Raw genomic sequence first — 54,567 nt, 5'->3', positions numbered from 1 at the left:
CCACGATCGGAGTCGCACCGTGAGCGTCACGGCAGCACAAGGATTCTCGGCGGCGGGGATCGCCGCCGGAATCAAGGAGAACGGCAACCCGGACCTGGCCCTCGTGGTCAACAACGGTCCGCGCCGCGCCGCCGCGGGCGTCTTCACCTCCAACCGCGTCAAGGCGGCCCCCGTCCTCTGGTCCGAGCAGGTCCTCAAGGGCGGCGAGGTCTCCGCCGTCGTCCTCAACTCCGGCGGCGCCAACGCCTGCACGGGCCCGCAGGGCTTCCAGGACACCCACGCCACCGCCGAGAAGGCGGCCGAGGTCCTGAAGGGCCACAGCGCGGGCGAGATCGCCGTCGCCTCCACCGGGCTCATCGGCATCCTGCTCCCCATGGACAAGCTGCTCCCCGGCATCGAGAAGGCCGCGGCGGCCCTCAGCGAGCACGGCGGCGAGAAGGCCGCCATCGCCATCAAGACCACCGACACCGTGCACAAGACCGCCGTCGCGGGCGGCGAGGGCTGGACCGTCGGCGGCATGGCCAAGGGCGCGGGCATGCTCGCCCCGGGCCTGGCCACCATGCTCGTCGTGCTCACCACCGACGCCGACGTCGACGCCGCCGGTCTCGACGCCGCGCTGCGCGACGCCACCCGCACCACCTTCGACCGGGTCGACTCGGACGGCTGCATGTCCACCAACGACACCGTGCTGCTGCTGGCCTCCGGCGCCAGCGGGACCACCCCGGAGCGGAAGGAGTTCGCCGAGGCCGTCCGGGCCGTCTGCGACGACCTGGCCCGGCAGCTCATCGGGGACGCCGAGGGCGCCTCCAAGGACATCCGGATCGAGGTCGTGAACGCCGCGACCGAGGACGACGCCGTCGAGGTGGGCCGTTCCATCGCCCGCAACAACCTCCTCAAGTGCGCCATCCACGGCGAGGACCCCAACTGGGGCCGGGTGCTCTCCGCCATCGGCACCACGAAGGCCGCCTTCGAGCCGGACGCGCTCAACGTCGCCATCAACGACGTCTGGGTCTGCCGGGGCGGCTCGGTCGGCGAGGACCGCGACCTGGTCGACATGCGGTTCCGGGAGGTCCGGATCACCGCCGACCTCGCCGCGGGCACCGAGTCGGCGGTCATCTGGGCCAACGACCTCACCGCGGACTACGTCCACGAGAACAGTGCGTACAGCTCATGACGACGGCGCGGAAGCACACCGCACTCCCGAAGGCGCAGATCCTCATCGAGGCCCTGCCCTGGCTGACCCGGCACAACGGCAGGACCGTCGTCATCAAGTTCGGCGGCAACGCCATGATCGACGAGGAGCTGAAGGCGGCCTTCGCCCAGGACGTCGTCTTCCTGCGTCACGCCGGCCTCAAGCCCGTCGTCGTGCACGGCGGCGGCCCCCAGATCAGCGCCCAGCTCGACAAACAGGGCCTGGTAAGCGAGTTCAAGGCCGGCCTGCGCGTCACCACGCCCGAGGCGATGGACGTCGTACGCATGGTGCTCGCCGGCCAGGTCCAGCGCGAACTGGTGGGCCTGCTCAACCAGCACGGGCCGCTCGCCGTCGGCATGACCGGCGAGGACGCTCACACCATCACCGCGATACAGCACCGGCCCACCATCGACGGCGAGCTCGTCGACATCGGCCGGGTCGGCGAGATCACCGCCATCGACACCGGTGCCATCCAGGCCCTGCTGGACGACGGCCGCATCCCGGTCATCTCCTCCATCGCCCGGTCCGCCGACGACAACCACGTCTACAACGTCAACGCCGACACCGCGGCCGCCGCACTCGCCGCCGCGCTGAACGCCGAGACGCTGATGGTCCTCACGGACGTCGAGGGCCTGTACGAGGACTGGCCGAACAGCGACGACGTGATCAGCCGGCTCACCGCCACCGAGCTGGAGAAGCTGCTGCCCGAGCTCTCCAGCGGCATGGTGCCCAAGATGCAGGGCTGCCTGCACGCCGTACGCAACGGGGTGGAGACCGCCCGCGTCATCGACGGCCGGGTCCAGCACTCGATCCTGCTGGAGATCTTCACCGACGAGGGAATCGGCACGATGGTCGTGCCCGACGCACAGGGGGAGTCATGAGCAACGCCGAACTTTCGCAGCGCTGGCAGCACGCGCTGATGGACAACTACGGCACCCCGAAGCTGTCCCTCGTGCGCGGCGAGGGCGCCCGCGTGTGGGACGCGGACGGCACCGAGTACCTCGACTTCGTCGGCGGCATCGCGGTCAACGCCCTGGGCCACGCCCACCCGGCCGTCGTGGAGGCGGTCACCGCCCAGATCTCCACCCTCGGCCACGTCTCCAACCTGTTCATCGCCGAACCGCCCGTCGCGCTCGCCGAACGGCTGCTCCAGCTCTTCGGCCGCACCGGCAGGGTCTACTTCTGCAATTCGGGCGCCGAGGCCAACGAGGCCGCGTTCAAGATCGGCCGGCTGACCGGGCGCACCCACATGGTCGCCACCGACGGCGGCTTCCACGGCCGGACCATGGGCGCCCTCGCGCTCACCGGCCAGGCCAAGAAGCGCGAGGGATTCACCCCGCTGCCCGGCGACGTCACGCACGTCCCCTACGGCGACGTGGAGGCGCTGCGGGCGGCCGTCACCACCGACACCGCACTGGTGATCATCGAGCCCATGCAGGGCGAGAACGGTGTCGTGGTCCCGCCCCGGGGCTATCTGGAGGCGGCCAGGGAGACCACCCGGGCCACCGGCACCCTGCTCGTCCTGGACGAGGTCCAGACCGGCATCGGCCGGTGCGGCACGTGGTTCGAGTACCAGGCCCACCAGAGCGTCGAGCCCGACGTCGTCACCCTCGCCAAGGGGCTCGGCGGCGGACTCCCGATCGGCGCCACGGTCGCCTTCGGCGCGGCGGCGGACCTCCTCGCACCCGGGCAGCACGGTACGACGTTCGGCGGCAATCCGGTCGCCTGCGCCGCCGGCCTCGCGGTGCTGGACACCCTCGCCGCCGACGGCGCCCTCGACCGGGTGAAGCGGCTCGGCGAGCGCATCCGGGAGGGCGTGGAGGGGCTGGGGCACCCCCTGGTCTCCCACGTCCGGGGCTCCGGGCTGCTGCTGGGTATCGTGCTCACCGAGCCCCTCGCGCCCCAGGCGCAACAGGCGGCTCAGGGTGCCGGCCTCCTGGTGAACGCGCCCGCGCCCGATGTCCTGCGGCTCATGCCGCCGCTGACCATCGGCGATGCGGAGGTGGACGCGTTCCTCCGGGCGCTGCCGGGCGCCCTCGACGCGGCATACGGGGACGGACGATCCGGAGAGAAGCACTCCGGAGAATGAGGCGACGACGATGACCGAGGCGCAGGAATCCGAGTTCGGCGGGCCTTCGGTGCCGCAGACCCGCACGGCGCGCCACCGCCGGATCGTGGACATCCTCAACCGGCAGCCGGTGCGCTCCCAGAGCCAGCTGGCCAAACTCCTCAGCGACGACGGGCTGAGCGTCACCCAGGCGACGCTCTCCCGGGACCTGGACGAGCTGGGCGCGGTGAAGATCCGCAACACCGGCGGCGAGCTGATCTACGCGGTGCCGAGCGAGGGCGGATTCCGCACCCCGCAGGCGCCGTTGGGCGGCTCCGCCAAGGAGGAGCGGATGCGCCGGCTCTCCGCCGAGCTGCTGATCTCGGCGGAGGCGTCGGCCAACCTGGTGGTGCTGCGTACGCCGCCCGGCGCCGCGCAGTTCCTCGCCTCGGCCATCGACCAGGCCGAACTGCACGACATCCTCGGCACCATCGCGGGCGACGACACGCTCATGCTGATCAGCCGCGACCCGGCCGGCGGGCAGGCGCTCGCCGATCATCTGCTGCGGCTCGCGCAGAACGAGCGTTAGTAGTTGGTGATCGCGGTCGTGCCCCCGACCGTGCCGATCGCGATGTGCGGGCTGCGGGCCGGGTCGGCCCAGGCCAGGATGCGGTCCATCGCGTCCGCCGGTACGGAGACGCAGCCGGCGGTCGCACCGCTCCCGTTGACGTGCAGGAAGATCCCGGCGCCCCGGCCGCGTACCGGCTTGTCGTAGTTGAAGCCGATGACGAGCGCGCGGGCGTACTGCGTGGGGTACGCGGTGATCTGCTCGGACTCCGAGGCCCGGCAGTCGGAGGGCAGCGGCTCGACCCAGCGGTTGTAGGCGGCGGCCTCGTTGTCCTCGCACCACCAGGACTTGGTGGTGGCCTGCCGGTACGAGTAGCGGGTGCCGGCGGGCGCGGCCTTGACCCCGAAGGCGTACGGCAGGTCGTACAGGCCGGTCGGCGTCGTGTACGTGCTCTGCTGGCGGGTGCTGCCCTCGGTGAGCCCCTTCGAGCCGAACCGGGCGGCGGCGGTCCCGGCGGCGACCCACTTCCCGTCGCGCAGGTCCCACCAGGTGAGGGTGCCGGTGGTGGACGAGGTGGAGTCCGCCATGGCGGTGATCAGCTGGGTGCCGCCGCCCGTGTCGGCGAGCCGGGTCGGCAGCGGGGCGGTGGCCAGCGGGGGCCGGCCGGCCCCGACGACGGTGCCGAGGGCGAGCAGAACGGCGGCGGTGGTCACAAGTCTTCGCATGCCGAGGACTCTAGGGCCTGTCTGACCATTCCCGTCTGCAGGGCGGCAATGGTCGGACAGGCCCCAGGCCGCTCACCGTCCGGCCGCCCCCGAAATGTCACGTCATCCGACGCGGGGCCATCCCGCAGCCCGCAGCAGCCGTTGCGCCCCCACCCGCACCGCCCGGGGCGACTCAGGGGTGTCGCGCTCGCGCAGCCACTCCACCGGGAACTCGCCCGCGTGGGGGAGCAGGGCCCGGGTTGCCGCCCGGACGACGGCGGGTGACGGGTCGTCCAGCAACGGCGTCAGCCCCTCCCGGCTCACCGTGTCCAGCGCCCGCAGCCCGGTCACCGCCTGGGCGCGCACGGCCGGGTCCGGGTGGCGGACCAGGGCCCACAGCGTGCCCGCGTCCGCCTTCCGGTCGCCGCACTCGCCGAGCCCGGCGGCGGCGCCCGGCGCGACGGCCTCGCCGGTGCACAGCTCCCGGTACAGCGGCAGCGGGTCGGTCCCGCCCTGGCGCACCACGTACCGGGCGCAGGCCCGCACCACGCCCGAACGGTCCGTCAGGTGGGCCCGCGCCTCCTCGTACCGTCCGGCGCGCCGCAGCGCGGTGACGCCGGCGGCCCGGACGCGGCCGGAGCGGGCCGCCAGCAGGACGCCGAGGACGCCTTCGTCGCGGTCCTGCTCCCGCACCGCGGCGATCGCGGCCTCCGCGCACAGGTCCTGGAGGACGACGTCGTCCGAGCGCGCGGCGATGCGGGCCAGCCCGAGCGGCGGCAGCAGCCCGCGCTCGACGGCGAGGCGATGGGCGAACCGGCGCGTCGCCCGGTCGGCGCTCGCCAGCAGCGGGTGCAGGGCCTCGGCGGGGCCCTCGCTCAGGACCCGGCCCAGCAGTTCCACGGCGAAGCCGCCCCGCTCGCGCCGGCCGAGGAGCAGGACCAGCTCCGCCTGGGCGACGAGCCCGGCGGCCGGTGCCTCCGCGAGCAGGGCCCGGGCCCGGTCGCGTACCGGAGCCGCCCAGTCCGCGCACCGTACGACGAGGAGCGGCAGCAGGTCCGGGTAGCGGGGCACCCGGTCGAGCGCCGCCTCCCGGATCCGGCCGTCGGGGTGGCAGAGGGCGAGGGCGGTCGCGGGTTCGGCGTTCCGGTCCCGGTGCGGCGAATCCCAGCCGTCCGGGGCGTACCAGGGCGGGTGCCGCACCGCCAGGTCGAGCGCCGGCCAGCACTCCGCGGACTCCCGGCCGCCGAGTGCTTCGCGCAGGGGCCGGCCCTCGGCGAGGCGCTGCGCCGCTGTCCAGGCGTGGTCCATGATCCCCCCAGGTGTTCCGGAGACCGACCGTACCGGCGGCCGGACCGCCCAGGCACCTGCTTTGACAAACCATGCAGAGCTCTGCATAGTTATGCCTACCAATGATCGTGGCACTTCCGAGGAGCACGCAGTGAGCAACGGCAACGGCAACGGCGACGTACGTCTCTGGGGCGCCCGCTTCGCCGACGGACCGGCCGAGGCGCTGGCCCGGCTGTCCGCCTCCGTCCACTTCGACTGGCGCCTCGCGCCGTACGACATCGCCGGCTCCCGTGCCCACGCCCGCGTCCTCAACAAGGCGGGCCTGCTCACCGAGGACGAGCTGAACCGGATGATCGCCGGGCTCGACCAGCTCGAAGCGGACGTGGCCGACGGCTCCTTCACCGGCACCATCGCCGACGAGGACGTCCACACCGCGCTGGAACGCGGCCTGCTGGAGCGGCTGGGCCCCGACCTCGGCGGCAAGCTGCGCGCCGGCCGGTCCCGCAACGACCAGATCGCCACGCTCTTCCGGATGTACCTGCGCGACCACGCCCGCATCATCGGCTCCCTGATCGCCGACCTCCAGGACGCCCTGGTGGGCCTCGCCGAGGCCCACCCGGACGTCGCGATGCCCGGCCGTACGCACCTCCAGCACGCCCAGCCGGTGCTCTTCGCCCACCACGTCCTGGCCCACGTGCAGTCCCTCTCCCGGGACGCGGAGCGGCTGCGGCAGTGGGACGAGCGGACCGCCGTCTCGCCGTACGGATCCGGCGCGCTGGCCGGGTCCTCGCTGGGGCTCGACCCGGAGGCGGTCGCGGCCGACCTCGGCTTCGAGCGGGGCTCGGTGGGCAACTCGATCGACGGCACGGCGTCCCGGGACTTCGTCGCCGAGTTCGCGTTCGTCACCGCGATGATCGGCGTCAACCTCTCCCGGATCGCCGAGGAGATCATCATCTGGAACACGAAGGAGTTCTCCTTCGTCACCCTGCACGACGCCTTCTCGACCGGCTCCTCGATCATGCCGCAGAAGAAGAACCCGGACATCGCCGAACTCGCCCGGGGCAAGTCGGGCCGGCTCATCGGCAACCTCACGGGCCTGATGGCCACGCTCAAGGCCCTGCCGCTCGCGTACAACCGCGACCTCCAGGAGGACAAGGAGCCGGTCTTCGACTCCTGCGACCAGCTGGAGGTCCTGCTCCCCGCCTTCACCGGCATGATGGCGACGCTCACCGTCAACCGGGACCGCATGGAGGAGCTGGCCCCGGCCGGCTTCTCGCTCGCCACGGACATCGCGGAGTGGCTGGTCAAGAAGGGCGTGCCGTTCCGCGTCGCCCACGAGGTGGCCGGTGAGTGCGTCAAGGAGTGCGAGCACCACGGCATCGAGCTGGACGAGCTGACGGACGAGCAGTTCGCCAAGATCTCCGAGCACCTGACCCCCGAGGTCCGCACCGTCCTCAACGTGGCCGGCGCCCTCGCCTCCCGCAGCGGGCGCGGCGGCACCGCCCCCTCGGCCGTCGCCGTCCAGCTGGCCGAGGTCAAGGCCGACCTCGCCGTGCAGCACGCCTGGGCGGACGCGCACAAGTAGTCGGAAACGCATCGCGGGCTACGTTGAGGGTAGGCGCGTCCTGCCCGACGACGAGGAGCCCGCGATGCCGTTCGCCCGACTGTCCGAAGCGACCACCCCCACCGCCCACATCGGGCTCGGCCTGGCCGCCGTCGGCCGGCCCGGCTACATCAACCTCCACCGCGACCGCGACCTGCCCGCCGGCCGCTCGCCCGACGCCCTGCGCGACCGTACGCACGAACTCCTCGACGCCGCCTACGCGCAGGGCGTCCGCTACTTCGACGCGGCCCGCTCCTACGGGCGCGCGGAGGAGTTCCTGGCCGGCTGGCTGGCCGCGCACCCCGAGGCCGACGACGTCGTCGTCGGCAGCAAATGGGGCTACACCTACACCGCCGACTGGGGCCTCGACGCGGAGACGCACGAGGCCAAGGACCACGGCCTCGCCGCGTTCGAGCGCCAGCGCGCCGAGACGGCCGCGCTGCTCGGCGACCGGCTCGACCTCTACCAGATCCACTCGGTGACCCCGGACAGCCCCGCGCTCGCCGACAAGGAGCTGCACGCCCGCCTCGCCGAACTGGCCGCGCAGGGCGTCAGCGTCGGCCTGTCCACCAGCGGCCCCGCCCAGGCCGAGGCGATCCTCGCCGCCCTCGCCGTCACGGTCGACGGCGCGCCCCTCTTCCGTACGGTCCAGGCCACCTACAACGCGCTGGAGACCTCGGCGGGTCCCGCGCTCGCCGAGGCGCACGCCGCCGGGCTCACCGTGATCGTCAAGGAAGGCATGGCCAACGGCAGGCTCGCCGGCGACCAGGCGCCCGCCGTCGTGCGGGAGATCGCCGACGAGGAAGAACTCGGGAGCGACGCGGTCGCCCTGGCCCTGGTGCTCCACCAGCCGTGGGCCGGCGTGGTGCTCTCCGGCGCGGCCACCGTCGCCCAGCTCGCCGGCAACCTCCACGCGGCCGTTCCCGTCCTCGACGAGGAACGGCGCGCCAGGCTGGAGGCTCTGGTGGAGGAGCCGGAGGCGTACTGGCGGCACCGCGCCTCGCTGCCCTGGAGCTGACCCCGGCGACACGACACTAACCCGAATGAGACATGAACGTCTCATTCGGGTTAGTGTCGTCTCATGACTCTTGATCGTGAGCAGGTGCTGCGCAGTGCCGCCGCCCTGCTGACCCGCAGATCCACCGCCACCATGGACGAGGTCGCCAAGGCGGCCGGCATCGGGCGCGCCACCCTGCACCGGCACTTCGCCGGGCGGGACGCCCTGGTCAGGGCGCTGGAGGAGCTGGGCATCCAGGAGTTCGAGGCCGCGCTCGACGCCGCCGCGATGGACGAGGGCACCAGCGAGGAGGCGCTGCGCCGGTTCGTCCACGCGGTGGAGCCGAGCGCCGGGTTGCTCTCGTTCCTCGTGACGGAGAACCAGCTCTGGGAGGGCGAGGGCCAGAACGCCGGCTGGGACCGGCTGGACGCCCGCGTCGCCGCCTTCTTCCGGCGCGGCCAGGAGCGCGGCGAATTCCGCATCGACCTGACCCCGGCCTGGCTCACCGAGGCGCTGTACGGGCTCATCGGCAGCGGGGCGTGGGCCGTTCAGGCGGGCCGGGTGGCCGCCCGGGACTTCCCGTACATGATCGCCGAGTTGCTGCTCGGCGGCGCACGCCGGAGCGTGGAGCAATGAGCAGCGTCGAAGAGCTCCCGGAGCCCCCCGTCGATCCGTACCGCCCCGGCCGGTGGATCGCGCTGGCCGTCCTCGTCCTCGCCGTGCTGCTGGTGGCCGTCGACGCGACCGTGCTCGGCCTGGCGACCCCGTTCCTCAGCGAGGACCTGGAGCCGACCGGCACCCAGCTGCTCTGGATCGGTGACGTCTACTCCTTCGTGATCGCCGGGCTCCTGGTCTCGATGGGCAGCCTCGGTGACCGCATCGGCCGCAAGAAGCTGCTGCTCTGCGGCGCCACCGCCTTCGGCGCGGTCTCGGTGCTCAACGCCTACGCGCACACGCCCGAGATGATGATCGTGGCGCGGGCGCTGCTCGGCGTCGCGGGCGCCACCCTGATGCCGTCCACCCTCGCCCTGATCCGCAACCTCTTCCACGATCCCCGCGAGCGCAGCCTCGCCATCGGCATCTGGGGCGCGATGGCCTCGGCCGGCGCGGCCGTCGGGCCCGTCGTCGGGGGGTTCCTCCTTGAGCACTTCTGGTGGGGCTCGGTCTTCCTGATCAACCTGCCCGTCATGGCGGTGCTCGTGGTGGTCGGCATCAAGATGATCCCCGAGTCGAAGAACCCGGCGCCCGGGCCGTGGGACCTGCCGAGCGTGGGCCTCTCGCTGGTCGGCATGATCGGGGTCGTCTACGCCATCAAGGAGATGGCCGCGCACGGCGTGAGCTGGCCCTCCGCCCTGGTGGGCGTCGCCGGGCTGCTGGCGCTGATCTGGTTCGTACGCCGCCAGTTCCGGCTCCCCGCCCCGCTGCTGGACATGCGGCTCTTCCACCACCGGGGCTTCTCCGGCGCGGTCCTCGCCGACCTGCTGACGATCCTCGGGCTGTCCGGGATCGTCTTCTTCCTCTCCCAGTTCCTCCAGCTGGTCCAGGGACGCGGACCGCTGGAGGCCGGGCTCGCCGAACTGCCCGCCGCCGTCGGCGCCGTCACCGCGGGCCTGCTGGCGGGCACGGTCGCCCGGCGGCTCACCGTACGGGTGGTGGTGTCCGGCGGGCTCGGGGCGATCGGCCTGGCGCTGGCCGCGGTCGCCGCCGTCCACCGGGACACGGCCTACCCGCTCATCGGCGCGCTGCTCCTGATCGTGGGAGTGGGCGCGGGCTTCGCGTTCACCGTGACGTCCGACGTCATCCTCTCCAGCGTCCCCAAGGAACACGCCGGCTCCGCCTCCGCGGTCTCCGAGACGGCGTACGAACTGGGCGCGGCGCTCGGCATCGCGCTGCTCGGCTCCATCGTGACCGGCGCCTACAAGGGCTTCCAGGCCCCGCCCGGCACCCCGCCCGCCGTCTCGGACGCCGCGCACGAATCGCTCGGCGGCGCCGTGGAGTCCTCACACCTGCTGCCGCCGGCCGAGGCCCACGAGCTGGTCTCCTCGGCCCAGGACGCCTTCGTGGACGGGCTGCACCTCGCCTCGGTCATCGGCGCCGTCGTCCTCGTGGCGACGGCGGCCGCCGCCTGGTTCCTGCTGCGCGGTCAGGAACTGGAGGAGGGCATCGTCCACGAGTAGGACGCGTACGTCAGGGCCCGCTCCCCCCGGACCGGGGGAAGCGGGCCCTGACGTACGTTCCGCCGGATCAGGCGGCCTTCGCCTTGGTCGCGTACATGTCCACGTACTCCTGGCCGGACAGCCGCATCACCTCGGCCATCACGGAGTCCGTCACGGCGCGCAGCACATAGCGGTCGCGGTCCATGCCCTCGTAGCGGGAGAACTCCATCGGCTCACCGAAGCGCACCGTGACCTTGCCCGGCCGGGGCAGACCCGAGCCGCCCGGCTGGAGCTTGTCCGTGCCGATCATCGCGAACGGCACCACCGGCGCGCCCGTCATCAGCGTCAGCCGCGCGATGCCCGTGCGGCCCCGGTAGAGCCGGCCGTCGGGGGAGCGGGTGCCCTCCGGGTAGATCGCGAACGCCTTGCCCTCCTCCAGGATCCGGCGCCCCGTCATCAGCGCCGCCACACCGCCGCGCCCGCCGTCCCGGTCCACCGGGATCATGCCGACGCCCGTGAAGAACCAGGCCATCAGCCGGCCCTTGAGCCCCTTGCCCGTCACGTACTCGTCCTTGCCGATGAAGAACACCGGACGGTCGCAGCAGATCGGCATGATCATCGAGTCGATGAACGTCAGGTGGTTGCCCGCCAGGATCACCGGCCCGCTGCCCGGAATGTTCTCGATGCCCTCCATCCGGGGCCGGAACATCAGACGCAGGATCGGTCCGAGCACTGCCTTGATGAGTGCGAGACGGGACAACGCTTCCTCCGGTGTTGTGGCCGGGCCCGGCCGAGGCGACGGATGGTGAAGGTCCATGCAGGTGAGGACGATACTCGCGGGTACCGGCCGATCGCACATCGGGTTCACGCATCGGATACACCGTGTTGACATGTGTTCGCGCCATGTTCGTCCAGGTGCCGCCCCCGTGACCGTACCCCTGCCTACGCTCGATCCTCGCTCGACAGGTGCCGTACATCACATGCGAGGAGCATTCATGACAGAGCGTGCGCAGGCCGCGCCGGGACGCCGGACCGTCATCGGGGCGGGGGCGGCCGTCCTCGGCACGGCCGCCCTGGGCGTCACCGCAACGGCGCAGGCGGCCGACCGGAACGGCGGACACGGAGGCCGCGGCGGCCACCGCCTCGACCTGCCGGTCCCCACCGTCATCGGCCACCGGGGCACCAGCGGCTACCGCCCCGAACACACGCTGGGCTCCTACCAGCTCGCCCTGGACATGGGCGCGCACATCATCGAGCAGGACCTCGTCCCCACCCGCGACGGCCACCTCGTGTGCCGCCACGAGAACGACATCACCGCCACCACCGACGTCTCCGCGCACCCCGAGTTCGCGAGCCGCCGGACCACCAAGACCGTCGACGGCGTCTCCCTCACCGGCTGGTTCACCGAGGACTTCACCCTCGCCGAGCTCAAGACCCTCCGCGCCAAGGAGCGCATCCCGGCCAACCGCCAGAAGAACACGCTGTACGACGGCCGCTGGGAGGTGCCCACCTTCGAGGAGGTCCTGCGCTGGGCCGACCGTGAGGGCCGCCGCCGCGGAAAGCCCGTCTGGCTGTACGTCGAGACCAAGCACCCCAGCTACTTCCGGGGCCTCGGACTCGGCCTGGAGGAACCCCTCGCCAAGCTGCTGCGCCGCTACGGACGCCACCGCGCCCAGTCCCCGGTGATCCTCCAGTCCTTCGAGCCCGGCAGCGTCCAGCGCCTGGCCCGGCTCGTGGCGACCCCGCGCATCGTCCTGCTCTCCGGCGCGGGCACCCGGCCCTGGGACTTCGAGGTGGCCGGCGACCCGCGCACCACGGACGACCTCGTGAAGCCGGCCGGCCTGAAGTGGATGGCCTCCTTCGCGCAGGGCATCGGCCCCACCCTGGACCTGATCATCCCCAAGGACGCCGCCGGCCGGCTCACCGAACCCACCACCCTGGTACGCGACGCCCACGCGCAGGGTCTCGTCCTCCACCCGTACACGATGCGCAACGAGAACACCTTCCTGCCCGCCGACTTCCGGCGCGGCACCGACCCCCACGCGTACGGGGACGCCTTCGGCGCCTTCGCCGCGTACTTCGCGACCGGGATCGACGGGATCTTCTCCGACAACCCGGACACCGCCCTGCTCGCGGCGGCGGACTTCGCGGCGAAGAGGTAGGACGGCGGGCCCGACTCCCCGTCAGCACCCCGCTTCCGTCACATCACAGGGGAGTTGGCTATGTCACAGGGGAGTTTGGGCCCCATCCGTTCCCGATGCCTTGGATGTCTGCGCAGAATGCTCGCGGCGGAGGTTGTCGCTCCTGGACCGTGGGAAAGGAGCGGGAGACAACCGGCGGATCAGGTGAGCGGGAGGCATGCGCACATGGGCACGAGCGTGACCATCTCGGCGGCGGACGTGCGGGACGCCGAAGAGATTCTGAAGCTGCAGTACCTCTGTTTCCAGAGCGAGGCGGAGCTGTACGGCAATTACCGCATCGACCCGCTCGTCCAGACCCTCGACTCGGTACGCGCCGAGATCGCGGAGAACCTGGTCTACGTGGCGCGGCTCGGCGACGAGGTCGTCGGCTCGGTGCGGGGCTCGGTCGACGAGGAGGGCGCGGGCCGGATCGACAGGCTCTGCGTCCACCCCCGCCTCCGGGGCCACGGCCTCGGCGCCCGGCTGCTGCGGGCGGTGGAGGCGGGCCTGGCCGACGAGCGCGCCGCCACCCGCTTCCGGCTCCACACCGGCCACCGCAGCGAGGGCAACCTGCGCCTCTACCGGCGCGCCGGGTACGCCGCTGTGGGCAACGCGACCAGCAGCGACGGGGTCATGATGGTCCTGCTGGAGAAGGAGGCCCCGGCCCCCTCCGCGTACGTGGCCAGCGCCTAGCCGTATACGCGCCGCGCGCGGGTCCTCACGCGGTCCGGGCGCGGCGCAGCCACATCATCCCGGTGACCGGCAGGATCACCGGGATGAACAGGTAGTCCCGGCCGCAGTACGACCACACGGTCGCGTCGGCGAACGCGGACGGTTCCACCAGGGTCCACATCCCCACGATCAGCACCCCGGCGAGCTCGGCCGCGCAGCACGCCAGCGCCGTCCGGCGCGCCCGCTCGCCGCCGCGCACCAGCGAGTACGTGATGAAGCCGTAGACGACCGCGGCGACCGCCGACAGCACGTACGCCAGGGGCGCGCGGCCGAAGTCCAGGATCATCTGGACGATCGAGCGGGATGCCGCCGCCACGGTGAACACGCCGTAGAACCAGACGAGGACCCGGCCGGGACCGGAACCCAGGTCGAAGGGCCGCTTCTCGCCGGCCGTCGCCCGCGTGGTGTCGGTGTCGGTCACGGTCAGCTTCCCCAGATGTCGTAGAGCCGTACTTCGAGGACGGCCAGGACGACCGCGCCCGCCGCCACCGTCACCGAGCCCCAGCGGGTCCGCTCGCTCAGCGACAGGAACCCTGCCGCCGGCACGGCGAGGAACGCCCCGGCGAGGTACGCGATGAAGATGGTCATGCCCTGCTCGGGCCGCTCGCCGCGGGCCAGCTGCACGATCCCCGTCACCAGTTGCGCCAGGGCCAGCAGCGAGACGACGGCCATGCCGATGAAGTGCCAGTCCTTGGTGGGCTGGTCCCGGTACGCGGCGAATCCGCACCAGGCGGCGAGGGCGAGGGCGGCCACGGCGACCGCGACCGTCAGGGCGTCGAGCATGAGCCGAGGGTATTACGGCGCGCCGGGCGCTCCGCGTGCGCCCCCGGTTCGCGGCGGGAAGCGCGACGGGCGCCGGTGATCGTGGCCTTGACCACAGAGCGTGCGGCCTCCGGCGCCGGGGGAGCGGGGGCGGAGGCCGGGTCTGGCGGGAATCAACGCAGGTCAGAGCGGTGTGGCTGGAATGGTTTGGCTGATACGCGGCTGGCGCGTCGCCCCCTCCACCACTGTCCGCTATCCGGACAACCGGTCCGGCCGGAAGCGCACGTCTGTTTTACTTGTGCCCATGACCACGACGAGCAGCCGCACCCTTGCGACCGAGGCGATCACGACGCCCGGTGCTCGTTGTACGGGTCGAATGCGCGCCTTCTGAGGGCCCACGACCGAGCCTCGCGCCCCGAAGCGAGACCCCTTCCCCCGGCCGTCCGCACCCAGCGGAACGAGCCCGCACGGGCCCCGGCCCGCGGTGACCGCCGCGCCCGGACGCCCCGGAAGACCGCTCGGAACGTCCGATCGAAAACGTCCGGATCACCCCGGACGCATGCCCCGTGCCCGGCGGACACCGCGCCGCGCACTCGACAGTGACGGAAACCCCTGTGATCACCACGACGGGCCTCACGAAGGTCTACCGTTCGCGCGACCGCGAGGTCACCGCCCTGGACGGCGTCGACCTCCACGTACGCGAGGGAGAGGTGTACGGCGTCATCGGCCGCAGCGGCGCCGGCAAGTCATCGCTCATCCGCTGCGTCAACCTCCTGGAACGCCCCACCTCCGGCACCGTGACCGTGGCCGGCCAGGACCTCACCGCTCTCGCCGGCCGGGGCCGCCGGGCCGGCAAGGAACTGCGCGAGGCGCGCAGCCGCATCGGGATGGTCTTCCAGCACTTCAACCTGCTGGCCTCCCGCACCGTGCAGCGCAACGTCGAACTCCCCCTGGAGATCCTCGGCGTCACCGGCCGCGAGCGCTCCCGCAAGGCCCTCGAACTCCTCGACCTGGTCGGCCTCGCCGACAAGGCCAGGTCCTACCCGGGCCAGCTCTCCGGCGGCCAGAAGCAGCGCGTCGGCATCGCCCGCGCCCTCGCCGGCGACCCCAAGGTGCTCCTGTCCGACGAGGCGACCTCCGCCCTGGACCCCGAGACCACCCGCTCCATCCTCCAGCTTCTGCGCGACCTCAACCAGCAGCTCGGGCTCACGGTCCTGCTCATCACGCACGAGATGGACGTCGTCAAGACCATCTGCGACTCCGCCGCGCTGATGCGGGGCGGCCGCGTGGTCGAGTCCGGCACCGTCGGCGAACTGCTCGCCACCCCCGGCTCCGAGCTGGCCCACGAGCTGTTCCCCGTGGGCGGTACCGCCTCCGCGCCCGACCGCACCGTCGTGGACGTCACCTTCCACGGCGAGGCCGCCGCCCGCCCGGTGATCTCGCAGCTCTCCCGTACGTACAACATCGACATCTCGATCCTGGGCGCCGCCATGGACACCGTCGGCGGCAGGCAGATCGGCCGCATGCGCATCGAACTGCCCGGCCGGTTCGAGGAGAACGTCGTCCCGATCGGCTTCCTGCGCGAACAGGGCCTCCAGGCCGAGATCGTGGAAGCCGCACCCGTGTCCGTACCCGCACCGCTCACCAAGGAGGTGGCGAAGTGACCTGGTCCGAAATGCAGCCGCTGCTGACGCAGGGCACCGTCGACACCCTCTACATGGTGCTGTGGTCCGCCCTCGTCACCGTCCTGGCCGGATTGCCCCTCGGCGTCCTGCTCGTCCTCACCGACAAGGGCGGACTGCTCCAGAACACCCCGGTGAACAAGGTCGTCGGCGCGATCGTGAACATCGGCCGCTCGCTGCCGTTCATCATCCTGCTGATCGCCCTGATCCCGTTCACCACCTGGGTCGTCGGCACCTTCATCGGCCCCACCGCGATGATCGTGCCGCTCGCCGTCGGCGCCATCCCGTTCTTCGCCCGGCTGGTCGAGACGGCGGTCCGCGAGGTCGACCACGGGCTCGTGGAGGCCGTCCAGTCCATGGGCGGCTCCATCCCGACGATCGTCCGCAAGGTGCTCCTCCCGCAGGCCCTGCCCTCCCTGGTCTCCGGGATCACCACCACCGTCATCGTGCTCATCGGCTACTCCGCGATGGCCGGCGCGGTCGGCGGCGAAGGGCTCGGCTCCAAGGCCGTCACCTACGGATTCCAGCGCTTCGACAACCGGTTCATGCTGATCACGGTCGCACTGCTGATCGTCATCGTGACCCTCGTCCAGCTGATCGGCGACCTCGCCGTCCGCCTGCTGGCCCGCCGCGGCCGCACCTCCTGAGACTTCCCCTCCCCATCAAGCCCGCACTCCTTGTCCGGGCGCACCACCATCACCACCTGAAAGAGGCACTTTTCGTGCGTACCAGCATCAAGATCACCGCCGCCGCCGCGGCCACCACCGCCCTCGCCCTCGGCCTCACCGCCTGCGGCACGGACTCCGACCCGTCGTCCAAGAGCGGCGGCACCGACACCTCCAAGGCCCTCGTCGTCGCCGCGTCCCCGACGCCGCACGCCGACATCCTCGGCTTCGTCAAGAAGAACCTCGCCGACAAGGCCGGCCTGAAGCTGGAGGTCAAGGAGTTCACGGACTACGTCCTGCCGAACACCGCCACCGAGACCGGCCAGGTCGACGCCAACTTCTTCCAGCACCAGCCCTACCTGGACGACTTCAACAAGAAGAACGGCACCCACCTGGTCTCCGTCGGCACCGTCCACCTCGAACCCCTCGGCCTCTACTCCAAGAAGGTCAAGGACCTCGGCTCCATCAAGGCCGGCCAGACCATCGCCGTGCCCAACGACACCACCAACGAGGGCCGCGCGCTCCAGCTGCTCGCCGAGAACGGCCTCATCACCCTCAAGGACGGCGTCGGCACCAGCGCCAAGCTGAGCGACATCACCGACAAGAAGGGCCTGGAGTTCAAGGAGCTGGAGGCCGCGACGGTCCCGCGCGCCCTGAACGACGTGGACGCCGCCGTCATCAACGGCAACTACGCGATCGAGGCCAAGCTCAAGCCCGCCAAGGACGCCCTCGCCCTGGAGAAGGCCGACGGCAACCCGTACGCCAACATCGTCGCCGTCAAGAAGGGCGACGAGAAGGACCCCCGCGTCCAGAAGCTCGTGAAGCTCCTCCACTCCGACGAGGTCAAGAAGTTCATCGAGGACACCTACCAGGGCTCGGTCGTCCCTGCCTTCGGTGCCAAGTCCTGACCCGTACGCGCCACTTGGCCCAGGAGCCCCGCCCACCCCGCCCAGGGGGCGCGGGGCTCCGCCGTACCCACCCGGCCATGCACGCGCCCACCGCGATGCTGCATGCTGTGCCTTTACACGGTCTTCGGCATGGAGCTGCGCATGACTTCCACCTTCCCGGACATCTCCATCAGCACGGACCGGCTGGTGCTGCGCCCATTCGACATGGCGGACATCCCCGCGTACATCGAGATGATGAACGACGAGCTGGTCACCGCCTGGACCGACGCACCCCACCCGTACACCCAGGTCGACGCCGAACGCTGGGTACGCAGAATCGCTCCGGCGCACCGCACCAAGGGCGACGGGATCGCCCTGGCGGTCACCGAGTTCCTCACCCAGCGCCTCGTCGGCTCCGTACGGCTCCGCAACACCGACTGGCGCACCCTCTCCACCGAGGCCGCCTACATCACCGCCCCGTGGGCCCGCGGCGAGGGCTACGCCACCGAGTCCGTGCTCGCCGTCGCCCAGTGGCTCTTCCGCGACCAGGGCTTCGAGCGCATCGAACTGCGCACCGCCGCCGACAACACCGCCTCCCAGCAGGTCGCCCAGAAGCTCGGCTGCATCAGCGAGGGCGTCCTGCGCAACGCCCGCATATCGCGTACCCGGACCGAGAACGGCACGGACGGGGGATGGACCGACATCCGCACCGACCTCATCGTCTGGGGCCTGCTCCCCGAAGACCTGGAGGGCGTCGCCGAACAGCTCGCCGACGCCGGCGGGTACGGCACGTACAACGACTGGAAGTGACCGGCGCCGGGGCCCCGGAGCCCTGCCGGAGGGGACCGGGTAACCTCACCCTGCCCACCCCCGGGCAACCAGCCCCGCCTGCGACGACTCCAGGAGAATGACACCAAGATGGCCGACCGGGTCACAGTGATCGGCTGGGACGGCTCACCGCTGACCAGAGCGGCCACCGCAGCGCTCTCGGCCGCCACCCTGGTCGCCGGGGCCGCACACCACCTCGCGCTGCCGGAGGTCCCCCGGAGCGCCGAACGCATCCGCCTCGGCTCCGTCGACCTCGCCGCCCGCCGGATCGCCGGCCACCGCGGCAGCGCCGTCGTCCTCGCCGACGGCGACCCCGGCTTCTTCGGCGTCGTCCGCACCCTGCGCGCCCCGCAACACGGTCTGGAGGTCGAGGTCGTCCCGGCCGTCTCCTCCGTCGCCACCGCCTTCGCCCGTGCCGGCATGCCCTGGGAGGACGCCCAGACGGTCGTCGCCCACCCCCGCACCCTGCGCCGCGCCGTGAACGTCTGCCGCGCCCACCACAAGGTCGCCGTCCTCACCTCGCCCGGTGCCGGACCCGCCGAACTCGCCCTGCTCCTCGAAGGCGTCCACCGCACGTTCGTCATCTGCGAGGAGCTGGGCACCGACCGCGAACAGGTCACCGTCGTCACCTCGGACACCGCCGCCGACCACGTCTGGCGCGACCCCAACGTCGTCATCGTCATCGGCGGCGGCCCCGAACGGCAGGCCGACGGCGCCTGGATCGCCGGCCGCCACCCCGCCTACCCGCAGGGCGTACGCGGATGGGCGCTGCCCGCCGGCGCCTACCCGGACCCGGGCGCCCGCCCGGCGGGGGAGAGCGGCGAGGGCGAGGGCCCCGTCCTGCGCGCCGCCCAGCTCGCCCACCTCGGCCCCCGCACCGGCGACCTCGTCTGGGACATCGGCTCCGGGGGCGGCGCGCTGGCCGTCGAGGCGGCCCGCTTCGGCGCGGCGGTCCTCGCGGTGGACAGCGACCCCGACGCCTGCGCCCGCACCACGGCCGCCGCGCGCGCCTTCGGCGTACAGCTCCAGGTGGTCGAGGGCCGTGCCCCACACGTGCTGGAACGGCTGCCCGAGCCCGATGTCGTACGCATAGGAGGCGGCGGCGTCCCCGTCGCCACCGCCGTCGCGGACCGCCGGCCGGAACGGATCGTCACGCACGCCTCGACCCGCGACGAGGCCGAGGCACTGGGTGCCGCACTGGCCGGAAACGGTTACACGGTCTCCTGTTCGCTCCTCCAGTCCGTCGAACTCGACACGACCGCCTGGTCGGAGCGCGAACGCACGGTCGTCTTTCTGCTTTCCGCACTTCGTTCGGACCTTGCCCCCTGACCCGTCGGCAAGCGGTGCGAGGTAGGCTGGCCGATCGTCGCACCGCTCCCGGACGTTCGTCGCTTCGTTCGTCAATGTCCGGAAAAGGGGACCGTTTTGGTCCGCGTTGTGGTACGGCAGCACCCTGGGACGCGCAACGTGGCGCAGTCCACAGCGGGCCGTGGCGAAATGAGCTGCCGCGGCGGCGAACGACCGCGAGAATGCAGGATGTCCGCGACCGATTCGTGCCGCGCGGCGCGCCCGCTCGTTCCACCGGACGAGCACCGCGTGCCGTGTCCGGGCGTCCCGGGCGAAGGGCCGAAGGAGCACTGACGATGGGCGAGGGGAACGCATGAGTGACACCGGCCGGATCCCGGGCGAGGGACTGCCGGAGAACGCGGGCACGGTGGAGCAGCCGGGCGTCCCCGCGCCTGACTCCTACACCTACCTCGAACCCTCCGCGCACACCCCCGAGGACGACGACCTCCTCCTGATGCCGAGCGCCCAGGGCGCCTGGGGCGAACCCCAGCCGGCGGTTCAGACGACGGAGCACTACGCGGACTCTGCCGCGCAGGGGGCGTACCAGCCGCACTTCCCGCCGGCCGACCCGGCGCACGCCCAGGGCCCCGTCCAGCTCCAGGAGCAGGCCCCGGCGTACGCGATGCACCAGGCCGCCGCCGCGCCGCTGCCCGAGAACGGCCCCGGCGCGCACGAGTCCGGAGGCCGCGATTCCGGCTCCGTCGATCTCGGCGCCGTCCGCATCCCCGCCCCCGCCGCGCAGCCACCGCAGGCCCCCGTCCGCCGCCCCCTGCACCGCGGCCCCGCCTCGCCCGAGCCGTCCTACGGCGGTACGTCGGGGGCCGGCGTGGTCCGCTCCCTCGCCGACCGCGGCCCGGCCGGAGCACCCCCGGCCCGCCACGCGGTCCCGGCGACCGCCGAACCGGAGTACTTCGAACCGCAGCCTGCCGGGCAGCCCCTTCCGGGCCCGCAGCTCGGCGAGATCCCGCCGCAGAACGCCCAGCAGTGGGCGGCGCCGGTGCCGACGGAGGCCCCGGCCGCTCCGGAGCAGGCCGCGCCCGCACCGGTCGCGGAGCCCGTGGCCCCCGGGGCCGAGGCGCAGGTCCCGGACGGGGTGGCGCCGCAGGCCCCGGCCCCGGTCGCCGAGCAGCCGGCCACGGAGCCCGAGCCGATGGCCGAGAGGGAACCGGAGCCCGTCGCCGTGGCGGAGCCCGAGCCGGCCCCGGTCGCGGAGGCCGCACCGGCACCGGTCGCGGAGGCCGCACCAGCTGCGGAGCCGGAGCCGGTGGCCATGGCGGAGCCCGCACCTGCCGCGGAACCGCAGCCAGCGCCGGCCGCCGAGCCGCAGCCGGCAGCCGTGGCGGACCCCGTACCGGCCGCGGAGCCCCAGCCGGCACCCGAGCCCCAGCCCGTGCAGGCCACCGAGCCGCAGCCCGAGGCCGCAGCCGAGCCCGCACTGGCACCCCAGCCGGCACCCGAGCCCCAGCCCGTGCAGGCCACCGAGCCGCAGCCCGAGGCCGCAGCCGAACCCGCACCCGAGCCGGAGCCCGCAGCCGAACCCGCACCGGCACCCGAGCCGGAGCCCGTGGCGGAAGCCGCACCCGTCGCCGAGCCGGAGCCCGCACCGGCCGCCGAACCGCAGCTCATCGCCCCTGCGGAGACGGTCCCGGCCCCGGCACCCGAGCCGGAGGCGGACGCGCTCCCGGCGGCGCCGGTCGACGCCCCGGTCCCCGCACAGTCGATACAGCCCGCGGCGCCCGCCCCGGAGTCCGAGTCCGGTCCCGAGGTCATCGAGACCCCGGACCTGAGCGACGAGGCGGAGCCCCTGGAGCAGGAGGCGTCCCAGGAGACGCCCACCGCGCCCCCCGCGCCCGGCTTCGACGACGCCGAGCGGGAGGCGGTCCTGCGGGTGATGCGGGAGCGCCGCGACATCCGCAACGGCTTCCGCAGCGACCCCATCCCGCACGAGGTGCTGCTGCGCGTCCTGGAGGCCGCGCACACGGCGCCCAGCGTGGGCCACTCGCAGCCCTGGGACTTCGTCGTCATCCGGTCCGCCGAGACGCGCCGCTCGATGCACGAGCTGGCGCAGCAGCAGCGGGACGCGTACGCGAAGTCGCTGCCGAAGGCGCGGGCGAAGCAGTTCAAGGAACTGAAGATCGAGGCCATCCTCGACACCCCGGTGAACATCGTGGTGACCGCCGATCCGACGCGGGGCGGACGCCACACGCTCGGCCGTCACACGCAGCCGCAGATGGCCCCCTACTCCTCGGCGCTCGCCGTGGAGAACCTGTGGCTGGCGGCGCGGGCCGAGGGCCTGGGCGTGGGCTGGGTGAGCTTCTTCGACGAGCGCGAGATGGTGCGCGCGCTGGGGCTGCCGGAGCACCTGGAGATCGTGGCGTACCTCTGCGTGGGGTACGTGGACGAATTCCCCGAGGACCCGGAGCTGATGCAGGCCGGCTGGTCGAAGCGGCGCCCGCTCTCCTGGGTCGTCCACGAGGAGACGTACGGCCGCCGCGCCCTGCCCGGCGAGGCGCCGCACGATCTGCTCCAGGAGACGATCTCCGACATCCGCCCGCTGGACGCCAAGGCGCTGGGCGAGGCGTGGGAGCGCCAGAAGCGGATGACGAAGCCGGCCGGCGCACTCGGCATGCTGGAGATCATCTCGGCGCAGCTGGCCGGGCTCTCCCGGATGTGCCCGCCGCCGATCCCGGAGCCGGCGGCCGTCGCGGTCTTCGCGGGCGACCACGGGGTGCACGCGCAGGGCGTCACGGCGTGGCCCCAGGAGGTCACCGGCCAGATGATCGCCAACATGCTCGGCGGCGGCGCGGTGTGCAACGCGTTCGCGTCCCAGGTGGGCGCGGAGGTGTGCGTGGTCGACGTGGGCGCGGTCGCGGAACTGCCCGCGATGCCGGGCCTGCTGCCGCGGAAGGTGCGGGCGGGCACGGCGGACTTCACCACGGGACCGGCGCTCACCCGCGAGGAGGTCCACGCGGCGATCGAGGTCGGCATCGAGACCGCCCGCGACCTGGTGGCCGCGGGCAACAAGGGCCTGCTGACCGGCGAGATGGGCATCGCGAACACGACGGCGTCGGCCGCGCTGATCTGCGTGTACACCGGGATGGACCCGGCCGAGGTGACGGGCCGGGGGACCGGCATCAACGACGAGATGCACGCCCGCAAGATCGACGTGGTGCGGCGCGCCCTGGAACTCCACCAGCCGGACCCGGCGGACCCGATCGGCGTCCTGGCGGCCGTCGGCGGCCTGGAGCACGCGGCGATGGCCGGCTTCCTGCTGGGCGGCGCGTCGCTCCGTACACCGGTGATCCTGGACGGCGTGAGCGCGGGCGCGGCGGCCCTGGTGGCCCGGGCGATCGCACCGGAGGCGCTGGCCGCGTGCATCGCCGGCCACCGCAGCGCGGAGCCGGGCCATGTGGCCGCGCTCAACAAGCTGGGCCTGCGCCCGCTGGTCGACCTCGACCTCCGCCTCGGCGAGGGCACGGGCGCGCTGCTGGCCCTGCCGATCGTGCAGAGCGCCGCGCGTGCGATGCACGAGGTGGCGACGTTCGACTCGGCGGGCGTCACGGAGAAGTAGCGGCACCGTGGTCGGGGGCCCTGCCCCCGAACCCCCACTCCTCGATCGCCGGAGGGGCTCAGCTGTAGCCTCGCCGGCGTTCGAGGCGCGGGGTCCGGGGCGGATCCCCGGCTTCGGGAAGGGGCGGGGAGGGGGCAAGGCCCGCCGCAGGCGCCCCCCGCCCACCCCGTATCGTGAACATCATCTCGCCGCTCCACCGTCGCAGCGGCCCGCGCTTCCGCACCGCCCCGAGGAGCCCGCACCGCCATGGCCGAGCACGCCGATCGCCCCGCCTACCCCGTCGGACTGCGCCTCAACGGGCGCCGCGTAGTCGTCGTCGGCGGCGGCCAAGTCGCTCAGCGCCGGCTCCCCGCCCTCATCGCGGCCGGCGCCGACATCGTCCTGGTGTCGCCGTCCGCCACGCCCTCCGTCGAGGCGATGGCGGACGCCGGCGAGATCCGCTGGGAGCGCCGCAGGTACGCCGACGGCGACCTCGCGGACACCTGGTACGCGCTCATCGCGACCGACGACGACGCGGCCAACGAGGCCGCGTCCGCCGAGGCGGAGCGCACCCGCACCTGGTGCGTCCGCAGCGACGACGCCGAAGCGGCCACCGCCTGGACACCCGCCACCGGCCGGAGCGAGGGCGTGACCGTCGCGGTGCTCACCGCGGGCGCCCACGGCCGCGACCCGCGCCACTCGGCCGCCGTCCGCGACGCGATCGTGGAGGGCCTGCGCGACGGCAGCATCGTCGCCCCGCACCACCGCACCCGGACCGCCGGCGTCGCCCTCGTGGGCGGGGGCCCCGGCGACCCTGACCTCATCACCGTCCGGGGCCGCCGCCTCCTCGCCGAGGCGGACGTCGTCATCGCCGACCGCCTCGGCCCCCGTGACCTCCTGGACGAACTGCCGCCGCACGTCGAGGTGATCGACGCCGCGAAGATCCCGTACGGCCGTTACATGGCTCAGGAGGCCATCAACAACGCGCTGATCGAGCACGCCAAGGCCGGCAAGGCGGTCGTCCGGCTCAAGGGCGGCGACCCGTTCGTCTTCGGCCGGGGCATGGAGGAGGCGCAGGCGCTCGCCGCCGAGGGCATCCCGTGCACCGTCGTGCCCGGCATCTCCAGCTCCATCTCGGTCCCCGGCGCCGCCGGTATCCCCGTCACCCACCGGGGCGTCGCCCACGAGTTCACCGTGGTCAGCGGGCACGTCGCCCCCGACGACGCACGCTCCCTGGTCGACTGGGCGGCCCTCGCCCGGCTGCGCGGCACCCTGGTACTCCTGATGGCCGTCGACAAGATCGGCGCCATCGCCCGTACGCTCGTGGAGCACGGCCGCTCGCCCGAGACCCCGGTCGCCCTCGTCCAGGAGGGCACGACGGCCGCCCAGCGCCGCGTCGACGCGACCCTCGCCACGGTGGCCGAGCGGGTGGCCGCCGAGGACGTCCGCCCGCCCGCCGTCATCGTCATCGGCGCCGTGGTCGGGGTCGGCGCCGACGCCGCTCCGCACGGCGCGTAGCAAGCCGTAACCACCCCCGACAGTCGGCACCCCCACCGGACAAGGCAGCAGCAGAACCGTGGCTGAACCCCTCACCATCGACACCCCCGACGACCCCCGTCTGAGCGACTACGTCAGCCTCACCGACGTGGAACTCCGGCGCAGGAAGGAGCCCGCGGAGGGCCTCTTCATCGCCGAGGGCGAGAAGGTGATCCGCCGTGCCCGGCAGGCCGGGTACCGGATGCGCTCCATGCTGCTGTCGGCGAAGTGGGTCGACCAGATGCGGGACGTCATCGAAGAGAGCCCCGCCCCCGTCTACACGGTCGCCCCGGACCTCGCCGAACGCGTCACCGGCTACCACGTGCACCGGGGCGCCCTCGCCTCCATGCAGCGCAAGCCCCTCCCGGACGCCGGCGAACTCCTCGGCACGGCCCGCCGCGTGGCCGTCATGGAGGCCGTCAACGACCATACGAACATCGGCGCGATCTTCCGCAGCGCCGCCGCCCTCGGGATGGACGCCGTCCTGCTCTCCCCGGACTGCGCCGACCCGCTGTACCGGCGCTCCGTCAAGGTCTCGATGGGCGCGGTGTTCTCCGTCCCCTACGCCCGCCTCGGCACTTGGCCGCAGGGCCTGGAGACCGTGCGGGAGGCCGGATTCACGGTGCTCGCGCTGACGCCCGCCGAGAAGGCCGTGAGCATCGAGGAGGCGGCGCCGCACCGGATGGACCGGGTCGCCCTGATGCTCGGCGCCGAGGGCGACGGCCTCTCCGCCCGGGCCCTCGCCGCCGCCGACCGGTGGGTGCGCATCCCGATGGCCCACGGTGTGGACTCGCTGAACGTCGGAGCGGCCGCCGCGGTCGCCTTCTACGCGGTGGCCACGGGCCGCCCGGAGAGCTGACTAGGGCAGGTCCTGGCTCTGGCTCTGCCCGTGCCCGAGGTCCACGCCCAGCCCCCGGGCCGGCCCCTGGCAGCCCTGCGCCGCCGCGATCCCCAGCGCCACCAGCAGGGTCACCACCACGAAGACGACGAGCCGCTGCCGCAGCAGCCTCGGGTTGGCCGGGCGCCGCCCCGTCGACGTCGTCCGCGTCCCGGGCCGGGTGCCCGGCCTGCCGTTCGTCCCGTTGGTGCCCTGCGGACGCCTGGCCGGCCGCGCCGTCCCCCGCGGCTGCTGCTGCACCGGCCGGCCGCCACCGGTGCGGGCGGGGGCGGAACGCGCCGCGGACGGCCGGTTCTGCGGGCGCGACCCCGGGGGCGGGCCGGCCGCGCGGCGGGTCTGCTGCTCGGTGTACGGGCCGTCCAGCCGGCCGGTCGGGCGGTCGGCCTCCTGGGCCGAACGCTGGACCGGCGGCCGGCTCTCGTGCAGCCCCTGCGCCTCGCGCGCCGCGATCTCCTTGAGCCGCATCGACAGCTGCAGCGTGCTCGGACGCTCCTCGGGGTCCTTCGCCAGACAAGCGCTCACCAGCGGTGCCAGCGCGTCGTGCACATCGAAGAGCTGGGGCTCCTCGTGCACCACGCGGTAGAGCATCACCTCGGAACTGCCGTGCCCGAAGGGGGAGTCGGCCATCGCCGCGTAGGCCAGCGTCGCCCCGAGCGAGAACACGTCCGTCGCCGGCGTCACCGCCGCGCCGCGCACCTGCTCGGGCGCGAGGAAGCCGGGCGAGCCCACCGCCGTACCGACGTGCGTCAGCGTGGACGCGCCCGTGGCCCAGGCGATCCCGAAGTCGATGATCCGGGGGCCCTTGGGGGAGAGGAGGATGTTCGACGGCTTCAGGTCCCGGTGGACCACCCCGGCCTCGTGCACCGCGACCAGACCCTCGGAGAGCGCCGCCCCGATCGAGGCGACCTCGGCGGCCGACAGCGGGCCCTCCTCGGCCACCTTGTCGTGCAGCGAGGGCCCCGGGACGTACTGAGTGGCGAACCAGGGGCGGTCCGCCTCCAGGTCGGCGGCGACGAGCCGGGCCGTACAGCCGCCCCGGATCCGCCGGGCGGCGGACACCTCGCGCGCGAACCGCGACCGGAACTCCTGATCCTCCGCCAGGTCCGGGCGGATCACCTTCAGCGCCACGCGCTGCCCCCGCCGGTCCGAACCCAGGTAGACGACCCCCATCCCGCCGGCCCCGAGCCGCCGGTGCAGCCTGAACGAGCCGACGACACGCGGGTCCTCGCGCCGGAGCCGCATCATCGCCATGTCTGCCCATCCCCGCTGCCTGGTACGCCTGACGAGGCACAGCTTACGTACCCGCCGCCCGGGGCGCTCAGAGGCCGCGCCCTCGCGAGGCATTCGATTGTCAGTGCCGGGTGGGAGACTTGAGGAGTGGTCAGGGAGCCGCGGATCCGGGCGCCCCGGCCCGTGCGAGATCTCAAAGGTCCGTCGCAGAAGGGGGAATTGGATCAGTGAAGGGCGATCGAGTCGAGATAGTGGTGGACGCCGGGGACAGCACCCGGACCTACGAGGTGGTGGCCTCCCGGGCCGGCCGCCGGGTAGAGACCGCGGTCCGCCGGGGTGTGGTCGAAGTGAGTGAAGTCACCAGGAACGGGTCCGTGGTGCGTACGGCCCGCTTCATGGCGACCAGGGTCCTCGCCCTGGTCGAACAGCCGGTGCCCAGGGAGGACGCCTCCGAGCGCCCCCTCCGGGAAGACCCCAGCCCCGCGTAGCCCGGTCTCCACCCAGGGGAGTACGCCGACCGGGCACGGCTCATCCTCCGGGAGGCCCGGGATTCGGTACGCGGGCATGACGTCGCCCGCCCCCCGAATCCCTAATGTTGAGTCCAAGCGGCGGGCGTCGCACTCGTCCCCCGAGGTCAAACGCCCGCCGCCCCCCATCAGGTCAGGAGAGGAACCATGGCTGACACGGCAGCACGGACGGTGGTCCGCACGCGGACACGCGGCTCGTACGCCGCGTCCGGCCGCCGCCACCCGCTGGTGGCGACCGCCATGGTCCTTCCCTTGGCGGCCCTGCTCGTCGTCGTCTTCGGCGGCTGGGAAGCAGTGGTCACACAGGCGTCGTCCGTGGGCGTGATGCTGGGGCGCTGAGCGGCGCCCCGGGTCCGGAAGAGCGGTCCGGACCGGGACATCCGGCCAACAACCCCGTGGGGACGGGGGTGCGGCGGACGGCAGCGTTTGTCCGGTCAGCTGGGGAGCTGGCCGGACATCGCGCTGTCCGGGGCCGGACACGTCCGGCCGCAGCCCCGTCCGCGTACGCTCTCCCGGGGGCGTGACCGCCACAGCCCGTCCGTACCACCGGGGGAGACCGTGACCGCCGCACTCGTCCGCGCGCTCGGGGACCTCGCCCACCGTGCGGCCCACCCGGCAGGCTGCGGGCCCCGCCCCTGCCCGCCCCCCGCCGTGCTCGCCGAACGCGACGACGGGATCGTCGTCCGCAGCGGCCCCGTCGTCGCCAAGGCCCACGCCGCCGATACGGACACGGCCGCTCTGGCCGCGCGGCTGCGCCTGGCGGCCGGACCCGGGCTGGACGGCATCCTGCTGGCACCCCTGCCCGTAGCCCCCGGCACCCACCTCACCGAGCTGCACGGCCGCCCCGTCACCCTCTGGCCCCACGGGGAGCCCGTCGACCCCGGCGACCCCGACGCGGCTCCCTGGGAGGAGGCGGGGGCGCTCCTGGCCCGGCTGCACCGCACCGACGCCCCCACCGCCGGGCTCCCCGCCATGCGCGGCCCCGCCAAGGCGGCGCTCGCCGTCGGCCGGATGCGGACCGCCCGCCCCGCCGACCCGGCCGTGGATCCGGTGCTCACGGCCTGGCGTGGGCTGCCGGGCTGGGCGCGGGGCGAGGAGGGGGCCGGGAAGCGGACCCGGGGGGCTCCTCCGGCGGGCCGGGGGACGCACCTCTGCCACGGAGACCTGCACCTGGGCCAGCTCGTACGCCACCCCGCCCCGCACGGCCGCTGGCTGCTCATCGACGTGGACGACGCGGGCCCCGGCGATCCGGCCTGGGACCTCGCGCGCCCCGCCGCCTGGTACGCGGCCGGGCTGCTCCCGGCGGACGTCTGGCTCCGCTTCCTGGACGCCTACCGGGCGGGCGGGGGCCCCGCCGTACCCGCCGACGGCGACCCGTGGCCCGCACTGGACGTGCCGGCCCGCGCGCTGACCGTGCAGACCGCCGCGCTCGCCTGGGCCAAGTCGGCGAAGGAGGGCCGGGCTCCGGATGAGGTGGAACAGGTGATGATCGACGCATGTGTCCGAATCGCCTCGCTCCCGCCCGAGTTGGCGGCCGAACACACGTCGTAGGGTGAACCGACCGTCGGCGGGCATGCATTCCGGCGACGGCGAACCGACGGCGAGGAGTGAGCCCGAACATGCAGTGTCCCAAGTGCCACGCACAGATGCACACGTACAACCGCAACGGCATCCAGATCGAGCAGTGCAGCGGCTGCCGGGGGATATTCCTGGACTACGGCGAGCTGGAGACGCTGACCCGCATCGAGTCCCAGTGGACGCAGCAGGCCCCGCCGCCGGCCGCCCCGCCGCAGGCGTATCCCTCGGCCCCCGCACCCGCCTGGGGCGCCCCGCACCACGGCGGCCACCACGGTCACTACCGGCAGAAGAGCTTCGGCCGCATGCTCTTCTCCTCCTGACCGCGCCCGGTGGGCCCCGGCATCCGTGCCGGCGGCCCGCCCGCCCGCGCACGAGCACGACGAAGCCCCGGTCGCCGAGACGACCGGGGCTTCGTGACAGTGCGCGATACTGGGATTGAACCAGTGACCTCTTCCGTGTCAGGGAAGCGCTCTCCCGCTGAGCTAATCGCGCAGGTGATCCTGCGTGTACTGCGTGCGCGATACTGGGATTGAACCAGTGACCTCTTCCGTGTCAGGGAAGCGCTCTCCCGCTGAGCTAATCGCGCGGGTGATCCTTGCGGACCGACGATCCTTGCGGATCAGTGGACGATACTGGGATTGAACCAGTGACCTCTTCCGTGTCAGGGAAGCGCTCTCCCGCTGAGCTAATCGTCCTTGGAGGTGGAGACGGGATTTGAACCCGTGTAGACGGCTTTGCAGGCCGTTGCCTCGCCTCTCGGCCACTCCACCAGGGGTGGGAGTCCGGGAAGAATCCCCCACCTTCTGCGAGCGGACGACCAGGTTCGAACTGGCGACCTCAACCTTGGCAAGGTTGCGCTCTACCAACTGAGCTACGTCCGCTTGTCTCTCCCGGTCCGCTTGCGCGTCCCGGCGACGTGTTGAACTCTAGCGGATTCCGGGGCCAGCACAAAAACGCGTTTGTGCAGCGTGCTGAGGTGCGCTCGGCCCGGCGCGGGCCACCGTGCGCCGTCCTACACTCGCGGACGTGCACGACCTCGCCCCCATGGCCCGCTTCGGCGGCCTCGTCGCCTCCGGTCTGCGGGATGTGACCAGTGATCCCGCCGCCCTCGACTCGTCCGGCTTCTGGGCCGTCTGCGCGGGCTTCGAAGGTTCCCTGACCTGCGCCCGCTTCGACACCGTGCGCCCCGCCCCCGTGCCCGCCCCGGTCCACGGCGCCTGGCGCGGCCCCGCCGCCGGCGACTGGACGTCCTCGCTCGACCGCGAGGCGTACATGGCAGGCGTACGGCGCATCCGCGCGTACATCGCGGCCGGTGAGGTCTACCAGGCCAACCTCTGCCGCGTGCTGACAGCGCCCCTGCCCGGCCCGGGCCCGGCCGACGTCGACGCCCTCACCGCGCTGCTGGCGCGCGGCAACCCGGCCCCCTACGCAGGAACGATTCGGCTGCCCGCGCACGGCGTCGAGATCGCCACCGCGTCCCCCGAGCTCTTCCTGCGCAGGGACGGCCGCACGGTCGAGTCCGGACCCATCAAGGGCACCGGGCGCACCGAGGCGGACCTGCTGGAGAAGGACCACGCCGAGAACGTGATGATCGTGGACCTGGTCCGCAACGACCTGGGCCGGGTCTGCGCCACCGGATCGGTCGGCGTCCCCGGCCTCTGCGCCGTCGAGAAGCACCCCGGCCTCGTCCACCTCGTCTCCACCGTGCGCGGCCGCCTCGCCGACGGCGCCGGCTGGCCGGAGATCCTCGCCGCCGCCTTCCCGCCCGGCTCGGTCACCGGCGCCCCCAAGGCCAGCGCGCTGCGGATCATCGGCGAGCTGGAGACCGCCCCGCGCGGTCCGTACTGCGGAGGCGTCGGCTGGGTGGACGCCGACCGGAGGACCGCCTCGCTCGCCGTCGGCATCAGAACCTTCTGGACCGACCGCACAGGGCCCGCACCCCTCCTCCGCTTCGGCACCGGCGCCGGCATCACCTGGGGCTCCGATCCGGAACGCGAGTGGGACGAGACCGAACTGAAGGCGTCCAGGCTGCTCGCTGTAGCGTCGGGCGCATACGAAGCGACCGGAAGGACCGCACCATGAGGATCTGGGTCAACGGCGAGCTGCGCCCCGCCGACGACGCCCGGGTGTCCGTGCTCGACCACGGGCTCACCGTCGGCGACGGTGTCTTCGAGACGCTCCGGGTCTCCCAGGGCCGCCCCTTCGCCCTCACCCGCCATCTCGACCGCCTGACCCGCTCCGCCCGGGGACTCGGCCTGCCCGCCCCCGACCTGGACGAGGTGCGCCGCGCCTGCGCCGCCGTCGTGGAGGCCAACCCGGTCGGGCTGGGCCGGCTGCGGATCACGTACACCGGCGGCGTCGCGCCCCTCGGCTCCGACCGGGGCGACGCGGGCCCCGGCCTGGTCGTCGCCCTCGGCGAGGTGACGCGCCGCCCCGACACCACGGCCGTCGTCACCGTGGACTGGACCCGCAACGAGCGCTCCGCGCTCACCGGCCTCAAGACCACCTCGTACGCGGAGAACGTCGTCGCCCTCGCCCGCGCCCACGAGCAGGGCGCCTCCGAGGCTCTGTTCGCCAACACCGCCGGCCGGCTCTGCGAGGGCACCGGGTCCAACGTCTTCGTCGTCCTGGACGGGCAGCTCCACACCCCGCCCGTCACCTCCGGCTGCCTGGCCGGCATCACCCGGGCACTCGCGGTGGAGTGGACGGGGGCGCAGGAGACCGACCTCCCGTTCGACGTCCTGGACCGGGCCGAGGAGGTCTTCCTGACCTCCACCCTCCGTGACGTGCAGGCCGTCCACCGGATCGACGGCCGGGAGCTGCCGGGCGCGCCGGGACCGGTGACCGTCAAGGCGATGCGGATCTTCGAGGAGCGCGCGGCCGACGACCTCGACCCGTGACCGGCAAGCGGCCCGTCCGCGTAAATGCGGGTGACGGGCCCCCGCGCAGGGGATAGAAAGCACCTGATGACGACGACACTCCGGCCGGCCGGGCCGATCCAGTCAGGCGCCGACGGCGCACAGCGGCGCGCGTACGACGTGTGCGACAACGGGCGCCCCGTCGGCTCGGTGGCGCTCGCCGTCGAGCCGGGCGCGGGCGGGGCGACGGGCCTGATCAGAGCCCTGCGGATCGACGAGGCCGTCCGCAGGCGCGGCCGGGGCACCATCGCCGCGCTGGCCTCCGAGGAGATCCTGCGCGGCTGGGGCTGCGCCCGGGTGTGCACGGAGGTGGCCGCCGGGGACACCGCGGGGCAGCGGCTGGCCGCCGCCCTCGGCTACACCGAGCGGAGCCGCAACATGGTCAAGACGCTGCCGCAGGAGCCCCCGGCGCTCCCCGACGGGCTCACCGCACATCCGATGACGCCCGAGGAGTTCGCCGCCTGGGAGCGCGACGCGGTCGCCGCGTACACGGAGAGCCTGGTGAGCCGGGGCGTCCCGCGCGAGGAGGCGCCGGCCGCGGCCCGCGCCTCCCACGCCCGTCACCTGCCGCACGGCCTCGCCACCGAGGGGGCGCGGCTGGAATACCTGCGCCACGGGGGCGAGACGGTCGGCCATGTCTGGGAGTCGCCGTTCGAGATGCACCCGGGCCTGCGCGTCGGCTACGTGTTCGACGTGGAGGTGGCGGAGCGGTACCGGGGGCGCGGTTACGGGCGGGCCCTGATGCTCCAGGCCGAGCGGATCGCCCTGGCGGCGGGCGAGACGCGGATCGGCCTGCACGTCGTCACGGCCAACACCCCGGCCCTGCGGCTGTACGAATCGCTCGGTTACGAGCCGACCCGGTACAACCTGGTCAAGGCGCTGTAGCTCCCGCTCCTCAGCCCTGCTCGGCCAGCAGCCCGTCGGCGATCTCCTCGATCCGCTCGCGCAGCCCGTCCTGACTCTTGCCGCCGTCCAGGCGCTCCCCGCCGATCACGTACGTCGGTGTGCCGGTCACCCCGATCGCCTTGCCCTCGGCCTGGTCCGCGTCCACGATCAGCATGTGCCGGCCGTCGATGAGCGCGGTGTCGAACTCCTCCGCGTCCAGACCCAGCTCCCGGGCCACCTCGACCAGCAGCTTCTCGCCGCGGTCTCCGAGATCGCCGGTCCTTGCGAGCACCGCCTCGATGTACGGCCAGCCGCTGCCCTGGGCCACGGCCTCCTCGGCGGCCTGCGCGGCGGCGTGGGCGTGCTTGTGCTTCTCCAGGGGGAAGTGCCGCAGCCGGATCTCCAGTTGGTCCCCGTACCGGGCCCGCAGAGCGTGCACATCGGTGAGGGCGTGGTGGCAGTCGGGGCACTGGAGCTCGCACCAGACGTCGAGGACGACCGGCGTTGCGGGGGTGGAATCGCTCATGGGACCAGTCTCGCAGGGCGGGCGGCCCCGTCTCGTCCCGGCACCGCCGGTACGGCACCTGGGAAGGAGTCCGGCCCCTGAGATGTCCCTGATACGAGCCCGGGCCATGGCCGCCCGGCCGGTCGCCGGTGCAGGATGGAAGGGACGTATCCCCCTGCGCCAGGAGGCACCGATGCTTGCCGAGACCATTTGCTCCGCGGTGTCCGCGGCGGGCCTGGGCATCGCGGCCGTCACCGCGTACCGCAAGCGGTTCCTCACCGCGACGAGGATCGCCGCCTACTCGCTGGTGCCGGTCGGCCTGGTGCTGGCGGGGGTCGTGAAGTGGGTGTCGGACATCGCCTTCAAGCCGAGCGTCTGGCTGGGCTTCGGCCTGCTGGGCCTCGCCTGGGTGCTCTTCATGATCACGCGCGCGGTCGAACGCCGGAGCGGCGGCAGCCGCAAGGAACGCCGGGCGGCCGCCCGGGCCGCCCGGGGCGAGGCCGTGGAGCCGGCCGCTTCGGCCCCCTCGCTGGGCGCGGGCTCCTCGGCGGGCGGCGCGGGCTCGCGCGCCGAGCCCGGGAAACAGGGGAAGCGGCCGGGGCCGGCCGGAGCCGGTGAGGACTTCAGCGACATCGAGGCCATCCTGAAGAAGCACGGCATCTGAGACCGGCAGCCGTCCGGTCCCGCGGGCCCCGCCGCACCTCGCGGCGGGGCCCGCCCCCGTCTCACCAGGTGAATCGTTTCGCCCGGGATTCCTTGACCCTGCCCGGCGGGGCCGCATAGCGTCCCGCTGGGCTGTGAACGTATGCGTTCCGGCCCTCTGACACCGGGGGCGGGACGCGTGGAGCGTGCGGCGGACGCCGCCCCCTTCCGCGTGCCCGAAACGGAGAAGCGATGGCCCTGTTCGACCTGCCCCTGGACCAGCTGCGGGGCTACCGGCCCGACCCCGACGAGCCGGAGGACTTCGACGCCTTCTGGCAGCTCACCCTGGACGAGGCCGCCGCCCACCCGCTGGACGCCGAGTTCGCGCCCTACGACGGCGCGCTGACCGCCGTCGACTCGTACGACGTGTCGTTCGCCGGCTGGGGCGGGCACCGGATACGTGCCTGGCTGAACGTTCCCGCGGGCGCCGAGGGCCCCCTGCCGACCGTCGTGCACTACCTCGGCTACAGCGGCGGGCGCGGGCTGCCCCACGACCACCTGGTGTGGCCCTCGGCCGGCTGGGCCGCGCTGATCGTGGACACCCGGGGCCAGGGCGCCGTCAACCACCACTCGGCGGGCGCCACCCCGGACCCGTACGGCGCCGCCAACCCGCAGGCGCCCGGCTTCATGACCAACGGCATCCTCGACCCGGAGACGTACTACTACCGCCGGGTCTTCACCGACGCGGTGCGGGCCGTCGAGGTCGCCCGCAGCCACCCGGCCGTCGACCCGGCCCGCATCGTCGTGAACGGCGCCAGCCAGGGCGGCGGTATCACGCAGGCCGTGGCGGCCCTCAGCCCGCATGTGAAGGCCGCGTTCGTGGACGTGCCGTTCCTGACGCACTTCCGGCGGGCCGTCGAGATCACCGACGAGGACCCGTACCAGGAGATCGTCCGGTTCCTCGCCACCCGGCACGGCGCGGACGCCGAGGTGTTCCGGACCCTGTCGTACTTCGACGGCGTCAGCTTCGCCGCGCGCGCGACCGTACCCGCGCTCTACTCGGTCGCCCTGATGGACGCGATCTGCCCGCCCTCCACGGTCTTCGCCGCCTACAACCGCTGGGCCGGACCCAAGGAGATCGAGATCTACCCCTGGAACGGCCACGAAGGCGGCACCGGCGTCCACCGCCAGGCCCAGCTGCGGATGCTGCGCGAGCTGCGCTGAGCCGACGGGGTGCGGGGGCGGGGCGCGAGGGCCGCGACTCGAAAACGTAAGGGGAATGCGGACGCCGGAGCGATTACGGATGCCCCCGTGACGGGTGAACTCCCGCGGGGGAGGGTCATGTTGGTCACGAGCACTCCCGGGACTGCGTCATGATCGTCCCGAAATGGTGGACACCTCTCGGGGCGACGCCCCCGCACCCCCTGGCGAAGAGCCGCGCGGCTGCCTCTTCGCGCTTTCCCAGCCCCCTCTGATGATCTTCCTCGCGGTCGTCGGCAGCCTGCTGCTGATGGCCGCGTTGCACGATCTCTTCCTGCTGTGAGCGGTCAGCCGGCCGCTTCCCGGCGGCGAGCCCGGTACGCGGCCACGTGCAGGCGGTTACCGCAGGTGCGGCTGGAGCAGTAGCGGCGGGAGCGGTTGCGCGAGAGGTCCACGAAGGCGTGCCGGCAGTCCGGCGCCTCGCACCGCCGCAGCCGCTCCGTCTCGCCCGCCACGATGATGAAGGCGAGGGCCATGCCGCAGTCGGCCGCCAGGTGGTCGGCGATCGAGGCGTCCGGCGAGAAGTAGTGCACATGCCAGTCGTAGCCGTCGTGGGCGGTCAGCTGGGGCGTGGTGCCCGCCGCGGCCACCAGGGCGTTCACCAGCCCGGCGGCGGTGTGCGCGTCCCCGGCGGCGAAGACCTCGGCGAACCGGGCGCGCACGTCGTGCACCGCCAGCAGGTCCCGCTGGTCGAGCGCGCCGATCCCGCTCATCCGGTGGCGGACGGCGAACGCGTGGAGTGCCGCGATGTCGGCGAGTCCGTCGGCCGGCGGGGCGCCCCCCTCCGGCTCGCTCTCCGGCGCGGTGTTCACCAGATCGACCACCAGGTCGAGGGCGATCCGGGTGTCGTGGGGGATCAGCACGCTTTCGCTCCCTGGCCTCCGGCGGGCGGGCGCCCGCCGATGCCGGACGACTCTACTGGCTCGGACGGGACGCGGACCGGCGCCGGTCACCGCGGTGGATCCGCGGTCACCGGCGCCGGTGTCAGCCGTATGAGGTTGTCCGCGCGACGCCGTCTCCCCGAGTCGGACGGCGTCGTGCAGCTCTCGGCCTGGCTCAGCTCTCGGCCAGGATGTGTGAGAGCTCCGTATCGAGGTCGAAGTGACGGTGTTCGGTGCCCGGTGGAACCGCGGCGTCGGTCCGCTTCAGGAACGACTCCAGGGCCCGTGCCGGGGCCTCGAGCAGTGCTTCGCCCTCTGGGGAGCTCAGCGCGATGCAGACGACGCCCTGGCCGTGACTACGGGATGGCCAGACACGTACGTCGCCGGTGCCGGTGGGCCGGTGCAGCCCCTCGGCAAGGAGGTCGCGGGCGAAAACCCACTCGACCGTCTCCTCCGCTCCGGTGTGGAAGGTGGCGTGCACGGCATAGGGATCGGCCGTGTCATACCGCAGGCCCGCGGGTACAGGCAGTGAGGACTCGCTCGACACAACGAGGCGCAGGTGCAGCTCGCAGCTGACCGTGGTGTTCATAAGCGCCAGGGCCTTTCGCTCAGTGTGCGCTCGGGGATTCGCACGTCGGCGAAATCGACATGCCACCTACGGTGGCGTTGTAAACCCCTCTGACCGTTTTGGGATGCTTCGGGTAGCTCGTACAGCGGTGTGTAACTTTGCGTCATGCGGCCATTCCAGTGACGCGGAGCGGTCCGGTAGGTTGGGTCCATGAACGCGGAGAGTGACGAGCGGGACGGTGTCGCCGCGGCGAACACACCGGCTTCCGCCGCGGGGGAGGCACCTCGCGATGCGACGGGGGACGTCATACCGGGAGTGACCAAGGAGGACCCGGCGCTCGGCTCCAGGGCGCCCGGCTTCATCAAGGCGTCCAGGGCCCTGCACCTGAGCTGGCAGGTCGGCGTCTTCGTCGTCGGCCTGGCCGTCGTGGTGGCCGGCATCATCATGCTGCCGCTGCCGGGCCCCGGCTGGCTGGTGATCTTCGGCGGCATGGCGATCTGGGCGACCGAGTTCGTCTGGGCCCAGCTGGTGCTGCGCTGGACCCGGCGCAAGGTCACCGAGGCCGCCCAGCGGGCGCTCGACCCCAAGGTCCGCCGGCGCAACATCATCCTCACGGCGACCGGACTCGTGATCATCGCGGTGCTGGTCGGGATCTACGTGTGGAAGTTCGGGATCGTCATGCCCTGGAAGATCCACGAGTGACCCCGCGGCGCTCCCCGGGGTGGTCACGGAGCGCCGCTGACATGGGGTAATGTTTGCGGTGCGCCCGGGCGATTAGCTCAGTGGGAGAGCGCTTCGTTCACACCGAAGAGGTCACTGGTTCGAACCCAGTATCGCCCACCCGGACCGATGGCCCGGAAGCTCCAAGAGCTTCCGGGCCATCGGCGTTCCCGCACTCCTCACCGCATCCGCCCCAGCGCCTCCCTCAGCCGCCGGGCGTCCCGCAGCCGCTTCTCGTACGTCGCCCCCACCACCAGCAGCAGCACCCCGGCCAGCGCCGGCGCCACCCACCGCGGCAGCGCCCCCGCCACCTGCACCACGTACGGCGCCAGCTCGTGCAGCGCGTCCAGCGCCAGCACCGCGCCGCCCAGCACCAGCAGCGCCTGGAGCCGCAGCCGCGCCCCCACCAGCGTGACACCCAGGGCCGCCACCCCCAGCAGCAGCGGACGCACCCAGTCAGGGTCCGTCCAGGCCGCGCCCAGCGACGGCACCAGCGTCACCGCGAGCCCCGCCCCGTACGCCGCCCACGACGAGGCCGACGGATCGCGGCGCCGCCGCAGCACCCCGACCACCAGCGCCGGCACGGTCACCGGCAGGGTGTACGCCTCCGGCGCCGACACGCCCGAAGCGGCGAGACGCACCCACGCCGCCGGCACGAACAGCGCCGTCGCCAGGTATCCCGCGAACGGACGCCGCTCCGGGCGCAGCGCCGTCCCCGCCGCGAGCACCCCGCACAGCGCCAGCACCAGCGCCAGGAACTGCGCGTCCCCCACCGCCATGGCGACCGCCACCACACCCGCCGCCGCACCGGTCACCTCGACCGGCACCGCCACCGGGTGGCCCTTCAGCCGGGCCCCCAGCAGCGCCGTCACCGCCGGCACCGCGAGCATCGGCACGGCCGCCTCGTACACCGCGAGCCCCAGTGAAGCCCCCAGCGCCGCCATCGGCACCACGGCGCATGCCACCGCCGCACAGGCCGCCGCCGGCACCACCACCGGCGAGGCACCCGCCTGCCGGTCCAGGGCCACCGCGAGCGCCACGAACACCACCACGAGCAGACCGAACGCGGTGTACGTGGCCTCCTCCGCGGCCAGCGACAGCAGCCCCGCACCCACCGCACCGGCCACCCCGACCGCCCCGGCCGTCACCGCCACACCCCGGGCCCCCGCCCGCCCCCCGGCCACCGCCAGGCCGAACGCCGCCACGGCCAGGACCAGCTGCCCCGCCTGGGCCGCCGCGTAGGACAGGTCCAGCGCGGCCGGCAGCACCATCAGCCCCGCCCAGCCCAGCGCCACCGCCGCCGACCCCGCCGCACCCCGCCACGCGGACCCGGGCACCAGCACCGGCCCGGCCCACCGGAGCAGACCGTCCCACCAGCGGTACGCGACGCCGAGCGCGACGGCCACCAGCAGCAGCACCACCGGGGCGGCCGCCATCCCGCCCCACGGCAGGTCCGTCGCACCCACCGCGCCCCGCGCCCCGCCGCGCGGAGCACCTGACCACACCGCGCCCAGCCGCGTCACCGGACCCACCGCGACCACCGTCACCGGGGCCAGCGACACCAGGACCGCGCCGGCCGCCACGAACGCCGACGCCCACGCGACCCCCCGGGCCGGCGCGACACCCAGCGGAGCCCGTACGGCGATCACCAGGGCCCCGGCGCACAGCAGGTACCCGAGCACGCGCCAGCCCTCCGGCGCCGCCGCACCGGGCACCCCGCCCACCGCTGCCACGGCCGCGAGCCCGGCCAGCAGGCCGCCGCCCGTCGCGAACGGCGCCGGAGCCCGGTGCGCCCCCGCCAGAGCCGCCGCCGCACCGGCCAGCAGCAGCGCCCCCGGCGCCACCGCACCGGCGGGCCCGGCCGCCGTCAGCGATTCCACCAGCGCCACCAGCAGCCCCGCCCCGCCCGTCGCGGACAGGCCGGCGCCGGCCACGACCCGTACCGAAGTCCTCCCGGCCGTCAGCGCCACGGCGCCGTCCAGCGCGGCCGTCGCCAGCAGCGCGCCCGAGAACCACAGCGCCCCGCCGTCCGCCGCCCACACCCACAGCACCAGGGGCAGCTGCGCCGGGACGACCGCCAGCGGAAGCGGCAGCCGGAGCTTGCCCAGGAGCAGCCCGTAGACCGCCCACAGCAGCGCGAGGACCGCCGCCGCCGTCGCCGTGTACGCGGCACCGTCCGCGTCCGGCACCGCCACCGCGTACACCGCGTACGCGTCGAGCACCATCAGTACCGCCGCCACCGCCGCGAGCGCCTCCGCCGTCGCGCCCAGACCCCGGCGCAGCAGGCTCGCCGGAGCGGCCAGCGCCCCGGCCGTCACCGCGGTCAGCACCGCGCTGCGCCCGCCGATGCCCAGGTCGCCCCAGCTGACCAGGGTGAACGCGAGGGCGGCGACCGCCAGCAGCAGCCCGCCGAGGACCAGCAGCACGTTCTGCACGCTGCGCTCGGGGGCCGGGCGCGCCGGGCCGAACCCTCCGGGGCCCGGACCCCAGGGCGCGACCGGGCCCCGGGGGGCGGGCCCGGTGGCTTCCAGCGCCCGCAGCAGCCAGGCACGGCGGGTCAGCAGCTGGGCCCGGCGGGCGTCCAGCCGGGCCAGTTCACGATCGAGGAGCGCCAATTCCTCGGCGGGCGGCGGCACATGTTCCATGGACGCGAGTGTGCTGCGCGCCACGGGGGCGGACATGCGTCCCTGTACTCAGATGCCCGCCTGAGTACGGGGGTCCCGGGGCATCATGGGGAAGTGAACTGGAACCACTACCGATTCGTCAGCGTATGGGAGTTCCGGGCGCCGCCCGACGCCGTGTACGCCGAGCTCGCACGTGTCGAGCACTATCCGCGGTGGTGGCCGCAGGTCCGTGAGGCCACCTGGTCCGGCAGCGGCTCCGGCACCACGCGCATCCGCTCCGTCCTCCCGTACGACCTCGTCACCACCGTGCGCGAACAGCGCCGCGACCCGGCGCACGGCGTCCTCGAAGCCGCGCTCGGCGGCGATCTCGACGGCTGGGTCCGCTGGACGGTGGCCCCCCACGGCCCCGGCACCCGCGTCGTCTACGAGCAGGAGGTCGAGGTGCGCCGGACGCTGATGCGGGTCCTCGCGCTGCCCTGCCGGCCGCTGTTCCGCGCCAACCACGCGCTGATGATGCGGGCCGGGCGGCGGGGGCTCGCGGCCCGCCTGGAAGCGGTTTGAACCACGGCCGCCCCGCCCTGTATGCTCCAACCCGTTCCCGGGCGATTAGCTCAGTGGGAGAGCGCTTCGTTCACACCGAAGAGGTCACTGGTTCGAACCCAGTATCGCCCACCCCGGAGAGGCCGGTCCGTCAGCACCACCGACGGACCGGCTTCCGCGTGTCCGGGCCCGACCGGTCACGCCGCCGTGCGCAGCTCCGGGCGCAGCGGCCAGGACGGATCCACCGTCTCCGGCGTCCCGCTCCGCGCGAACCACGCCTGGAGCCCGCGCGCCTGAGCGGCGTGCCACACCGCCTGGAGCGTGTGCAGCTCCGCCGGGCTCAGCCGTTCGAGCCGTGTCGAGAAGCGGCGCCCCACCGCCCGCACCAGCTCCAGCGAGGCCGCCGCGTCCGCCGCCGCGTCGTGTGCTCCGTCCAGCAGCACCCCGTACAGCTCGCACAGATCCGTGAGTGTGCGCCGGCCCTTGCGGTAGCGGTCCAAGTGCTTGTCCAGCACCCGGGGATCGAGCACACACAGCTCAGACCGCTCCAGGTACGCGCCCAGCGACGACGCCCGGTGCCGCTTCAGCTCCCGGTCCAGCAGCGTCAGATCGAACGGGGCGTTCATCACGACGAGCGGTCGCCCCGCCGCGCACTGCTCGGCCAGCGCCCGCGCCATCTCCTCCACCGCCGGCGCCGGCCAGCGGCCGTTGCGCTGGAGGTGGTCGTCGGTCAGCCCGTGGATCTCCGTCGCCCCCGGAGGCACCGGAACCCCCGGATTCACCAGCCAGCGGGTGACGCGCACCGGGCCGTCCGCCCGGTCCTGGACCACCAGGGCGGCCGAGACGATCCGGTCCTCCTCGACGTCCACACCCGTCGTCTCCGTGTCGAAAGCGGCCAGCGGCCCTTCGTACCAATGAGTCATCCCCGAACTCCTCGCGCACGCACGGCAGATGGCGAGATCCCTCCGCCCGGTTCGGTGATACCCGCACCCTTTGCCTGATACGCCGTTTGCGCACGGCTCCTTGCGGTGACAACACAAGTACCGGCAGCGGAAGTTGACCGCCCGGCACCTCATCCCCATCGGTACGGCCCGGAAGGCTTACGGAGCCATGGCGCTCGCGCAGCCCGACCCGAGCGGGCTGCTGCCCCAGCGGACCGCACCGCTGCGCGGCGGACTCGCCACCACCGCCTGCATGGAGACCCTCCAGGTGGGCTACCTCCACGCCGTCGCCGCGGCGGCGGGCTGCTCGCTGTCGCAGCCCTTCCCCGACAACGGCATAGACTGGCACGTCAGTCACGGTTCCCCCGGCCATCTCGTGGACGACGAGGTGACCATCAAGGTCCAGCTGAAGTGCACCTACCAGATACCGCCCCGGCCGCCCGGCCCGTCCTTCGCCTTCACGCTGGACAACGCCCACCTGGTGAAGCTCGCGCGGACGCCCGTGTCGGTGCACAAGATCCTGGTCGTGATGCTCGTGCCCCGCAGCCAGGACGACTGGCTGCGGGCCGGCCCCGACAGCCTCGACCTGCGGCACTGCTGTTACTGGACCAACCTTGCCGGCCACCCCGTGACCGGCCGCCACCGGACCACGGTGCGGCTCCTGACCTCGCGCGTCTTCGACGACCGGGCGCTCTGCGAGATCATGACCCGTGTCGGGGCGGGAGGGAGACCCTGATGCACGAGCCCGTACGCCTCCACGGCGAGGCCGCCCCGCCCTCCTGGGGCCTGCCCGACCCCTCCCGCGTCGACCCCGGCGTCCTCGGCGCCCTGCTCGCCCGGCACGGCTGGCGGCGGCGCGGGGGTGAGGGGGGCCCGTACAGCCGCTGGACCCCGCCCGGCGGCACCACCAGCCTCCTCGTGCCCCGTACCAGGACCTTCCCCGACAGTGAGGACCTGCTCGGCGAGGCCCTGACCGCGCTCGCCCGCAGCGCCGCTCCCTCCGCCCGTGAGATCCTGGTCGCCCTCACCGTCCCCAGCGACGAGATCCGCTGGCGCCGTGAGGTCCCCGAGGCCGCCGCCGGGGCCGCCGACTGGCTCGGCGCGGAACAGCTCCACAGCGCCGCCCGCCAGATCCTGCTGGCCGGCGCGCTCGCCGCCCGGGGCCCGGCCGGCTACCACGGCGCCCGCCGCCGCAGCCGCGCCCTCGCCGCCCTCGGCCCCGTACTGACCGGCCCCGGACCCGGCGGCCGGTCGCTGACCGCCTTCGTCCCCGTCGACCCGGGCCGCCCCGTCGCCGTCCGCCTCCACCACGCCCTGCACGCCACCCGCGAGGCGGTGGACTACCAACGGGCCACCGGAGGCCTGGAAGCCTTCGACAACGCCGTCGCGGCGGGCGTCAGCCGGGAGCTGACCGAGGCGCTCGTCGCCCTCGTCCGGGGCTCCGAGGGCGCCGCGATCGCGCTGGACTGGGCACCCGCCGCCGGAACGCCCGCCGGCTGCCCCGCCCGCCCCGAGCCGGTCGAGTTCTCCCCGGGCGACCTGCCCGCGCTGCGCCGGGCGGGCGCCCGCTACCTCCGCGACGAGCCCGCCGTCACCGTACGGATCACCGGCGCCGTCGTCCGCCTGCGCCGCTCGGGGCCGCGTGGGGCGGGGATCGTACGGCTGCGGGTGCTGGCCGGCGCCGAGGTGCCGCACGTCCGGATCGAGCTGGACGAGGAGGCGTACCGGATCGCGGGCCAGGCCCACCTGGTGGGGCTGCCGGTCCGGGTGGAGGGGCGGCTGGAGAGCCGGGGCGGCTTCCGGCGGCTGACCGGGGCCTCGCAGGTCGTCCCGGTCCAGGTGGACGACGAGGAACGCGACCGGCTGATGAAGTCGCTCCAGGAGAACGTGGACATCTTCGAGGAGGCGTGCGCGGGGGAGTAGGGCCTTTCGCAATGGGGGCCCTCGGCTCGGTACGATTCCTTCTGCACGCGCCAGAGGAGTGCGATGCGCCCCCTGAGTCAGGAGAGACCGGTGTCAGACGTCCGTGTGACCATCCAACGCGATTCCGAGCGGGAAGAGCGCGTGGTGACGACGGGCACTACGGCGGCCGAGCTCTTCCCCGGTCAGCGCACCATCGTTGCCGCCCGCGTCGGCGGCGAGCTGAAGGACCTCGCGTACGAGCTCAAGGACGGCGAGACCGTCGAGCCCGTCGAGATCTCCTCCGAGGACGGCCTCAACATCCTGCGGCACTCCACCGCGCACGTCATGGCCCAGGCCGTGCAGGAACTGCACCCCGAGGCCAAGCTCGGCATCGGCCCGCCGGTCAAGGACGGCTTCTACTACGACTTCGACGTCGAGAAGCCGTTCACGCCCGAGGACCTCAAGGCCATCGAGAAGAAGATGCAGGAGATCCAGAAGCGGGGCCAGAAGTTCTCCCGCCGGGTCGTGACGGACGAGGCCGCCCGCGAGGAGCTGGCCGACGAGCCGTACAAGCTGGAGCTCATCGGCATCAAGGGCTCCGCCTCCTCGGACGACGGCGCGGACGTCGAGGTGGGCGGCGGCGAGCTGACCATCTACGACAACCTCGACCCGAAGACCGGCGAGCTGTGCTGGCGCGACCTCTGCCGGGGCCCGCACCTGCCGACGACCCGGTTCATCCCGGCCTTCAAGCTGATGCGGAACGCCGCCGCGTACTGGCGGGGCAGCGAGAAGAATCCGATGCTCCAGCGCATCTACGGCACCGCCTGGCCCACCAAGGACGAGCTGAAGGCGCACCTGGAGTTCCTGGAGGAGGCCGCCAAGCGGGACCACCGCCGCCTGGGCGCCGAGCTGGACCTCTTCTCCTTCCCCGACGAGATCGGCCCCGGTCTCGCCGTCTTCCACCCCAAGGGCGGCGTCATCCGCCGGGCCATGGAGGACTACTCGCGCCGCCGGCACGAGGAGGAGGGCTACGAGTTCGTCTACTCGCCGCACGCCACCAAGGGCAAGCTCTTCGAGAAGTCCGGCCACCTGGACTGGTACGCCGACGGCATGTACCCGCCCATGCAGCTCGACGACGGGGTGGACTACTACCTCAAGCCGATGAACTGCCCGATGCACAACCTGATCTTCGACGCGCGCGGCCGTTCGTACCGTGAACTGCCCCTGAGGCTGTTCGAGTTCGGCACGGTGTACCGGTACGAGAAGTCGGGCGTCGTGCACGGCCTGACCCGCTCGCGCGGCTTCACGCAGGACGACGCGCACATCTACTGCACCCGTGAGCAGATGGCGGAGGAGCTGGACCGGACGCTCACCTTCGTCCTGAACCTGCTCCGCGACTACGGGCTCACCGACTTCTACCTGGAGCTCTCCACCAAGGACGAGACCAAGTTCGTCGGGTCGGACGAGACCTGGGAAGAGGCCACGGAGACGCTGCGCCAGGTCGCCGAGAAGCAAGGGCTGCCCCTGGTCCCGGACCCGGGCGGCGCGGCTTTCTACGGCCCGAAGATCTCGGTGCAGGCGCGGGACGCCATCGGGCGGACCTGGCAGATGTCGACCATCCAGCTCGACTTCAACCTGCCGGAGCGGTTCGACCTGGAGTACACCGGTCCGGACGGCTCCAAGCAGCGCCCGGTCATGATCCACCGCGCCCTGTTCGGTTCCATCGAGCGCTTCTTCGCGGTGCTGCTTGAGCACTACGCGGGTGCGTTCCCGGTGTGGCTGGCCCCGGTCCAGGCGGTCGGCATCCCGATCGGCGACACGCACATCCCGTACCTCCAGGAGTTCGCGGCGGAGGCCCGGAAGAAGGGCCTGCGCGTCGACGTGGACGCGTCGTCGGACCGGATGCAGAAGAAGATCCGCAACCATCAGCGCACCAAGGTGCCGTTCATGATCATCGTCGGTGACGAGGACATGAACGCGGGCACGGTGTCGTTCCGGTACCGCGACGGGTCGCAGGAGAACGGCATCGCCCGTGACGAAGCGATCGCCAAGCTCGTTGACGTGGTGGAGCGTCGCGTGCAGGTGTGATTCGGTCCCTGCGTAAGCGGGGGTGACCCGCGCGATCACCGCAAGCTTGGCAACGAGCTTGACCACTCCCCGCGTAAGCGGGGATGAGCCCCCGGCCGAGCTAGCCGCTCGCCGGGGGCTCCTTCTCGTCCTCCCGCCGGAACACCTGGATCAGCCATGACGAGAACGAACCCGTCACCGCCCCCAGCAGCGCCAGCCCGCAGGCCATCAGGAACGCCGCGACCACCCGGCCCCACGGCGTCACCGGCACGGCGTCCCCGTACCCCACCGTGGTGAGCGTCGCGCATGCCCACCAGACCGCGTCGCCGAACGTCCTGATCGAGGCGCCCGGCGCGTCGTGCTCCTGGTGATAGACCGCGAGGGAGGCGGAGAGGCCGAGCAGCAGGGAGGTCAGGCCGGCGTACGACATCACCCGTGCGTACAGGCTCAGCCGTGGTTCGTCGCGGCGCTTCTGGATGGCCGTGTAGACCTTGATCAGGCGCAGCGGGCGCAGCAGCGGCAGCAGGAGGACGAGGGTGTCGAGCCAGTGCACCCGGACGAAGCGGTGGCCGAGGCCGCTCAGGCGGATGCGTACCGCGTAGTCGGCGATGAACAGGAGCCAGGTGACGCCGACGAGGACCAGGGCGATGTCGTGCCAGGGCTGTGCGTCGTACGGGGCGAGGACACGCACCGCGTAGCCGGCGAGGAAGACCAGGGAGGCCGCGAGGAGCGGGACCTCGGTGCGCCGCTCCCAGCGGGTGAGGGCGGGAGGGGGCGGGGTGCGCGCGCTCATCGGCCCAGCATTGCGGTGCGTGAACGGGATCGGCCCCGGCGACACGCTCCGCACAGGTGAAGCAATATGCTGGCCGGCATGACGAGTGAGCCGGAACAGCAGATCGGAGTGGGGACGCCCGACGCGTTCCAGCGCCTGTGGACGCCCCACCGGATGGCGTACATCCAGGGCGAGAACAAGCCGACCGGCCCGGAGGCGGGGGACGGCTGTCCGTTCTGCGGGATTCCGGAGAAGTCGGACGAGGACGGGCTCGTCGTCGCGCGCGGTGCGCGGGTGTACGCCGTGCTGAATCTGTACCCGTACAACGGGGGGCACCTGATGGTGGTGCCGTACCGGCATGTCGCGGACTACACGGAGCTGGACGCTCCGGAGACGGCGGAGCTGGCCGATTTCACGAAGCGGGCGATGACCGCGCTGCGGGCGGCCTCGGGCGCCCACGGCTTCAACATCGGGATGAACCAGGGCGCGGTGGCGGGGGCGGGCATCGCCGCGCATCTGCACCAGCACCTGGTGCCCCGGTGGGGTGGGGACGCCAACTTCATGCCGGTGGTGGGGCACACCCGGGTGCTGCCGCAGCTGCTGGCGGACACCCGGAAGATGCTGGCGGACGCCTGGCCGGCCGCCTGATCTCCTTGCTCGCCGTGCGGGGCGCTCCGGATTGTTTCCGGGGCGCCCCGTTCGCGTACCCGGGTGGCTACGCGTCGTAGAGGTCGGCCTTGCCGGGGGTGGGGGCCTGGACCAGGCCGCTCAGGACCGACGAGCGGTTGTCGAAGCGCTCGGTGTCCACGCCGTGCTCCTCCAGGACCTTGATGGCGGCGTTGTGCACGACGCGCAGGACGGGGGTGGCGGCGCGCATGGCGTCGTCGGCCATGAAGCGGTGGCGCCAGGGCTTCTCGGCCCAGGCGTGGCGGAGGCCGAAGGGCTCGGGCAGGGCGATCTTGCCGCCGAGGTAGTCCAGGAGCGGCGGATACCAGGTGAACGGGGCGCGCAGGGCGAGACGGGTGACCTCGTGGGCGTCGACCAGGGCGAGGGTGATGTCGCGGGTCTCCCAGAACCGGACGGTCTTGTTGACGGTCCGGGTCTTCGCGGCGGGCTTGGTGGTGAAGAGGGAGTGGACGGGGCCCAGGGCGTGCCCGGTGACCTCGATGCGCAGGGTCTCGTAGAGGACGGTGACGGTGATCATCATGGTGATCACGAGCTGGCCGTCCCAGAGGGTGAACTGGACGCCGAGATAGTGGCGGTTGCCGCCGCCGAACTGCTGGTGGTTGCAGATCCGCTGTATCTCGTGGGGCTTGATCTGGTAGGTGGCGACGTCCTCGCCCTGGGGGCGGGTGACGCTGTCCGCGTTCTCCCCGATGGGGGTGACGATCCAGTGGTTGACGGAGGGGGTGGGGAATCCGCCGGTGTTCAGCGGGCCTCGTTCCAGCAGTTTGAGCTGGTCATGGATGACGCGGATGACGTCCCAGCTGCGGAACTGGTGGATCTCCTTGCCGGGCTCCTTGGCGACGAGGTCCTCGGCGAGCTGCCAGCTGCCCCAGCGGGTGCCCATGCCGAGGATGCCCTTGGGGCCCGCGTAGAAGACGGAGTTGGACTGCTGCTCGGCGGAGAGCTTCTCCAGGCCCTGGCGCAGGGCCTCGCGGGCGGTCTCGTTGGGATTCTTCGGGACCGTCTCGGGGATCTTGGCGGTGACGCCGCCGCCGGAGAGCAGGCCCTCCCAGCGGGCGCGCATGTCCTGGGCGGACCTTTCGGCGATCCGTTTGGCGAAGTACCAGCCGAGGACCGGGGCGACGAACATCGCGCGCAGGTAGAGGCCGAGGAGCCCGGTGAGGGGGAGCCGGATCATCAGGAAGACGATGCCGATGCCGACCAGGGGGAGCAGGCTGTTGCCGAGGGTGGTGAGGAGCCTGTCCTTGGTCTTGGCGAAACCGTCGCGGAGCCGGAAGACGATGACCCACAGCAGCATGCCCGGCAGGAACAGGAAGCCGAACAGCACGGTGACGGCGGTGAGCCGGGTGTCGCGTGCCTTGCGCAGGCTGTTCGCCGAGAGGCAGTGCTCGACCACGGTCTGCGGGTCGGTGCCGAAGGACTGGATGAGGTCCTTGCGGGCGCCGCCGAGCATGCGCTCCTGGACGGCGCGGGCGAACGCCTCACCGAGATTGGGCTTGAAGTAGTCGGACTTGAGGAAGCCGGAACGGCCCGTCTTCACCTCGGACTTGTGCCACTCGCTGTTGGCTTTGAGGATGTCCTCCACCGGGCTGTCGCGGTACGCGGCGGAGGCGAGGGCGTTGGTCGCCACCGCCGCGCCTGCCGACCCCTGGAGCGGAATCTGCGCTCCGGGTGAGAAATCGAATCCGTTGCTGGCCACTGTCGCCCCCACTCGCCACCGAGGAACCGCTCCTGCGGCTGTTTCCCAACTGCCGTGCCCGGCACACTTTCTGAGCTGGGGTCTCAGCGTATCGTCCGGATACGTCCGCCGTCCGGCCCTGTGGACAACGGGCGGGGGAGCCGGCGCGTTCGCGTCATCCCTGCCGGGCGTGGGCGCGGTCGGCGAGCTGTGCGGGCGTGGGCTGGTGGCGGGCGTACGCGCGGTCGAAGCGACCGGTGCCGTGGGTCGGGGCGCGCAGCTCCACCGCGTACCGGCCGATCTCCAGTCCGGGTACGCCGGCGCGGACGAGGGTGCGTCCGGAGCCGGACTGCTCGGTAGGCGGCGTCGGAGGAGTCCACGGAGTGCGCCCTGCCGTCCCGCGGAACCACCCGGATGTCCACGAGGGGGTGGCCCGCGGCGACGCCCCGGGCGGCCTGGGTGCGGACGCCCTTCTCGACGGAGGCGATGAACGGCCGGGGCACGGCGCCGCCGACGACCCGGTCCACGAATGCGACGCCGGAGCCGGCGGGCAGGGGCTCGACGTCGGTCTCGCAGACCGCGTAGTGGCCGTGGCCGCCGGACCGCTTGACGTGGCGGCCTCGCCCGGTGGCGGGTCCGGCGAAGGTCTCTCAGGGGCCGGCGTGGCGGCTGCGGCGACGCCCGCGGTATTTCGAGCGTGGCACTGCCTCGGGAGCGCGGCCGCAGGGGCGTCCGGGGTGCCCGGACGATGGACGGTGCAACGCGTGACTACGATGGGCCCGGAGGGTGCTGAAAGCCCTGGCCGGGCTCGCGGCGCCCGGCACGCACGTCTGCGGTGTCGCCGAAACGCCTTCATGGCTCCGCCATGGAGACGCTCCGGCGCCTTGCAGCCGCACGCGCCCGGCCACCGCTCCCTGACCCGGCCAGGGCCTTCAGCACCCTCCAGCCGGTGGCCGACGGGGTCACGCGGCCCAGCTACCCCTCGGGAAGGCCATGCTGAACAAGTACGCGCGTGCCTTTTTCACGCGTGTCCTCACGCCGTTCGCCGCACTGCTCCTCCGTCTCGGCGTGAGCCCGGACGCGGTCACCCTGATCGGTACGGCCGGGGTGATGGCCGGTGCGCTGGTCTTCTTCCCGATGGGGGAGTTCTTCTGGGGCACGATCGTCATCACCGTCTTCGTGTTCTCCGACCTCGTCGACGGGAACATGGCGCGCCAGGCGGGCATCTCCAGCCGGTGGGGCGCGTTCCTGGACTCCACGCTCGACCGGGTCGCCGACGGCGCGATCTTCGGCGGCTTCGCCCTCTGGTACGCGGGCAGCGGCGACGACAACATCCTGTGCGCGGTGGCGATCTTCTGCCTGGCGAGCGGTCAGGTGGTCTCGTACACCAAGGCGCGCGGTGAGTCGATCGGGCTGCCGGTGGCGGTCAACGGGCTCGTGGAGCGTGCCGAGCGCCTGGTGATCTCGCTGGTGGCGGCCGGTTTCGCGGGTCTGCACACGTTCGGGGTGCCGGGCATCCAGGTGCTGCTGCCGATCGCCCTGTGGATCGTCGCCGTGGGCAGCCTGGTGACGCTGGTCCAGCGGGTCGTCACCGTGCGCCGCGAGGCGGCGGAGGCGGACGCGGCGGACGCGGACGGGCAGTGAGCGGCGCCGACGCGCGGCCCGGCGCGAGGGAGCGGCTGAGCGACGCGCTGTACGGGCTGGGCTGGGCGGCGGTCAAGACGCTGCCCGAACCGGCCGCCCGGGCCCTGTTCCGTACCCTCGCCGACCAGGTGTGGAAGCGGCGCGGCAAGAGTGTGCTGCGGCTGGAGGCCAACCTGAAGCGGGTCGTGCCGGACGCCGGTCCGGCCCGGCTGGCCGCCTTGTCGAAGGCCGGCATGCGTTCGTACATGCGCTACTGGATGGAGTCGTTCCGGCTGCCCACCTGGAGCCCGGAGCGGATCAAGGCGTCGATCGACGTCACGGACGCGCACCGGCTGACGGACGGGCTGGATTCGGGGCGCGGGGTGATCCTCGCCCTGCCGCACCTGGGGAACTGGGACCTCGCCGGGGCGTGGGTCACCACGGACCTGAAGGTGCCGTTCACCACGGTCGCCGAGCGGCTGAAGCCGGAATCGCTGTACGACCGGTTCGTCGCCTACCGCGAGGGCCTGGGCATGGAGGTGCTGCCGCACACCGGCGGTGCCGCGTTCGGGACGCTGGCCCGGCGGCTGCGGTCGGGCGGTCTGGTCTGCCTGGTCGCCGACCGCGACCTGTCCTCGTCGGGCATCGAGGTCTCGTTCTTCGGCGATACGGCGCGGATGCCGGCCGGGCCCGCGCTGCTGGCCCAGCAGACCGGTGCGCTGCTGCTGCCGGTGACGCTGTCGTACGACGACACGCCAGTGATGAAGGCGCGCATCCATCCGCCGGTCGCGGTGCCTGAGTCAGGTGACCGGGCGCGGAAGACGTCTCTGATGACACAGGCCCTGGCCGACGCGTTCGCCGTGGGCATCGCCGAGCACCCGGAGGACTGGCACATGCTGCAACGGCTCTGGCTCGCCGACCTGGAACCCCGTGGAGACCGGAGCGGAGACCCGACGTGAAGATCGGCATCGTCTGCCCGTACTCCTGGGACGTTCCGGGCGGTGTGCAGTTCCACATCCGCGACCTGGCCGAGCACCTGATCCGGCTGGGCCACGAGGTGTCCGTACTGGCCCCGGCCGACGACGAGACGCCGCTGCCGCCGTACGTGGTCTCCGCGGGCCGGGCCGTGCCGGTCCCGTACAACGGCTCGGTGGCCCGGCTGAACTTCGGGTTCCTGTCGGCGGCGCGGGTGCGGCGCTGGCTGCACGAGGGCACGTTCGACGTCATCCACATCCACGAGCCGACCTCGCCGTCGCTGGGGCTGCTGACCTGCTGGGCGGCGCAGGGGCCGATCGTCGCCACGTTCCACACGTCCAACCCGCGCTCCCGGGCGATGATCGCCGCGTACGCGATCCTGCAGGCGGCGCTGGAGAAGATCAGCGCGCGGATCGCGGTCAGCGAGTACGCCCGCCGGACCCTGGTCGAACACCTGGGCGGCGACGCGGTGGTCATCCCGAACGGGGTGGACGTCGACTTCTTCGCGCGGGCCGAGCCCCGGCCCGAGTGGCAGGGCGGCACGATCGGCTTCATCGGCCGCATCGACGAGCCCCGCAAGGGCCTGCCCGTGCTGATGCGCGCGCTGCCCGCGATCCTGGCCGCCCGCCCGGAGACCCGGCTCCTGGTGGCCGGCCGGGGCGACGAGGAGGAGGCCGTCGCCTCGCTGCCCGAGGAGATGCGCGCGCGCGTGGAGTTCCTGGGCATGGTGAGCGACGAGGACAAGGCGCGGCTGCTGCGCAGCGTCGACCTGTACGTGGCGCCCAACACCGGGGGCGAGAGTTTCGGGATCATCCTGGTCGAGGCCATGTCCGCGGGCGCGCCGGTCCTCGCCAGCGATCTGGACGCCTTCGCGCAGGTGCTGGACCAGGGGGCGGCGGGCGAGCTGTTCGCCAACGAGAACGCGGACGCGCTGGCCGAGGCGGCGATCCGGCTGCTGGGCGACCCGGAACGGCGTGCGGGGCTGCGCGAGCGGGGGAGCGCCCATGTGCGGCGCTTCGACTGGTCGACGGTCGGGGCGGACATCCTCGCGGTGTACGAGACGGTGACGGACGGCGCCGCCTCGGTCGCGGCCGACGAACGCACCGGGCTGCGGGCCCGGTTCGGACTGGCACGGGAGTAACCGGCCGGGGGCCTCGCCCCGGTAGCCTTGCCGCCCGTGACCGTAACCCTCATCATCTGGTCCGTCGTGGTGCTCGTCGCGATCGGCCTGTACCTCAGCTGGACCGCCGGCCGTCTCGACCGGCTGCACGCCCGCATCGACGCGGCCCGGGCCGCCCTCGACGCGCAACTGCTGCGCCGGGCCTCGGTCACCCAGGAGCTCGCCACCTCCGGCGTCCTCGATCCGGCCGCGTCCATCGTGCTGTACGAGGCCGCGCACGCCGCGAGGCAGTCGCCCGAGGACCACCGCGAGGTCGCCGAGAGCGAGCTGAGTGCCGCCCTGCGCGCGGTGTTCGGTGAGAGCGCGCAGGTGGAGGCGGTACGGGAGATCCCCGGGGGCCAGGAGGCGGCGTCCGAGCTGGCGGCGGCGGTGCGGCGGGTGCCCATGGCGCGCCGCTTCCACAACGACGCGGTCCGGGCGGCGCGGGCGCTGCGCCGGCACCGTACGGTGCGGTGGTTCCGGCTGGCCGGGCACGCGCCGTTCCCGCTGGCGTTCGAGATGGACGACGAGCCGCCGGTGGCCCTGGCGGACCGGCCGGGCAGCTGACGGACTGTGCCCTGCTCCCCGTACACAGGGGCGGGCCGAAAACGATCCACCGGCCTCCTATTGGCCCTTGCTGTGGACTGGTGCGGGGGCGTTTGCTCGGGACTGCGTCATTCGGCGCGTCCGCATCCGCTCCCCCCCCCAGTGAGGTCATCCGTGTCCACGCTTCCCAGCACCCCTCAGTCCGCCGACGCCCCGGCCACCGGCACCGCCCGCGTCAAGCGCGGCATGGCCGAGCAGCTCAAGGGCGGCGTGATCATGGACGTCGTCAACGCCGAGCAGGCGAAGATCGCCGAGGACGCGGGCGCCGTGGCCGTCATGGCCCTGGAGCGGGTGCCGGCCGACATCCGCAAGGACGGCGGCGTGGCCCGGATGTCCGACCCGAACATGATCGAGGAGATCATCGAGTCGGTGTCCATCCCGGTGATGGCCAAGTCCCGCATCGGTCACTTCGTGGAGGCGCAGGTCCTCCAGTCCCTCGGCGTCGACTACATCGACGAGTCGGAGGTCCTGACCCCGGCGGACGAGGTCAACCACAGCGACAAGTTCGCGTTCACCACCCCGTTCGTCTGCGGCGCCACCAACCTGGGCGAGGCGCTGCGCCGTATCGCCGAGGGCGCGGCCATGATCCGCTCCAAGGGCGAGGCGGGCACGGGCAACGTGGTGGAGGCCGTCCGCCACCTGCGCCAGATCAAGAACGAGATCGCCCGGCTGCGCGGCTACGACAACAACGAGCTGTACGCCGCCGCCAAGGACCTGCGCGCCCCCTACGAGCTGGTCAAGGAGGTCGCCGAGCTGGGCAAGCTGCCCGTCGTCCTGTTCTCCGCGGGCGGCGTCGCCACCCCGGCCGACGCGGCCCTGATGCGCCAGCTCGGTGCCGAGGGCGTGTTCGTCGGCTCCGGGATCTTCAAGTCCGGCGACCCGGCCAAGCGCGCCGCCGCCATCGTGAAGGCCACCACCTTCTACGACGACCCGAAGATCATCGCGGACGCGTCCCGGAACCTGGGCGAGGCCATGGTCGGCATCAACTGCGACACGCTGCCCGAGGCCGAGCGCTACGCCAACCGCGGCTGGTAGTCACCGATGAACGACACCCCTGTGATCGGAGTCCTGGCCCTCCAGGGCGACGTACGGGAGCACCTGATCGCCCTGGCCTCGGCGGACGCCCTGGCCCGGCCGGTCCGGCGTCCCGAGGAACTGGCCGAGGTGGACGGCCTGGTCCTGCCCGGCGGCGAGTCCACCACCATGTCCAAGCTGGCCGCCCTCTTCGGCATGCTGGAACCCCTGCGCGAGCGGATCGCGGACGGGATGCCGGTCTACGGCACGTGCGCCGGGATGATCCTGCTCGCCGACAAGATCCTCGACCCCCGGTCGGGCCAGGAGACGCTGGGCGGCATCGACATGATCGTGCGGCGTAACGCCTTCGGGCGGCAGAACGAGTCCTTCGAGGCCGCCGTCGAGGTCGCCGGGATCGACGGCGGACCGGTGGAGGGCGTCTTCATCCGGGCCCCCTGGGTCGAGTCGGTGGGCGCCGGGGCGAAGGTGATCGCCGAGCACGGCGGCCACATCGTGGCGGTGCGCCAGCAAAACGCCCTCGCCACGTCATTCCACCCGGAACTGACCGGGGACCACCGCCTCCACGCGTACTTCACCGAGATGGTGCGCGCGGCCGGGTGACTCGATCCCGGTAGGATCTCTCG

At 72.9% G+C, this 54,567-nt stretch carries 54 protein-coding genes, 7 tRNA genes and 1 pseudogene (1 of these 62 only partly in view); 43 read left to right on the top strand and 19 right to left on the bottom strand.

What is annotated here, in order from left to right; translation table 11 throughout:
• The 5 genes in view from argC to ACLQ2N_RS31630 are tightly spaced (at most 10 nt apart) and all read left to right on the top strand, a layout consistent with a single transcriptional unit that may run on beyond the window.
• Positions 1-23 carry the 3' portion of an N-acetyl-gamma-glutamyl-phosphate reductase gene (argC, locus tag ACLQ2N_RS31650; RefSeq protein WP_425818448.1) on the top strand. 1,006 nt of this gene lie to the left of the window's left edge, so only the last 23 of its 1,029 coding nucleotides appear in the window; its start codon lies beyond the left edge, outside the window; its stop codon occupies positions 21-23.
• Positions 20-1,174 (top strand): bifunctional glutamate N-acetyltransferase/amino-acid acetyltransferase ArgJ, encoded by a 1,155-nt coding sequence (gene argJ / locus ACLQ2N_RS31645; RefSeq protein ID WP_425818446.1) that lies wholly within the window; start codon positions 20-22, stop codon positions 1,172-1,174. Before argC ends, argJ begins: the two co-directional genes overlap by 4 nt.
• Positions 1,171-2,073 carry an acetylglutamate kinase gene (argB, locus tag ACLQ2N_RS31640; protein WP_425818444.1) on the top strand — a complete coding sequence of 301 codons (903 nt, stop codon included), beginning with the start codon at positions 1,171-1,173 and terminating at the stop codon, positions 2,071-2,073. Before argJ ends, argB begins: the two co-directional genes overlap by 4 nt.
• A complete protein-coding gene (locus ACLQ2N_RS31635; RefSeq protein ID WP_425818442.1) occupies positions 2,070-3,281 on the top strand; it encodes an acetylornithine transaminase in 1,212 nt (403 codons plus the stop codon). Before argB ends, ACLQ2N_RS31635 begins: the two co-directional genes overlap by 4 nt.
• A 10-nt stretch (positions 3,282-3,291) precedes the next feature.
• Complete coding sequence (locus ACLQ2N_RS31630; RefSeq protein WP_018103822.1) at positions 3,292-3,828, top strand: arginine repressor; 537 nt, start codon at positions 3,292-3,294, stop codon at positions 3,826-3,828.
• On the opposite strand, the gene ACLQ2N_RS31625 is transcribed toward ACLQ2N_RS31630, so the two are convergent.
• The gene (locus tag ACLQ2N_RS31625; protein ID WP_425818440.1) at positions 3,825-4,532 is read right to left on the bottom strand and encodes a L,D-transpeptidase family protein; all 708 of its coding nucleotides are present in this window, start codon (positions 4,530-4,532) and stop codon (positions 3,825-3,827) included. The genes ACLQ2N_RS31630 and ACLQ2N_RS31625 overlap by 4 nt on opposite strands.
• A gap of 102 nt (positions 4,533-4,634) precedes the next feature.
• Entirely contained in the window at positions 4,635-5,819 is a 1,185-nt protein-coding gene (locus tag ACLQ2N_RS31620; protein ID WP_425818438.1) for a HEAT repeat domain-containing protein, read from the bottom strand.
• 130 nt (positions 5,820-5,949) lie between these two features.
• Between ACLQ2N_RS31620 and argH the strand changes: the two genes are divergently transcribed.
• The 4 genes from argH to ACLQ2N_RS31600 all read left to right on the top strand — a co-directional run bounded on the left by argH (position 5,950) and on the right by ACLQ2N_RS31600 (position 10,575).
• On the top strand, positions 5,950-7,383 hold the full coding sequence (argH, locus tag ACLQ2N_RS31615) for an argininosuccinate lyase (protein WP_425818436.1): 1,434 nt from the start codon (positions 5,950-5,952) through the stop codon (positions 7,381-7,383).
• A gap of 64 nt (positions 7,384-7,447) precedes the next feature.
• Positions 7,448-8,419, top strand: coding sequence for an aldo/keto reductase (locus tag ACLQ2N_RS31610; protein WP_425818434.1), 972 nt, complete (start codon positions 7,448-7,450; stop codon positions 8,417-8,419).
• Between the two features lie 63 nt (positions 8,420-8,482).
• Complete coding sequence (locus tag ACLQ2N_RS31605; protein ID WP_425818432.1) at positions 8,483-9,034, top strand: TetR/AcrR family transcriptional regulator; 552 nt, start codon at positions 8,483-8,485, stop codon at positions 9,032-9,034.
• Positions 9,031-10,575 (top strand): MFS transporter, encoded by a 1,545-nt coding sequence (locus ACLQ2N_RS31600; protein WP_425818430.1) that lies wholly within the window; start codon positions 9,031-9,033, stop codon positions 10,573-10,575. Before ACLQ2N_RS31605 ends, ACLQ2N_RS31600 begins: the two co-directional genes overlap by 4 nt.
• Positions 10,576-10,642: 67 nt before the next feature.
• Here ACLQ2N_RS31600 and ACLQ2N_RS31595 read toward each other — a convergent pair whose 3' ends face one another.
• A complete protein-coding gene (locus ACLQ2N_RS31595) occupies positions 10,643-11,314 on the bottom strand; it encodes a lysophospholipid acyltransferase family protein (protein ID WP_073967842.1) in 672 nt (223 codons plus the stop codon).
• Positions 11,315-11,549: 235 nt separating this feature from the next.
• Between ACLQ2N_RS31595 and ACLQ2N_RS31590 the strand changes: the two genes are divergently transcribed.
• Positions 11,550-12,716, top strand: a complete 1,167-nt coding sequence (locus ACLQ2N_RS31590; protein WP_425818428.1) for a glycerophosphodiester phosphodiesterase — start codon at positions 11,550-11,552, stop codon at positions 12,714-12,716.
• Between the two features lie 204 nt (positions 12,717-12,920).
• The gene (locus ACLQ2N_RS31585) at positions 12,921-13,427 is read left to right on the top strand and encodes a GNAT family N-acetyltransferase (protein ID WP_425818426.1); all 507 of its coding nucleotides are present in this window, start codon (positions 12,921-12,923) and stop codon (positions 13,425-13,427) included.
• A 25-nt stretch (positions 13,428-13,452) separates the two neighbouring features.
• Here the strand turns inward: ACLQ2N_RS31585 and ACLQ2N_RS31580 are convergent, their stop codons facing one another.
• Positions 13,453-13,887, bottom strand: a complete 435-nt coding sequence (locus ACLQ2N_RS31580) for a hypothetical protein (protein ID WP_425818424.1) — start codon at positions 13,885-13,887, stop codon at positions 13,453-13,455.
• Between the two features lie 2 nt (positions 13,888-13,889).
• The gene (locus ACLQ2N_RS31575; protein ID WP_425818422.1) at positions 13,890-14,249 is read right to left on the bottom strand and encodes a hypothetical protein; all 360 of its coding nucleotides are present in this window, start codon (positions 14,247-14,249) and stop codon (positions 13,890-13,892) included.
• 593 nt (positions 14,250-14,842) lie between these two features.
• Here ACLQ2N_RS31575 and ACLQ2N_RS31570 point away from each other — a divergent pair.
• The 8 genes from ACLQ2N_RS31570 (at position 14,843) to ACLQ2N_RS31535 (ending at position 25,582) form a co-directional block, all read left to right on the top strand.
• Positions 14,843-15,892, top strand: coding sequence for a methionine ABC transporter ATP-binding protein (locus tag ACLQ2N_RS31570; RefSeq protein ID WP_425818420.1), 1,050 nt, complete (start codon positions 14,843-14,845; stop codon positions 15,890-15,892).
• Positions 15,889-16,557, top strand: coding sequence for a methionine ABC transporter permease (locus ACLQ2N_RS31565; protein ID WP_425818418.1), 669 nt, complete (start codon positions 15,889-15,891; stop codon positions 16,555-16,557). The genes ACLQ2N_RS31570 and ACLQ2N_RS31565 overlap by 4 nt, the downstream gene beginning before the upstream one ends.
• 74 nt (positions 16,558-16,631) lie before the next feature.
• On the top strand, positions 16,632-17,483 hold the full coding sequence (locus tag ACLQ2N_RS31560) for a MetQ/NlpA family ABC transporter substrate-binding protein (RefSeq protein WP_425818416.1): 852 nt from the start codon (positions 16,632-16,634) through the stop codon (positions 17,481-17,483).
• Positions 17,484-17,585: 102 nt separating this feature from the next.
• The gene (locus tag ACLQ2N_RS31555) at positions 17,586-18,272 is read left to right on the top strand and encodes a GNAT family N-acetyltransferase (RefSeq protein ID WP_425818414.1); all 687 of its coding nucleotides are present in this window, start codon (positions 17,586-17,588) and stop codon (positions 18,270-18,272) included.
• 108 nt (positions 18,273-18,380) lie between these two features.
• Positions 18,381-19,619, top strand: coding sequence for a precorrin-6y C5,15-methyltransferase (decarboxylating) subunit CbiE (gene cbiE, locus ACLQ2N_RS31550; protein ID WP_425818412.1), 1,239 nt, complete (start codon positions 18,381-18,383; stop codon positions 19,617-19,619).
• 331 nt (positions 19,620-19,950) lie between these two features.
• Positions 19,951-23,208: a nicotinate-nucleotide--dimethylbenzimidazole phosphoribosyltransferase gene (gene cobT, locus ACLQ2N_RS31545; protein ID WP_425818410.1), complete on the top strand. Its 3,258-nt coding sequence runs from the start codon at positions 19,951-19,953 to the stop codon at positions 23,206-23,208.
• A 246-nt stretch (positions 23,209-23,454) separates the two neighbouring features.
• A complete protein-coding gene (gene cobA / locus ACLQ2N_RS31540; RefSeq protein ID WP_425818408.1) occupies positions 23,455-24,705 on the top strand; it encodes a uroporphyrinogen-III C-methyltransferase in 1,251 nt (416 codons plus the stop codon).
• A gap of 58 nt (positions 24,706-24,763) precedes the next feature.
• A complete protein-coding gene (locus ACLQ2N_RS31535; protein ID WP_425818406.1) occupies positions 24,764-25,582 on the top strand; it encodes a TrmH family RNA methyltransferase in 819 nt (272 codons plus the stop codon).
• On the opposite strand, the gene ACLQ2N_RS31530 is transcribed toward ACLQ2N_RS31535, so the two are convergent.
• Positions 25,583-26,872, bottom strand: coding sequence for a serine/threonine-protein kinase (locus ACLQ2N_RS31530; protein WP_425818404.1), 1,290 nt, complete (start codon positions 26,870-26,872; stop codon positions 25,583-25,585).
• A 206-nt stretch (positions 26,873-27,078) separates the two neighbouring features.
• Here ACLQ2N_RS31530 and ACLQ2N_RS31525 point away from each other — a divergent pair, with 206 nt between their 5' ends.
• The 4 genes from ACLQ2N_RS31525 (at position 27,079) to ACLQ2N_RS31510 (ending at position 29,276) form a co-directional block, all read left to right on the top strand.
• Positions 27,079-27,339, top strand: a complete 261-nt coding sequence (locus ACLQ2N_RS31525; RefSeq protein WP_425818402.1) for a hypothetical protein — start codon at positions 27,079-27,081, stop codon at positions 27,337-27,339.
• A 186-nt stretch (positions 27,340-27,525) separates the two neighbouring features.
• Positions 27,526-27,717, top strand: coding sequence for a hypothetical protein (locus tag ACLQ2N_RS31520; protein ID WP_143626140.1), 192 nt, complete (start codon positions 27,526-27,528; stop codon positions 27,715-27,717).
• Positions 27,718-27,936: 219 nt separating this feature from the next.
• Complete coding sequence (locus tag ACLQ2N_RS31515) at positions 27,937-28,929, top strand: phosphotransferase family protein (protein WP_425818400.1); 993 nt, start codon at positions 27,937-27,939, stop codon at positions 28,927-28,929.
• Positions 28,930-28,997: 68 nt separating this feature from the next.
• Positions 28,998-29,276: a zf-TFIIB domain-containing protein gene (locus ACLQ2N_RS31510; protein WP_026171619.1), complete on the top strand. Its 279-nt coding sequence runs from the start codon at positions 28,998-29,000 to the stop codon at positions 29,274-29,276.
• A gap of 100 nt (positions 29,277-29,376) precedes the next feature.
• Here the strand turns inward: ACLQ2N_RS31510 and ACLQ2N_RS31505 are convergent.
• The 5 genes from ACLQ2N_RS31505 to ACLQ2N_RS31485 form a co-directional block, all read right to left on the bottom strand.
• A tRNA-Val gene (locus ACLQ2N_RS31505) sits at positions 29,377-29,448 on the bottom strand.
• 22 nt (positions 29,449-29,470) lie between these two features.
• Positions 29,471-29,542, bottom strand: a tRNA-Val gene (locus tag ACLQ2N_RS31500).
• A 37-nt stretch (positions 29,543-29,579) separates the two neighbouring features.
• Positions 29,580-29,651 (bottom strand) — tRNA-Val (locus tag ACLQ2N_RS31495).
• A 1-nt stretch (position 29,652) separates the two neighbouring features.
• Positions 29,653-29,726, bottom strand: a tRNA-Cys gene (locus ACLQ2N_RS31490).
• 38 nt (positions 29,727-29,764) lie between these two features.
• Positions 29,765-29,837, bottom strand: a tRNA-Gly gene (locus tag ACLQ2N_RS31485).
• A 163-nt stretch (positions 29,838-30,000) separates the two neighbouring features.
• Between ACLQ2N_RS31485 and ACLQ2N_RS31480 the strand changes: the two genes are divergently transcribed.
• The 3 genes from ACLQ2N_RS31480 to ACLQ2N_RS31470 all read left to right on the top strand — a co-directional run bounded on the left by ACLQ2N_RS31480 (position 30,001) and on the right by ACLQ2N_RS31470 (position 32,759).
• Positions 30,001-31,038 (top strand): chorismate-binding protein, encoded by a 1,038-nt coding sequence (locus ACLQ2N_RS31480; RefSeq protein WP_425818468.1) that lies wholly within the window; start codon positions 30,001-30,003, stop codon positions 31,036-31,038.
• A complete protein-coding gene (locus ACLQ2N_RS31475) occupies positions 31,035-31,856 on the top strand; it encodes an aminotransferase class IV (protein ID WP_425818398.1) in 822 nt (273 codons plus the stop codon). Before ACLQ2N_RS31480 ends, ACLQ2N_RS31475 begins: the two co-directional genes overlap by 4 nt.
• Before the next feature lie 66 nt (positions 31,857-31,922).
• A complete protein-coding gene (locus ACLQ2N_RS31470; protein WP_425818396.1) occupies positions 31,923-32,759 on the top strand; it encodes a GNAT family N-acetyltransferase in 837 nt (278 codons plus the stop codon).
• Between the two features lie 10 nt (positions 32,760-32,769).
• Here ACLQ2N_RS31470 and ACLQ2N_RS31465 read toward each other — a convergent pair whose 3' ends face one another.
• A complete protein-coding gene (locus tag ACLQ2N_RS31465) occupies positions 32,770-33,285 on the bottom strand; it encodes a DsbA family protein (RefSeq protein WP_425818394.1) in 516 nt (171 codons plus the stop codon).
• Positions 33,286-33,457: 172 nt separating this feature from the next.
• Between ACLQ2N_RS31465 and ACLQ2N_RS31460 the strand changes: the two genes are divergently transcribed.
• The 3 genes from ACLQ2N_RS31460 (at position 33,458) to ACLQ2N_RS31450 (ending at position 35,449) form a co-directional block, all read left to right on the top strand.
• Positions 33,458-33,928: a hypothetical protein gene (locus ACLQ2N_RS31460; RefSeq protein ID WP_425818466.1), complete on the top strand. Its 471-nt coding sequence runs from the start codon at positions 33,458-33,460 to the stop codon at positions 33,926-33,928.
• A gap of 230 nt (positions 33,929-34,158) precedes the next feature.
• Positions 34,159-35,130, top strand: coding sequence for an acetylxylan esterase (locus ACLQ2N_RS31455; protein ID WP_425818392.1), 972 nt, complete (start codon positions 34,159-34,161; stop codon positions 35,128-35,130).
• Between the two features lie 163 nt (positions 35,131-35,293).
• Entirely contained in the window at positions 35,294-35,449 is a 156-nt protein-coding gene (locus ACLQ2N_RS31450; RefSeq protein ID WP_425818390.1) for a hypothetical protein, read from the top strand.
• Positions 35,450-35,453: 4 nt separating this feature from the next.
• Here ACLQ2N_RS31450 and ACLQ2N_RS31445 read toward each other — a convergent pair whose 3' ends face one another.
• Together ACLQ2N_RS31445 and ACLQ2N_RS31440 are read right to left on the bottom strand one after the other, a co-directional pair.
• Positions 35,454-36,029, bottom strand: a complete 576-nt coding sequence (locus ACLQ2N_RS31445) for a CGNR zinc finger domain-containing protein (RefSeq protein ID WP_425818388.1) — start codon at positions 36,027-36,029, stop codon at positions 35,454-35,456.
• Positions 36,030-36,222: 193 nt separating this feature from the next.
• Positions 36,223-36,636, bottom strand: a complete 414-nt coding sequence (locus ACLQ2N_RS31440; RefSeq protein ID WP_003959770.1) for an SsgA family sporulation/cell division regulator — start codon at positions 36,634-36,636, stop codon at positions 36,223-36,225.
• A gap of 189 nt (positions 36,637-36,825) precedes the next feature.
• On the opposite strand from ACLQ2N_RS31440, the gene ACLQ2N_RS31435 reads away from it, so the two are divergent.
• A complete protein-coding gene (locus tag ACLQ2N_RS31435) occupies positions 36,826-37,317 on the top strand; it encodes a TIGR02611 family protein (RefSeq protein ID WP_425818383.1) in 492 nt (163 codons plus the stop codon).
• Positions 37,318-37,383: 66 nt separating this feature from the next.
• Positions 37,384-37,455 (top strand) — tRNA-Val (locus tag ACLQ2N_RS31430).
• A 59-nt stretch (positions 37,456-37,514) separates the two neighbouring features.
• On the opposite strand, the gene ACLQ2N_RS31425 is transcribed toward ACLQ2N_RS31430, so the two are convergent.
• Positions 37,515-39,980, bottom strand: a complete 2,466-nt coding sequence (locus tag ACLQ2N_RS31425) for an SCO7613 C-terminal domain-containing membrane protein (RefSeq protein WP_425818381.1) — start codon at positions 39,978-39,980, stop codon at positions 37,515-37,517.
• Positions 39,981-40,073: 93 nt separating this feature from the next.
• Here ACLQ2N_RS31425 and ACLQ2N_RS31420 point away from each other — a divergent pair, with 93 nt between their 5' ends.
• Together ACLQ2N_RS31420 and ACLQ2N_RS31415 are read left to right on the top strand one after the other, a co-directional pair.
• Entirely contained in the window at positions 40,074-40,520 is a 447-nt protein-coding gene (locus tag ACLQ2N_RS31420) for an SRPBCC family protein (protein WP_425818379.1), read from the top strand.
• A gap of 39 nt (positions 40,521-40,559) precedes the next feature.
• Positions 40,560-40,631: transfer RNA gene (locus tag ACLQ2N_RS31415), tRNA-Val, on the top strand.
• A 65-nt stretch (positions 40,632-40,696) separates the two neighbouring features.
• Here the strand turns inward: ACLQ2N_RS31415 and ACLQ2N_RS31410 are convergent.
• A complete protein-coding gene (locus ACLQ2N_RS31410; protein WP_425818377.1) occupies positions 40,697-41,422 on the bottom strand; it encodes a 3'-5' exonuclease in 726 nt (241 codons plus the stop codon).
• A gap of 187 nt (positions 41,423-41,609) precedes the next feature.
• Here ACLQ2N_RS31410 and ACLQ2N_RS31405 point away from each other — a divergent pair, with 187 nt between their 5' ends.
• From ACLQ2N_RS31405 to thrS, 3 genes are all read left to right on the top strand, one after another.
• A complete protein-coding gene (locus ACLQ2N_RS31405) occupies positions 41,610-42,176 on the top strand; it encodes a DUF4365 domain-containing protein (RefSeq protein ID WP_425818375.1) in 567 nt (188 codons plus the stop codon).
• Positions 42,176-43,363 (top strand): hypothetical protein, encoded by a 1,188-nt coding sequence (locus tag ACLQ2N_RS31400; RefSeq protein WP_425818373.1) that lies wholly within the window; start codon positions 42,176-42,178, stop codon positions 43,361-43,363. Before ACLQ2N_RS31405 ends, ACLQ2N_RS31400 begins: the two co-directional genes overlap by 1 nt.
• Before the next feature lie 90 nt (positions 43,364-43,453).
• Complete coding sequence (gene thrS / locus ACLQ2N_RS31395; RefSeq protein WP_425818371.1) at positions 43,454-45,430, top strand: threonine--tRNA ligase; 1,977 nt, start codon at positions 43,454-43,456, stop codon at positions 45,428-45,430.
• Positions 45,431-45,530: 100 nt separating this feature from the next.
• Here the strand turns inward: thrS and ACLQ2N_RS31390 are convergent, their stop codons facing one another.
• Positions 45,531-46,202, bottom strand: a complete 672-nt coding sequence (locus tag ACLQ2N_RS31390) for a potassium channel family protein (RefSeq protein ID WP_425818369.1) — start codon at positions 46,200-46,202, stop codon at positions 45,531-45,533.
• 66 nt (positions 46,203-46,268) lie between these two features.
• On the opposite strand from ACLQ2N_RS31390, the gene ACLQ2N_RS31385 reads away from it, so the two are divergent.
• On the top strand, positions 46,269-46,829 hold the full coding sequence (locus tag ACLQ2N_RS31385; protein WP_425818367.1) for an HIT family protein: 561 nt from the start codon (positions 46,269-46,271) through the stop codon (positions 46,827-46,829).
• A gap of 67 nt (positions 46,830-46,896) precedes the next feature.
• Here ACLQ2N_RS31385 and ACLQ2N_RS31380 read toward each other — a convergent pair whose 3' ends face one another.
• Complete coding sequence (locus ACLQ2N_RS31380; protein WP_425818365.1) at positions 46,897-48,567, bottom strand: hypothetical protein; 1,671 nt, start codon at positions 48,565-48,567, stop codon at positions 46,897-46,899.
• 154 nt (positions 48,568-48,721) lie between these two features.
• Positions 48,722-49,196, bottom strand: a pseudogene (locus tag ACLQ2N_RS31375) (elongation factor G-like protein EF-G2); the annotation flags it as partial.
• Between the two features lie 343 nt (positions 49,197-49,539).
• On the opposite strand from ACLQ2N_RS31375, the gene pgsA reads away from it, so the two are divergent.
• The 6 genes from pgsA to pdxT all read left to right on the top strand — a co-directional run bounded on the left by pgsA (position 49,540) and on the right by pdxT (position 54,544).
• Positions 49,540-50,190 carry a phosphatidylinositol phosphate synthase gene (gene pgsA, locus ACLQ2N_RS31370; protein ID WP_425818363.1) on the top strand — a complete coding sequence of 217 codons (651 nt, stop codon included), beginning with the start codon at positions 49,540-49,542 and terminating at the stop codon, positions 50,188-50,190.
• Positions 50,187-51,128 carry a phosphatidylinositol mannoside acyltransferase gene (locus ACLQ2N_RS31365; RefSeq protein ID WP_425818361.1) on the top strand — a complete coding sequence of 314 codons (942 nt, stop codon included), beginning with the start codon at positions 50,187-50,189 and terminating at the stop codon, positions 51,126-51,128. The genes pgsA and ACLQ2N_RS31365 overlap by 4 nt, the downstream gene beginning before the upstream one ends.
• On the top strand, positions 51,125-52,285 hold the full coding sequence (locus tag ACLQ2N_RS31360) for a glycosyltransferase family 4 protein (RefSeq protein WP_425818359.1): 1,161 nt from the start codon (positions 51,125-51,127) through the stop codon (positions 52,283-52,285). Before ACLQ2N_RS31365 ends, ACLQ2N_RS31360 begins: the two co-directional genes overlap by 4 nt.
• 36 nt (positions 52,286-52,321) lie before the next feature.
• Positions 52,322-52,870 carry a hypothetical protein gene (locus ACLQ2N_RS31355; protein ID WP_425818357.1) on the top strand — a complete coding sequence of 183 codons (549 nt, stop codon included), beginning with the start codon at positions 52,322-52,324 and terminating at the stop codon, positions 52,868-52,870.
• A 153-nt stretch (positions 52,871-53,023) separates the two neighbouring features.
• Positions 53,024-53,944 carry a pyridoxal 5'-phosphate synthase lyase subunit PdxS gene (pdxS, locus tag ACLQ2N_RS31350; protein ID WP_018103870.1) on the top strand — a complete coding sequence of 307 codons (921 nt, stop codon included), beginning with the start codon at positions 53,024-53,026 and terminating at the stop codon, positions 53,942-53,944.
• 6 nt (positions 53,945-53,950) lie between these two features.
• Positions 53,951-54,544: a pyridoxal 5'-phosphate synthase glutaminase subunit PdxT gene (pdxT, locus tag ACLQ2N_RS31345; RefSeq protein ID WP_425818355.1), complete on the top strand. Its 594-nt coding sequence runs from the start codon at positions 53,951-53,953 to the stop codon at positions 54,542-54,544.
• The last annotated feature ends 23 nt before the right edge of the window (positions 54,545-54,567 follow it).

The organism is Streptomyces sp. DT224, from assembly GCF_049844595.1.
Taxonomy (GTDB): Bacteria; Actinomycetota; Actinomycetes; order Streptomycetales; family Streptomycetaceae; genus Streptomyces.
Note: the sequence above shows the minus strand (reverse complement) of the source record. Positions and strands in the feature narration are given on the sequence as shown.

Bases quoted from the DNA above. Each gene is read 5' to 3' on its own strand.
- ACLQ2N_RS31530 (WP_425818404.1), bottom strand. From the start codon at position 26,872: ATGGCGATGATGCGGCTCCGGCGCGAGGACCCGCGTGTCGTCGGCTCG.
- ACLQ2N_RS31410 (WP_425818377.1), bottom strand. From the start codon at position 41,422: ATGACTCATTGGTACGAAGGGCCGCTGGCCGCTTTCGACACGGAGACG.
- ACLQ2N_RS31455 (WP_425818392.1), top strand. From the start codon at position 34,159: ATGGCCCTGTTCGACCTGCCCCTGGACCAGCTGCGGGGCTACCGGCCC.
- pgsA (WP_425818363.1), top strand. From the start codon at position 49,540: ATGCTGAACAAGTACGCGCGTGCCTTTTTCACGCGTGTCCTCACGCCG.
- ACLQ2N_RS31440 (WP_003959770.1), bottom strand. From the start codon at position 36,636: ATGAACACCACGGTCAGCTGCGAGCTGCACCTGCGCCTCGTTGTGTCG.
- ACLQ2N_RS31460 (WP_425818466.1), top strand. From the start codon at position 33,458: ATGCTTGCCGAGACCATTTGCTCCGCGGTGTCCGCGGCGGGCCTGGGC.
- ACLQ2N_RS31520 (WP_143626140.1), top strand. From the start codon at position 27,526: ATGGCTGACACGGCAGCACGGACGGTGGTCCGCACGCGGACACGCGGC.
- ACLQ2N_RS31465 (WP_425818394.1), bottom strand. From the start codon at position 33,285: ATGAGCGATTCCACCCCCGCAACGCCGGTCGTCCTCGACGTCTGGTGC.
- ACLQ2N_RS31625 (WP_425818440.1), bottom strand. From the start codon at position 4,532: ATGCGAAGACTTGTGACCACCGCCGCCGTTCTGCTCGCCCTCGGCACC.
- ACLQ2N_RS31635 (WP_425818442.1), top strand. From the start codon at position 2,070: ATGAGCAACGCCGAACTTTCGCAGCGCTGGCAGCACGCGCTGATGGAC.
- ACLQ2N_RS31575 (WP_425818422.1), bottom strand. From the start codon at position 14,249: ATGCTCGACGCCCTGACGGTCGCGGTCGCCGTGGCCGCCCTCGCCCTC.
- ACLQ2N_RS31590 (WP_425818428.1), top strand. From the start codon at position 11,550: ATGACAGAGCGTGCGCAGGCCGCGCCGGGACGCCGGACCGTCATCGGG.
- ACLQ2N_RS31585 (WP_425818426.1), top strand. From the start codon at position 12,921: ATGGGCACGAGCGTGACCATCTCGGCGGCGGACGTGCGGGACGCCGAA.
- ACLQ2N_RS31555 (WP_425818414.1), top strand. From the start codon at position 17,586: ATGCTGTGCCTTTACACGGTCTTCGGCATGGAGCTGCGCATGACTTCC.
- ACLQ2N_RS31385 (WP_425818367.1), top strand. From the start codon at position 46,269: ATGCTGGCCGGCATGACGAGTGAGCCGGAACAGCAGATCGGAGTGGGG.
- ACLQ2N_RS31475 (WP_425818398.1), top strand. From the start codon at position 31,035: ATGAGGATCTGGGTCAACGGCGAGCTGCGCCCCGCCGACGACGCCCGG.
- pdxT (WP_425818355.1), top strand. From the start codon at position 53,951: ATGAACGACACCCCTGTGATCGGAGTCCTGGCCCTCCAGGGCGACGTA.
- ACLQ2N_RS31400 (WP_425818373.1), top strand. From the start codon at position 42,176: ATGCACGAGCCCGTACGCCTCCACGGCGAGGCCGCCCCGCCCTCCTGG.
- cobA (WP_425818408.1), top strand. From the start codon at position 23,455: ATGGCCGAGCACGCCGATCGCCCCGCCTACCCCGTCGGACTGCGCCTC.
- ACLQ2N_RS31425 (WP_425818381.1), bottom strand. From the start codon at position 39,980: ATGGAACATGTGCCGCCGCCCGCCGAGGAATTGGCGCTCCTCGATCGT.
- ACLQ2N_RS31450 (WP_425818390.1), top strand. From the start codon at position 35,294: ATGGTGGACACCTCTCGGGGCGACGCCCCCGCACCCCCTGGCGAAGAG.
- ACLQ2N_RS31600 (WP_425818430.1), top strand. From the start codon at position 9,031: ATGAGCAGCGTCGAAGAGCTCCCGGAGCCCCCCGTCGATCCGTACCGC.
- cbiE (WP_425818412.1), top strand. From the start codon at position 18,381: ATGGCCGACCGGGTCACAGTGATCGGCTGGGACGGCTCACCGCTGACC.
- ACLQ2N_RS31605 (WP_425818432.1), top strand. From the start codon at position 8,483: ATGACTCTTGATCGTGAGCAGGTGCTGCGCAGTGCCGCCGCCCTGCTG.
- ACLQ2N_RS31405 (WP_425818375.1), top strand. From the start codon at position 41,610: ATGGCGCTCGCGCAGCCCGACCCGAGCGGGCTGCTGCCCCAGCGGACC.
- ACLQ2N_RS31610 (WP_425818434.1), top strand. From the start codon at position 7,448: ATGCCGTTCGCCCGACTGTCCGAAGCGACCACCCCCACCGCCCACATC.
- ACLQ2N_RS31620 (WP_425818438.1), bottom strand. From the start codon at position 5,819: ATGGACCACGCCTGGACAGCGGCGCAGCGCCTCGCCGAGGGCCGGCCC.
- ACLQ2N_RS31480 (WP_425818468.1), top strand. From the start codon at position 30,001: ATGGCCCGCTTCGGCGGCCTCGTCGCCTCCGGTCTGCGGGATGTGACC.
- ACLQ2N_RS31470 (WP_425818396.1), top strand. From the start codon at position 31,923: ATGACGACGACACTCCGGCCGGCCGGGCCGATCCAGTCAGGCGCCGAC.
- cobT (WP_425818410.1), top strand. From the start codon at position 19,951: ATGAGTGACACCGGCCGGATCCCGGGCGAGGGACTGCCGGAGAACGCG.
- ACLQ2N_RS31510 (WP_026171619.1), top strand. From the start codon at position 28,998: ATGCAGTGTCCCAAGTGCCACGCACAGATGCACACGTACAACCGCAAC.
- ACLQ2N_RS31435 (WP_425818383.1), top strand. From the start codon at position 36,826: ATGAACGCGGAGAGTGACGAGCGGGACGGTGTCGCCGCGGCGAACACA.
- ACLQ2N_RS31630 (WP_018103822.1), top strand. From the start codon at position 3,292: ATGACCGAGGCGCAGGAATCCGAGTTCGGCGGGCCTTCGGTGCCGCAG.
- argB (WP_425818444.1), top strand. From the start codon at position 1,171: ATGACGACGGCGCGGAAGCACACCGCACTCCCGAAGGCGCAGATCCTC.
- ACLQ2N_RS31390 (WP_425818369.1), bottom strand. From the start codon at position 46,202: ATGAGCGCGCGCACCCCGCCCCCTCCCGCCCTCACCCGCTGGGAGCGG.